Source organism: Pantoea sp. AN62 (assembly GCF_050432985.1).
Lineage (GTDB): Bacteria > Pseudomonadota > Gammaproteobacteria > Enterobacterales > Enterobacteriaceae > Pantoea > Pantoea brenneri.
Map to the genome: position 1 here is coordinate 230687 of NZ_JBNPYB010000004.1, position 51996 is coordinate 282682.

A 51996-nucleotide genomic window follows, 5' to 3' on the forward strand; every position below is an offset into this window, starting at 1 on the left:
GTGCTGGAACCGGCGCAGTACTATACCCGCCAGCATTTGAAGTTTCAGGCCGGCCATTATGATTACCATGAGCCGTTAAACCGGCTGGCGGATGTGTTGCCCGCCGAGAGTGAGGCGGTGCGTCAGCTGGAACATCAGGTTAGCGCGCTGATCGCCAATCGCACCGATCCAACGGCGGCAGCGGCGATTCAGCGTCAGCTCCAGCGCTGGCAGGCTAATACCGCCCAGGTGATGCCACTGCTTAATGCTAACTACCTGCTGAAGCCGCTGGCCCACAGTGCGCAACAGGTGGACGCGTTGAGTCGGATGGGGATTTCGCTGGTGAATGCCTGGGCCCGCAACCAGGCCTTTGGGGCCAGCGAAGTGGCACAGATGCACGCCACGCTGGACGCGGCGGCAGAGGTGCAGGATGAGACGGTGATTGCGCTGGTCAGGCCGCTGGAAACGCTGCTGCGCGCCTTTAAGTAGACGGGCGCGGCCTGAACCGGCCGCGACCCATTATGATGCCGGACCGCTGACCGAATGGCGGCGCACCAGCGTCGGGCTGAACATGTGGGTTACTTCCGGCAGTGGCTGGTCATTGGCCAGCGCCAGCGCCAGTTCGGCGGCCTGCTGCGCCATGGTGACGATGGGATAGCGCACGGTGGTAAGGCGCGGACGCACGTAGCGTGATACCAGCACATCGTCGAAACCGATCAGCGACATCTCCTCTGGCACGCGGACGCCATTATCGCTCAGCACCGCCAGCGCGCCGGCGGCCATTGAGTCGTTGTAGCAGGCGACCGCAGTGAAATTTTTACCGCGTCCCAGCAGTTCGGTCATCGCCGTTTCGCCGCCCACCTCATCCGGTTCACCCCAGGTCACCAGCCGATCGCTGCACGGCAGGCCGTGCTCTTTCAGCGCATCGTAGTAACCCTGCAGGCGATCTTCGGCATCGGAAATGGTGTGGGTCGAGCAGATAAAGGCGATATTCTGGTGACCCAGCTGGATCAGATGGCGGGTCGCCAGCCAGGCGCCGTAGCGATCGTCGAGCGCAATACAGCGCTTTTCGAAGCCTTTGATCAGCCGGTTAAGCAGCACCATACCTGGCACCTGTTTCATTAACAGTTCCAGTTCTGCATCCGGGATTTTCTTGGCGTGCACCACCAGCGCTGCGCAACGGTGGCGCATCAGTTGTTCAATCGCCTGCCGCTCTTTTTGCTCATTGTGGTAACCGTTACCAATCAGCAAAAAGTTGCCGGTTTTTCCTGCAACTTCATCGACCGCTTTGACCATCGCGCCAAAAAACGGGTCCGACACATCACCGACAATCAGCCCGAGGGTTTCGGTCGACTGCTGCGCCAGCGCGCGTGCATTGGCGTTTGGATGATACTGAAGTTGCTCCATTGCCTGGCCGACGGCCTGGCGCGAGCTGTCGCTGGCCTTGGGAGAATTATTGATTACACGGGAGACTGTGGCGACAGAAACGCCAGCCAGTCGGGCAACATCCTTTATGGTAGCCATGCGTTTACCTGCTTCCGGGGAAAACGTTTACACATCGCATCAGTGTTACGGAAAAGGGCCGCCACATCAAGCCAGCAGAATGCCAGCGTCGTCGCAAAAGAGGGCGAAATCGGGCCGTCCGGCACGCCTTCTGCTGAAGTGGCACGCCATGCTATGCTGATTATCCCCAAATCTCTGCCGTGAAAAACAACGATGAAAACCAAAGTGCCACACCTGGCGCACTGGGGCGCCTTCACCGCCGTCACTGAAAACGATCGCCTGATTGGCTGCGAGCCTTTTTTCGCCGATGCCGATCCGTCCCCGATGATCCACACCCTTCCTGAACTGGTCTACTCCGATAAGCGTATCCGCCAGCCGATGGTGCGTCGCTCGTGGCTGAAGTCACGTGAAAACAGCGATCGCACGCTGCGGGGCCGGGAAGATTTTGTGGCGGTCGACTGGGACACCGCGCTCGACCTGGTGGCGGATGAAAACCGCCGTATCCGCGAGCGCTACGGCGCATCGGGCATTTTCAATGGCTCATACGGCTGGTCATCAGCCGGACGGGTTAACCATGCCCGCACCCTGATCCGCCGCTTCTATTTTCAGGGCGGTGGCGGCGTCGACCAGCAGGGCAACTACAGCTGGGGCGCGGCACAATTTTTCCTGCCTTATGTCATTGGCACCTATATGCCGCTGACCGGTCGCGTTACTGACTGGCCGGAAGTGGTGGAACATGCAGAGATTTTTGTCGCCTTTGGCGGACTGGCGCTGAAGAACGCCCAGGTCGCGTCGGGCGGAGCCGGGCAGCACAGCCTGAAACCGGCGCTGCAGCAACTGGCGGCCAAAGGCACGCCGGTGATTAATATCAGCCCGATGCGCGATGACTGTCCGGCCTTCCTCAACGCCGAGTGGATCCCGATTCGCCCGAATACCGACGTGGCGCTGATGCTGGCGCTGGGTTAAGAGATTACCCAGCGCGGCGCGGTGGACGAGGCGTTTCTCGCCAGCCACTGCACCGGCTGGCCGCAACTGCGCGCCTACCTGCTGGGCGAAGCGGATGGCGTGGCGAAAACCGCCGGCTGGGCCAGCCGTATCACCGGCATCCCGGCCGATCGCATCGTGCAACTGGCGCAGCAGCTGATCGGTAAACGCAGCTTTGTCACCTGTTCCTATTCGGTTCAGCGCGCCCATCGCGGTGAGCAGCCGTACTGGATGATGATCGCCCTGTCATCGATGCTTGGTCAGCCAGGGCTGCCGGGCGCGGGCTTCTCCTTCGGTCACGGGTCGATGAACAGCGTCGGCAATCCGCGCCAGGACGGCCCGGCACCGATGATGAGTACCGGACCCAACCCGTCCGGCCTGTCGATTCCGGTGGCGCGTATCAGCGATATGCTGCTCAATCCCGGCCAGCCTTACACCTTCCAGGGCGAGACGCTGCACTATCCTGACATCCATATGGTGCACTGGGCGGGCGGGAATCCGTTCCATCACCATCAGCAGCTCAACCGGCTGGTGGCGGGCTGGCAGCGGCCTGACACCGTAGTGGTGCAGGACATTGTCTGGACCCCGGCGGCGCAGATGGCCGATATCGTGCTGCCCGCCACCACGACGCTGGAGCGCAACGACATTGGCGGATCGTCACGCGACCGCTTTGTGCTGGCGATGCATCAGGCGATCAAACCGCAACATCAGGCGCGCAACGATTTCGATATCTTTGCCGATCTGGCGGAGCGTCTTGGCTACCGCGACACCTTTACCGAAGGACGCAACGAGATGCAGTGGATTGCGCATCTCTATCAGCAGTGTGCCGTGGCGCACCAGCGCAAAGGCATCCGCTTCCCTGAGTTTGAGGCGTTCTGGCAGCGCGGCTTTGTTGAGATCCCCGAGGGCGGCAAACCTTACGTGTTTATGGATGCTTTCCGCGCCGATCCGCAGGCCAATCCGATCAACACCGCCAGCGGCAAAATCGAGCTGTTCAGCCAGACGATTGCCGACTACCAGCTTGACGATTTTGCCGGCCATCCGGAGTGGCGCGAGCCGCAGGAGTGGCTGGGTGCGCCGATCAGCCGCGACTATCCGCTGCATATGATCTCGATCCAGCCTGCTGACCGGCTGCACAGCCAGCTGGATGGCACCGGCACCGTACAAGGCAATAAAACCGCCGGTCACGAAACGCTGTATATGCATCCGCTGGATGCGGCGGCGCGTGGCATCGTGGACGGTGACGAAATCGAGGTGAGCAATGCGCGCGGCGTGATGCTGGCCGGCGTCCGGCTGACCGAAGGGCTGACCCAGGGCGTGGTGATTATCGCCACCGGTGCCTGGTTTGATCCCGGTTTCGGTCAGGCATGGCAGCCCTACGATCGCGCCGGTAATCCCAACGTCCTGACGCTCGATATCGGCACTTCGTCACTGACCCAGGGACCTAACGCCATGAGTTGTCTGGTAGAAATCAAAAAACATCCGGATTGCAAAATAGCGTAAGGATCTCATGGCTGGTTACACTTTGCCGGTAACTGTTGCGTTTGAGCGATGGCAGCCGAGCGAGCCCGCTTGCTACAGTCAGGGTCCCAGAGGTATTGATGGGTGAACATCAATAGATTTTCTTGATTACACCAACCTGCGCAGATGCGCAGGTTTTTTTTGCCCGGCATTTAGCGGCCGATAACGAACTGATACACAGTTTTCCTGTTAACCGGTCAGCGCTTTCTTTATAACTGCTCAATTAAGCCCTCTTTTATCTCTTTAGCGCAGCGGATTGCCATGCCCCGGATTAAAAAACTACTGGGAAAAGACCAGATTAAAGCCCCGTTTAACCCTTTTCGCTTCCGTCTTATCTGCCTTGGTGTGCTGGCCTGCATGGTGGTATTGCTGGCGCGCGTCGCGGACCTGCAATTTCTCAACCAGCCGATGCTGGAGCACGAAGCCGATCAGCGCTCGCTGCGCACCGTCACGCTGCCAACCAGCCGTGGCACATTGCTGGATCGCAACGGCGAAGCACTGGCGCTCAGCGTACCGTCACGCGACGTGATCGCCGATCCGTTACGTGTGCTGGAGAGCAACCCCGACTTCACCAGTGCTAAATGGGCCTATCTGGCTGCCGCCCTGAATACCCGGCCGGAGTTACTGGCGGCGCAGATCACCGCCAATCCAAAACGCCGCTTCCTCTATCTGGGGCGTAAAATCGAACTGGGTATCGCCAAAGATATTAAAGAGCTGAAGCTGAAAGGCATCAGTGAGGTCTACGACGACAGCCGTTTCTATCCGATGAGTGAAGCGTCTGCGCCGCTGATTGGCATCGTCGGTGCCGATAATGTCGGCCTGAACGGGCTGGAGAAGGGCTTTGACAAGGTGTTGCAGGGCGAGCCGGGTAAAGAGGTTTATCGCCAGGACGCTGCCGGCAATATCATCGCGATGATCAACTATCAGCCGCCGACGCAGCCGCCGACGGTGCAGCTCAGCATCGACAAATACGATCAATACACCCTGTACAGCAAACTGCGCGACGGCGTGCTGATCAACAAGGCGGACTCCGGTGCGGCGGTGCTGGTGAAAATCGACACCGGCGAGATTCTGGCGATGGCCTCCTATCCGTCGTTCAACCCCAATAACTACGATGGCGCCACGCCCGCCCAGATGCGAAACGCGGCGATTAACGACAGTTACGAACCCGGTTCGACGGTGAAGCCGCTGGTGGTGATGGAAGGGCTGGAGCGTCATCTGGTGCGGCCGGACTCGGTGATTGATACCACGCCGTACCGGGTCAACGGCCACCTGATCCGCGACGTTGGCCACTGGCCGCGCCTGACCATGACCGGCATCCTGCAGAAGTCGAGTGACATCGGCGTGTCGCACATTGCGCTGGCCATGCCGGCTGAAGCGCTGGTGAATACCTATCATGCGTTTGGCCTCGGTAAACCGACCGGCCTGGGCTTAACCGGCGAGAGCGTCGGTTACTTCCCGCTGCACCGCACCCGCTGGGCGGACATCGAACGGGCGACCTTCTCCTTTGGTTACGGCCTGCGCGTCACGCCGCTGCAGATTGCACGTGAATACGCCACCCTCGGCTCTTACGGCGTCTACCGTCCGCTGTCGATTACCCGGGTCACCCCGCCGGTGCTGGGCAAGCAGGTAGCGAATCCGGAAACGGTGAAAGAGGTGGTACACATGCTGGAGAGCGACGTGTTGCCGGGCGGGACCGGGGTGAAAGCTGCGGTGCCGGGCTATCGTCTGGCGACCAAAACCGGTACCGCTGAGAAGATGGGCAACAGCGGCAAATATGATGGCGGCTACGTCAACTATACCGCCGGTATCGCGCCTGCCAGTCATCCGGAAGTGGCGCTGGTGGTGATGATTAACCATCCGACCGCTGGCGATCACTTTGGTGGCTCGGTAGCGGCGCCGGTATTCGGCAACATCATGGGGCCGGTACTGAAGCACATGAACATCGCGCCGGATGCCATTTACAGCGCTACCGCAGCGAACAACTAAGATAAATCTTAGAAAAATCAGAGTGTAAGTGCGGCGAGGGAGATATTCACACCTCGTTGCATTTCCCCGAATTCGGTTGCGTTTTCCCTCTGTTGCTGCGGCACGAAACAGTGCGAGGATAGAGGTCCCAGAGGTATTGATGGGTGTGAAAACAACACCGCTTCGGCAGTGATTACCCTGTTATTGCACCAACCCACGCAGATGCGTGGGTTTTTTTTTGCCTGCGTCAGGCCGCGCGCGTCGTCCGTATTTTCCCGCCTGCGCGTGCCGTCAACATCATCATTGTTCTTAACGAAACCCTTACCTTTTGCCGATAGAAAGGCGCGTAACATTTCGCCGATAATGCCCGCCGTGAAGCCCCGGCTGGTGGTTTTCATGCTGGCGAATTCGCGGCAGCGCCATCAGCCACTGCAGGTGGCTCACTTCATATTCCGCACCCTCCGGGATGTTCTTTTTCTGTTTATCTGAAGAGTTCGATGATGACTCACCACTCACGCTCCGCGCGTTCCGGCTGGCTGAAATGGCTGCTTTTATTGATTGTGGCGGCGACCATCGCTGGCGTGGCCTGGCGTCTGTTGCCCCTCGGCAAAGCACCGGGCGGGGCGATGCCGCCTGGCGGACGCGGTGCGCCCGGCAGAATGGGCGGCGGCGCGACCCTGGTACACAGCGGCGTCGCGACCCTGGTACACAGCGGCGTCGCGACCCGTGCCGATGTGCCGGTCTGGCTGAATGCGCTCGGCACGGTGATCCCCAACGCCAGCGTGACGGTCACCAGCCGGGTCGATGGTCAGCTGCAACAGGTCTTCTTCACCGAAGGTCAGAAGGTCAGCGCTGGTCAGCTGCTGGCGCAGATCGATCCGCGCAGCTACCAGGCGACGCTGAATCAGTATCAGGGCGAACTTAATCAGAATCAGGCGCTGCTGAAAAGCGCCGAACTGACGCTGGCACGCTACCGCAAGCTGGCGGCGCAGGACTCGCTGTCGCGCCAGGATCTGGATAGCCAGATCGCCACGGTAGGGCAGTATCGCGGGGCAGTCGCCGCCGATCAGGCGCAGATCGCCAGCGCCAGACTGAGTATCGAATATGCCCGCATCACCGCGCCGATCGCTGGTCGGGTCGGACTGCGTCAGGTCGACCCGGGCAACATGGTACAGACCTCCAGCAGCACCGGCCTGGTAACCATCACCCAGATGCAGCCAGCGGCGGTCACCTTTAGCGTGCCGCAGAGCGAAATCCCGACGCTGGTGAGCGCCCTGCATCAGAGCCAGAGCCTGCCCGCTACGCTGTTTGACCAGGATAACCAGCATCTGCTCGCCAACGGCGAGGTGAAGTACATCAGTAACCAGATCGATACCGCCACCGGCACCGTAGAACTGAAAGCGCTGTTCGCCAACCAGGATGAGTCGCTGTTTGCCAACCAGTTCGTCAATCTGCGGCTGCAGACCCGGGTGCTGAAAGGCGTAACGGTGATCCCGGCTCAGGCATTGCAATTAAGCAGCGATGGCAGCTTTGTCTTCGTCATCAATCAGGACAACAGCGTCACGCGTAAAGCGGTCACCACCGGTCCGGCGGTTGACGACGATCATCAGGCGATCCTCAGCGGCGTTGCGCCGGGCGATCGGCTGGTCACCGAAGGAATCGATCGGCTGACTAACGGCAGCAAGGTTTCACTGGCGGATGAGACGCCTGCACCGGCAAGCGCTGAGGCCAAATGAATCCGTCACGGCTTTTTATACTGCGTCCGGTCGCCACCATCCTGCTGATGGTCGGCGTGCTGATTGCCGGCATTTTTGCCTATAAGTTTCTCTCCACCTCGGCGCTGCCGCAGGTCGACTATCCGACCATTCAGGTCACCACGCTCTATCCCGGTGCCAGTCCGGATGTGATGGCGTCGTCGGTGACCGCGCCGCTTGAGCGCCAGCTGGGCCAGATGGCCGGACTGAGTCAGATGACCTCCGCCAGCGCCAGCGGCTCGTCGGTGATTACGCTGAAATTCAGCCTCGACCTGTCACTGGATGTCGCCGAGCAGGAGGTGCAGGCTGCGATTAATGCCGCCGATAGCCTGCTGCCTGACGATCTGCCCAATCCGCCAACCTATAAAAAGGTTAACCCGGCGGACAGCGCGGTGATTACGCTGGCGGCCAGTTCCGACACGCTGCCGCTGACGCAGGTGCAGGATCTGGTAAATACCCGGGTGGCGCTCAAGCTGTCGCAGATTTCTGGCGTTGGGATGGTGACGCTGGCGGGCGGACAACAGCCGGCGATTCGGGTCCGGATCAACCCGAAAGCGCTCGCTGCCCACCATCTGACGCTGGAAGCGGTCAACACGCTGATTGGCAACAGCAACGTCAACGGCTCCAAAGGCGGCTTTGACGGCAAATATCACTCGGTAACCATTGATGCCAACGATCAGCTGCGCACCGCCGCTGAGTACGGCAACCTGATCCTCAGCTATGAGAATGGCGCGGCGCTGCGGCTGAAGGATATTGCCCTCATTGAGCAGGGGCCGGAGAACAGTTTTCAGTCGGCGTGGGCCAATAATCGGCCAGCGATTGTGATCAACGTGCAGCGTCAGCCCGGCGCGAACGTGATTCAGGTGGTGGACAACATCAAGGCGCAGCTGCCGGTGCTGCAGGCGGCGCTGCCGGATGGGGTGAAGATGACTATCCTGTCCGATCGTACCCAGACCATTCGCGCCTCGATCAGCGACGTGCAGTTTGAATTGATGCTGTCGATTGCGCTGGTGGTGATGGTGACGTTCCTGTTCCTGCGCAACGTGGCGGCGACGCTGATCCCCAGCGTGGCGGTGCCGCTGTCGCTGATTGGGACCTTCGGCGTGATGTATCTGGCGGGCTTCAGCCTCAACAATCTGTCGTTGATGGCGCTGACCATCGCCACCGGTTTTGTCATTGACGATGCGATTGTGGTGGTCGAGAACATCTCCCGGCGGCTGGAGCAGGGCGAATCCCCGCTGGAAGCGGCGCTGAAAGGATCACAGCAGATTGGTTTTACCATCATCTCGCTGACCTTTTCGCTGATTGCGGTGCTGATCCCGCTGCTGTTTATGGGTGACGTGGTCGGGCGGCTGTTCCGCGAGTTTGCCATCACCCTGGCAGTGGCGATTCTGGTGTCGATGGTGGTATCGCTGACCCTGACGCCGATGCTGTGTGCTTATCTTCTGCGCCACATTCCACCAGAGCGGCAGTCCACTTTTGCCCGCAAAGGCGGCGTGCTGTTTGATCGCCTGATTGGCGGCTATGACCGGCTGCTGACGGTGGTGCTGAACCACCAGAAACTGACGCTGCTGGTGGCGCTGGCGACGGTAGCCCTGACCGCACTGCTCTATCTGGTGGTGCCGAAGGGCTTCTTCCCGACTCAGGATACCGGTCTGATTCAGGGAGTGACCGTCGCGTCGCAGGATGTCTCTTTCAGCGCGATGGCCACCCGGCAGCAGGCGCTGTCGGCGCTGATCATGAAAAACCCGGCGGTGGAAAGCGTCTCTTCGATCATCGGCATTGATGGCACCAACAGCAGCCTTAACAGTGGCCGCCTGCAGATCAACCTCAAGCCGTTTGCCGCGCGTGACGTCAAGGCGGATGAGGTGATTAAACAACTGCAGCAGGCCACCGCCGGCGTGACCGGGATTCAGCTCTATCTGCAACCGGCGCAGGATCTGACGGTTAACGATCAGGTCTCACCGAGCCAGTATCAGTTCACACTTGACGACGCCGACAGCGAGAACCTGGTGAAATGGTCACCTGCGCTGGTGGCGGCCCTGCAGCAGCGGCCAGAGTTTAACGGTGTAGTGAGCAACCTGCAGGATCAGGGACGTGTCGCCTTTGTGGAGCTGAACCGCGACAAAGCGGCGCGCTACGGCATCACGGCGGCGGACGTGGACACTGCGCTTTACAACGCCTTCGGTCAGCGGCTGGTGTCGACCATCTTCACCCAGTCGAATCAATATCGGGTGGTGCTGGAAGTCGCGCCCGCCTGGCAGCAGGGTCCGGCATCGTTTGATGATATCTATCTGCAACCGTCCGACAGCACGGACAGTTCGGACAGTTCGGATAGTTCGGACAGCAGCACGACAACCTCCGGCAGCAGCACCGCTTCGACCACCAGCACCACGGCCAGCAGCGGGATGGTAAAACTGACCTCAATTGCCACGATTCACCAGCGAACCGGCGCGCTGATGCACATGCGGCTGAACCAGTTCCCGGCGGTGATGATCTCCTTCAACCTCAATCCCGGCTATTCGCTGGAGCAGGGGCAACAGGCGATCGCGGCAGTGCGGCAGCAGCTTGCGCTGCCGCAGAGCATTACGCTGCGCTATCAGGGCGAAACCTCGGCGTTCCAGAGTGCCACCAGCAACACGCTGTGGCTGATTCTGGCGGCGCTGATCACCATGTATGTGGTGCTCGGCATTCTGTATGAAAGCTTTATCCATCCGGTCACCATCCTCTCGACGCTGCCGTCGGCGGCGGTCGGGGCGCTGTTGACGCTGCTGCTGGCCGGCACCGAATTCAGCCTGATTGCGCTGATTGGCGTGATCCTGCTGATCGGCATCGTCAAAAAGAACGCGATTATGATGATCGACTTTGCGCTGGAGGCGGAACATCAGCAGCATCTCAGCCCTCGCGAGGCGATCCACCAGGCCTGCCTGCTGCGCTTCCGGCCGATTCTGATGACCACCATGGCGGCGCTGCTCGGCGCACTGCCGCTGATGCTGGCGTCCGGGTCTGGCGCAGAACTGCGTCAGCCGCTGGGGCTGGTGATTGTCGGCGGACTGATCGTCAGTCAGGTGCTGACGCTGTTCTCCACGCCGGTGATCTACCTGTGGTTTGATGCGCTGGCACAGCGCGGCAAGCGCTGGGTGAAACGTCGTCAGCAACCGGCGCGGAGCGGACAATGAATCTGACCCGGCTGTTTATCTTCCGCCCGGTGGCGACGCTGCTGCTGACGCTGGCGATTCTGCTGCTCGGCGTACTCGGCTATCGTCTGCTGCCGGTCGCGCCGCTGCCGCAGGTCGATTTCCCGACCATCATGGTCAGCGCCAGCCTGGCCGGTGCCAGTCCGGAAACCATGGCGGCGACCGTCGCCACGCCGCTGGAGCGTTCACTCGGACAGATTGCCGGTATCACCGAGATGACCTCCAGCAGCTCGCAGGGCTCCAGCAGCATCATTCTGCAGTTTGAACTGGATCGCGATATCAACGGCGCGGCGCGTGACGTGCAGGCGGCGATCAACGCGGCGCGCAGCCTGCTGCCGAGTGCGATGGCGTCATTGCCGACCTACCGCAAAGCCAATCCGTCCGATGCGCCGATTGTGATGCTGGCGCTGACCTCTGCCACCCGCACGCCCGGTGAACTCTACGATCTGGCCGAGAGCAAAATCGAACAGGCGATGGGCCAGGTTAACGGCGTGGGCGAAGTCTCGCTGATGGGCAGTGCCCTGCCGGCGGTGCGGATTGATCTGCAACCGCTGAAGCTGACCCACTATGGTATTTCGCTGGATACGGTGCGCAGCGCGGTGGCGAACAGCACCACCAATCTGCCCAAAGGCGTGCTGCAGGGCAGCGGGCAGTCATGGCTGGTCGACAGCAATGGTCAACTGGATAAGGCGGCCAGCTATCGCGATCTGATCGTCAGCTATCAGCAGGGCAAAGCGGTGCGGCTGCACGATGTCGCCACGGTTTACGACTCGGTGGAAGATCGCTATCAGGCCGGTTTTCTCAATGCCACGCCCTCGGTGATGATCGGCATCAAGCGTCAGGCAGGCGCCAACATGCTCGACACCATCGACGCCATAAAAGCGCAGTTGCCGCAGCTGGAAAAAGATCTGCCGGCGGATACGCAACTGCGCATCGTCGTCGACCGCTCGCCCGGCGTGCGCGCCTCGCTGTATGACACCGAAGAGACGCTGCTGATTGCGGTATTGCTGGTGATCGCGGTGGTGTTTGTTTTTCTGCGCAATCTGCAGGCGGTGATCATTCCGGCGCTGGCCTTGCCGGTATCGCTGATCGGCACCTGCGCGGTGATGTATCTGCTTGGCTACAGCCTCGATAACCTGTCGCTGATGGCGCTGATTATCGCCACCGGTTTCGTGGTTGACGATGCGATCGTGGTGCTGGAGAACATTACCCGCCACATTGAGCGCGGGTTGAGTCCGCTGCGGGCGGCGCTGCGCGGGGCGCAGGAGGTGAGTTTCACCGTACTGTCGATGACCATCTCACTGATCGCGGTGTTTATTCCGATCCTGCTGATGGGCAGCATCGTCGGACGACTGTTCCGCGAATTCGCCGTTACCCTCACCGTGTCGCTGCTGATCTCGCTATTTGTCTCACTCAGCCTGACCCCGATGCTCTGTGCCCGGCTGCTGAAGCCGAAACCGCCGCTCAGCCAGCGGCCGCACCCGCTCTACCAGGCGATTGAGAACCTGCTGAATCGCCTGCTGGCCGCCTACGCGCGCGGGCTGGCATGGGTGATGCGTCATCAGAAACTGACGCTGCTCAGCCTGCTGCTGACCGTGCTGCTCAACCTGTTTCTCTATTCGGTGGTACAGAAGGGCTTCTTTCCGAATCAGGATACCGGGCTGTTGATGGGCGCACTGCGCGCCGACCAGAACATCTCATTCCAGGCGATGAAGCCGAAGATGCAGATGTTCACCAAAATCATCGAGGCCGATCCGGCGGTAGAGAGCGTCATGTCGTCGATGGGCAGCGGGATGTTCGGCGCGCGCAACAGCGCCAACTTCTTTGTCCGGCTGAAAGATTTCGATCAGCGTGATGCCACCGCCACCGAAGTGGCGAACCGGCTGAGCCGTAAAACCAGCCAGCTGGCTGGCGCACAGATGTTCCTGATGGCGGCGCAGGACCTGCACATTGGCGGACGCAGCGCCAACGCCACTTATCAGTACAGCTTACAGGCTGACGATCTCGATCTGCTGCGCAGCTGGACGCCGAAAGTGCAGGCGGCGCTGGCGGCGATCCCCCAGCTCAACAGCGTTGATTCGGATTCGCAGACCGGCGGCCAGGAAGTGGAACTGACCATCGATCGTGATCGCGCCACCCGGCTTGGGGTCAACGTGCAGATGCTGGATACGCTGCTGAATAATGCCTTCAGCCAGCGGCAGATCGCCACGCTCTATCACACCCTGAATCAGTATCACGTGGTGATGTCGTTGCAGGATAGCGACACCGCCAATCCGGCGATGCTGCAACAGCTGTATGTGATTAACGACAGCGGCGATCGTATTCCGCTGTCGGCCTTTACCCGCTTCAGCGGCGGCAACGCCCCGCTGGCCGTGACGCATCAGGGCCAGTCCGCCACCAGCACCGTGGCTTTTAACCTCAATGATGGCGTCTCGCTCGAGCAGGCGCAGGGGTTGATCAAGCAGGCGATGGCGAAGCTGGGCCTGCCCGCCACCATCCAGGCCGGTTTTGCCGGGACGGCCGCCGCCTTTTCTCAGCTCACGGCCACCATGCCGTGGTTGATTCTGGCGGCGCTGGCGGCGGTCTATATCGTGCTCGGCGTGCTGTATGAGAGCTATATCCATCCGCTGACCATTCTGTCGACCCTGCCGTCAGCGGGCGTCGGCGCGCTGTTACTGCTGCTGCTGACTAACACCCAGCTGACGGTGATCGCGCTGATTGGCATCATTCTGCTGATCGGCATCGTCAAAAAGAACGCCATCATGATGATCGACTTCGCCATCAGCGCCGAAAGAGAGCAGGGCATGACGCCGCAGCAGGCGATTACCCAGGCCTGTCTGATGCGCTTCCGGCCGATCATGATGACCACGCTGGCGGCCTTTTTTGGTGCCTTACCGCTGGCACTTGGCAGCGGCGGCGATGCCGATCTGCGCAGTCCGCTCGGGATCGCCATCGCGGGTGGTCTGGCGCTCAGCCAGCTGCTGACGCTGTTCACCACCCCGGTTATTTATCTGTGGCTCGATCGTCTGAGCCGTGCCACTCAACGTCAATGGCGTCGTCTGCGCCATGCGGAATCCTGATTGATGAAACCCATTATCCCGCTTGTTCTGATGCTGCTGCTGAGCGGCTGTACTGTTGGTCCCGACTACCAGCGCCCCGCGATGGCGATACCGATTCACTATAAAGAGGCCAAAGGCTGGCAGCAGGCGACGCCGCGCGATCAGCAGGGCAAAGGCGAATGGTGGGCGGTTTATCACGACGCCACCCTGAGCGGCCTGCTTAGCCAGGTGAGTATCTCGAACCAGAACGTCGCCAATTATGCGGCGCAGTACCGTCAGGCGCAGGCGCTGGCGAGCGAGTCACGCGCCGCGCTGTTTCCGTCACTGGGTTATGACAGCAGCGTGACGCGCAGCGGCAGCCACGCCACCAGCAGCAGCGCCCGCACCACCAGCAGCAGCCATCAGGCCGAACTGAGTGCCAGCTGGGAGCTGGATCTGTGGGGCAAACTGCGTCGCACGCTGGAAGAGAATCGCGCCAGCGCGGCGGCCAGCGCGGCGGAACTGGCCAATATCACCCTTAGCGCCCAGTCTGAACTGGCGCAGGACTATTTCCAGCTGCGTTTTATCGACCAGAAAATTGCGCTCTATCAGCAGAGCGTGGCGGCCTACCAGCGCTACCTGAAGGTGATCACTAACCAGTATCAGGCTGGCACGGCGTCGCTCGCTACCCAGGCACAGGCGCAGATGCAGCTGGAGAGCGCCAGCGCCTCGGCGCAGGATTATCAGTGGCAGCGTGCCCAGATGGAACACGCCATCGCGCTGCTGGTGGGCAAAGCGCCGGCGGACTTCAGCCTGCCTGCCGCGCCGTTGCACGCCACGCTGCCCACGGTGCCGGCCGGGCTGCCGAGCCAGCTGTTGCAACGCCGTCCTGATATCGCCTATGCCGAACGTAACATGGCGGCCGCTAACGCCGCGGTTGGCGTGGCGGTGGCTGGTTACTATCCGGATCTCACCCTCAGCGCCAGCGGCGGCGTCAGTTCATCGGCGCTGCATTCGCTGTTCTCATTGCCCAACCGCGTCTGGTCGCTGGGGCCGGAGCTAAGCGGCACGCTGCTCGACTTTGGTGCCACCTCGGCGCAGGTTGATCAGGCACGTGCCAGCTGGGATGCCAGCGTCGCCAGCTATCGTCAGACGGTATTAGCAGCGTTACAGGAGGTGGAAGATCAGCTGGTGGAACTCAACACCCTGCAGGGCGAGATTGCGGCCCAGCAGCGCGCAGCCGTGGCGGCTCAGACATCAGCGCGGGTGACGCGCAATCAGTATGAGGCCGGGATGATCGACTATCTCGACGTGGCCACCACCGAAAACAGCAGCCTGACCGAGCAACAGAGTTTACTGACGCTGCAAAGCACCCAGTGGGTCAGCAGCGTGGCGCTGATTGCCGCGCTGGGCGGTGGCTGGCAGACACCCTGATCGCGGCGGATAATTCTGTTGTCGAACTGCGTCAAATCCTGCATCGTGAGGGGCTATTTTTCACGATGCTAAGGAGCAGGCATGGTATTCACATTATTGCGTCTGGTATTCCGCCTGTTATGGCGGGTCGAACTGCGCGGCGACGTTGCCGAACTGCATAAGCAGAAGGTATTGATCACGCCGAACCATATGTCGTTTCTCGACGGCATATTGCTGGCGTTATTTTTGCCGATTAAGCCGGTTTACGCGGTCTATTCAACCATCAGCGAAAGCTGGTTTATGCGGCTGGTTAAACCCTTTATCGACTATGTGCCGCTCGATCCCACTAAGCCGATGGCGCTGAAACAGCTGGTGCGGCTGATCGACAGCGGCCGCCCGGTGGTGATCTTCCCGGAAGGACGGATCACCGTGACCGGATCGCTGATGAAAATCTACAGCGGGGCCGGATTTGTCGCGGCGCGATCTGGCGCTAACGTGGTACCGATGCGGATTGAAGGGGCGGAGTTTACGCCGTTTGGCCGACTGGCGGGTGTATTTAAACGCCGCCTGTTTCCGCGCATCACCCTCAGCATTCTGCCGGCGACCCGTATCCCGATGCCGGAAGCGAAACGCGCCCGCGATCGGCGGATACTGGCGGGCGAACATCTGCATCATGTGATGATGGAAGCCCGCATGGCGGTACGCCCACGTGAAACTCTGTTTGAAGCCTTTCTCGCGGCCCGTTCACGCTACGGTGCCTTCAGGCGCTGCATCGAAGATGTCAATTTCAAGCCCGACAGCTATAACGGCTTGCTGAAGAAATCGCTCGGCGTCGGCCGTATTCTTGAACGCTACAGCCAGCCGCGCGAAGTGGTCGGGTTGCTGCTGCCAAACACCACCGTCACCGCGGCGGCGATTTTCGGTGCCTCGCTGCGTGGCCGGGTACCGGCGATGCTCAACTACACCGCGGGCGTCAACGGCATGCGGGCTGCCCTGACTGCGGCGCAGATTAAAACCGTCTTCACCTCGCGTCAGTTCCTCGACAAAGGTAATTTGTGGCATCTGCCGCAGGGACTCGACGAGGTGCAGTGGATCTATCTGGAAGATCTGAAAGATACGGTGACGCTACAGGACAAACTGTGGATTGTCGGCCATCTGCTGATGCCTCATCGCGCTCAGCTGCCCCAGCAGCCGGAAGACGCGGCGATGGTGCTGTTCACCTCTGGCTCAGAAGGCAACCCTAAAGGGGTGGTGCTTTCGCATAAAAGCCTGCTGGCGAACGTCGAACAGATTCGCACCGTGGCCGACTTTACCCCGCGTGACCGCTTTATGTCGGCGCTGCCGCTGTTCCACGCCTTTGGCCTGACCGTCGGCCTGTTTACGCCGCTGATGACCGGCGCGCAGGTGTTTCTCTATCCCAGCCCGCTGCACTACCGCATCGTACCGGAGCTGGTCTATGACCGAAACTGCACCGTACTGTTTGGTACTTCGACCTTCCTTGGCAACTATGCCCGCTTTGCTGCCCCTTACGACTTTGCCCGCCTGCGCTATGTGGTGGCCGGAGCCGAGAAGCTGCAGGAAAACACCCGCCAGCTCTACATGGAAAAATATGGCATTCGCATCCTCGAAGGCTATGGGGTAACCGAATGTGCGCCAGTGGTGGCGATTAACGTGCCGATGGCGGCGAAAGCGCACACCGTGGGACGCATTCTGCCGGGGATGGATTCGCGACTGATGTCGGTGCCGGGCATTGAGCAGGGCGGACGGCTGCAGCTGCGCGGCCCGAACGTAATGAAAGGCTATCTGCGGGTTGAAAATCCCGGCGTACTGGAAGTGCCGGTCGCCGACGATGGTGAAGGCAATCAGGAAGCGGGCTGGTATGACACCGGCGATATCGTCAGCTTTGATGAGGCGGGCTTCTGTCAGATTCAGGGACGCGCCAAACGCTTCGCCAAGATCGCTGGCGAGATGGTGTCGCTGGAGATCGTCGAGCAGATCGCCCTGAAAGCGTCGCCGGACAAACAACATGCCGCCTCGCTGCGGCCGGATGGTCAGCGTGGCGAGGCGCTGGTGCTGTTTACCACCGACAGCGAACTGGCGCGTGATGGCCTGCAAAAAGCCGCCCGTGAGCTGGGTGCGCCGGAGCTGGCATTGCCGCGTGATATCCGGGTGATGAAGCAGTTGCCACAGCTCGGCAGCGGCAAACCGGATTACGTGACGCTGAAAAAACTGGCTGAAGAGGAGCAGGCATGAACATCGAACGGGATGCGCCGCTGATGTCGCGCGGCATGATCGCGGTGATCGTGGCCCAGTTCTTTTCGGCATTCGGCGATAACGCGCTGCTGTTTGCCACGCTGGCGGTGCTGAAAAGCCAGTACTATCCCGACTGGAGCCAGCCGGTGTTGCAGATGCTGTTTGTCGCGACCTACATTCTGCTGGCCCCGTTTGTCGGGCAGATGGCCGACAGCATGGCGAAAGGGCGGGTGATGATGATCGCCAACAGCCTGAAACTGCTGGGCGCGCTGGCGATCTGCTTCGGCTTCAACCCGTTCCTTGGCTATACCCTGGTAGGAGTCGGCGCTGCGGCCTACTCACCGGCGAAATATGGCATCCTCGGTGAAATCACCCACGGCGGAAAGCTGGTGAAAGCCAACGGGCTGATGGAAGGTTCAACCATCGCCGCCATTCTGCTTGGCTCGGTGGCGGGCGGTATGCTGGCTGACTGGCACCTGCTGGCCGCGCTGGGACTCTGCGCCGTCACCTACGGCATCGCGGTGGTGGCCAATCTGTTTATCCCGAAACTGCAGGCGGCGCGTCCGGGGCAAAGCTGGCAGATCGCCGCCATGCTGCGCAGCTTTTTCCGTGCGGCAGCGGTGCTATGGCGTGACGCCGAAACGCGCTTTTCACTGCTCGGCACCAGCCTGTTCTGGGGCGCGGGCGTCACGCTGCGTTTCCTGTTGGTGCTGTGGGTGCCGGTGGCGCTGGGCATCAATGACAACACCACGCCGACCACCCTGAATGCGATGGTGGCGATCGGTATCGTGCTGGGTGCGGCCGCGGCCGCAAAACTGGTGACGCTGGAGACGGTGCGCCGCTGTATGCCTGCCGGGGTGCTGATTGGCGTCATGGTAGTGGTCTTCTCGCTGCAGCATACCCTGCTGAATGCCTATCTGCTGCTGATGGTGATTGGCGCGCTGGGGGGCTTCTTTGTGGTGCCGCTGAATGCGCTATTGCAGGCACGCGGTAAAGAGAGCGTCGGCTCGGGAAATGCGATTGCGGTGCAGAATCTCGGGGAGAACAGCGCGATGCTGCTGATGCTGGGGCTCTATACGCTGGCGATTAAAGCCGGTGCGCCGGCGGTGGCGACCGGTATCGGTTTTGGCGTGCTGTTCGCGCTGGCCATCGCGCTGTTGTGGCTATGGCGACCGGCTAAGCGCTAATCCGCTGGCCGCCTCCTGCCGTCGCAGGCAGAGAGGCGGCTACGCCGCCGTTGTCAGTTAGCGACGAACGGCAATGGCCTCAATTTCAATCTTCACATCTTTTGGCAGACGCGCTACTTCGACACAGGACCGGGCCGGGAACGCCGCCTGATGCTCGGTGAAGAACGCTTCATAGGCCGCATTCACCGTAGCGAAATCATTCAGATCCTTGACGAAAACCGTGGTTTTCACGATATCTCCGACCTGCAGGCCAGCCGCTTCAACAATCGCTTTTACGTTATCCAGTGACTGACGCGCCTGGGCGGTCACATCATCGGCCACCAGGCCAGTGGCGGGATCGACCGGAATCTGGCCGGAGGTGATGATCATGCTGCCGAGATCGACACCCTGAACATAAGGGCCGATAGCGGCAGGGGCTTTTTCGGTACTGATTTCACGAGACATTATTGCTCCTTGAATAAGACAGTAGGGCGGTGAGCCCGCCGGTGCTGACCATTATAGGGTTGGCCGGAACGATTACCAGTGACCCAGCACCACATGGCGCGCGAACTCTTTTTCACAATATTTGCACTTCAGGTGGACATCATCGGCGCGCTGCTTGACCGCAAAACTGGAGAAGACCGGCTCGCTGCGGCTGATGCAGTTGCTGTTCGGGCAGGTCAGCACCCGCTCAACGTGCTCCGGCAGCGTCGGGGCGATCTTCGCCACCACTTCATAATCGTCGATGCGGTTGACCGTGGCATGCGGTGCATAGACCGCCAGCTGATTGACCTGATCGTCGGTCAGAAAGGTGTTTTCAATTTTGATCAGATCCTTACGCCCCATCTCACCTGACGGCAGATTCAGGCCAATGGTGATGCGCTGATCGGTTTCGGTCAGACGGAACAGGGAGAGCAGCTTAAAGCCGACCTGCGCCGGGATATGGTCGATGACCGTGCCGCGCTTGATCGCTTCGACCTGCAATTTGTTGTCATGTGTCATCTGAGGATCTCCTTACAGGGCGAGTTCGCTGTTTAATACTAACGCCAGCAGAGCCTGGCGGGCGTAGATGCCGTTCCCGGCCTGCTGGAAGTACCAGGCGTAAGGGGTTTTATCGACATCGGTAGTGATTTCGTCGATGCGCGGCAGCGGATGAAGCACTTTCATGTTGTCGCGTGCCGTCGCCAGGTCGGACGCACGCAGAATAAACTGCGCTTTGACGTTGGCATATTCCGACGGGTCGAGACGCTCTTTCTGTACCCGCGTCATGTAGAGAATGTCGAGCTGCGGCATCACCTCTTCAAAGCTGTCGTGCCGTGACCAGACAATGTTTTTCTCATCCAGCATATCGGTGATGTAAGCCGGCATCGCCAGCGCATCAGGGGCGATAAAGAAGAAGCGGTTGCCGTCAAACTTCGCCAGCGCCTGGGTCAGGGAATGGACGGTGCGGCCATATTTCAGGTCGCCGACCATCGCCACATTCAGCTGGTTCAGGCGACTCTGGGTCTCCTGAATGGTGAAGAGATCGAGCAGCGTCTGGGTCGGATGCTGGTTGGCACCGTCACCGGCGTTGAGAACCGGCACGCCGCCGGAGAACTCGGTCGCCAGCCGCGCCGCACCCTCCTGCGGATGACGCATCACAATCGCATCGACATAGGTGCTGATCACCGAAATGGTGTCGGCCAGAGTTTCGCCCTTTTTCCCCAGCGAGGTGTTGCTGCCGTCGGCAAAACCTACCGCCGATGCGCCGAGCCGATGAATCGCCGTTTCAAACGACAAGCGGGTGCGGGTCGAGGCTTCAAAGAAGCAGCTGGCGATCACGTTGTGCTTCAGCAGTTCCGGCTGCGGATGCGCTTTGAGCTGTGCAGCGGTATGCAGCACCAGTTCCAGCTCGTCACGGCTGAGGTCGTTGATCGAAATAATGTGCTTGCGATATAACGGGTTAGCCATAGCTTTCTCCTCTGCGCGGCCGGATTGCGGACAAAAAAAAGCCCCTGCTTAAGGGGCTTTTTTATGATCGGGTCGATGACCGAAAGAAACAGCGGCGCCGCCTGCGGTCAGGCGTGATTGAGCGTCAAATTGTCCGCTGCGCTGTAGCATATTTCCTCCGGCAAATTGTGGCGCATTATACCCATTCGCGGCCGGGCAGCAAGGAAAAATCGTGCCCGAGGAAATCGTTTGCGCCCGCTCCGGCACGGCCTGACTGGCACGCAGACAGACCGGCAATCTGACGCAGCGGGTCAGCGCTGACCGAGCGTCGCCACCATCACCGCTTTGATGGTGTGCATGCGGTTTTCCGCCTGATCAAACACGATGCTGTGCGGCGACTCAAACACCTCGTTGCTCACTTCCATGCCATTATGCAGATCGTACTGTTCCGCCATCTGCCGGCCCAGCGTGGTCTGATCGTCATGGAAAGCGGGCAGACAGTGCAGGAACTTCACCTCAGGATTGTGGGTCAGATCGAGCATCGCCTGGTTGACCTGATAATTTCGCAGCAGGGCGATGCGCTCTTCCCACACTGCTTTGGCTTCGCCCATCGATACCCAGACGTCGGTGTAGATGAAGTCAGCGCCGTTGACGCCGTCGGCAATATTATCGGTGAGGGTAATTTTACCGCCGGTCTGCTGCGCGACTTTGCGACACTGTTCTACCAGCGCGGCCTCTGGCCAGCAGCTTTGCGGTGCCACCAGCCGCAGATCCAGCCCGACCAGCGCCGCCGCTTCCAGCATGGTGTTGCCCATGTTGTTACGCGCATCGCCGACGTAGACCAGCGTCATCTGGCTGAGCTTTTTACCCGGCAGGTGCTCCTGCATTGTCAGCAGATCGGCCAGTAACTGGGTCGGATGAAACTCCGTGGTCAGGCCGTTCCACACCGGCACGCCAGCATGCTCAGCCAGGGTTTCCACCAGCGCCTGGCCGTAACCGCGATACTGAATGCCATCGTACATCCGGCCCAGCACCCGCGCGGTATCGCGCATCGACTCTTTATGGCCAATCTGGCTGCCGCTTGGGCCGAGATAAGTAACGTTAGCGCCCTGATCGTAAGCGGCAACTTCGAAAGAGCATCGGGTACGGGTCGAGTCTTTTTCGAAGATGAGCGCGATGTTTTTGCCTTTCAGGGAGGGGACTTCACTGCCACTTTTTTTAGCGTGTTTTAATTCAGCCGCAAGGCTAAGCAGGTAATCAATTTCGGCCGGGGTAAAATCCAGTAGCCTGAGGAAATGGCGCTGATACAGCTGACTCATACAACACTCCGGTAACCATATAAAGTGAATTAAAATTCAATCTAACCGGATGAATATGCATTTTCAAGCCCGATGAGAATAAACTTTTCGTTTTGTGTAGTGGCGCGACAGGCAGTGTGGGAAAATAATTGTTTATTGCCGAACTCAGAGAGGACATCGTCATGGCATATGAAGCATTATTGGAAGAGCAGCGTGAAGAGACGCGCCTGATCATTGAAGAGCTGCTGGAGGATGGCAGCGATCCCGATGCGCTTTATACCATCGAGCACCATCTCTCGTGCAACAACTTCGATTCACTGGAAAAGGCCGCGGTTGACGCCTTTAAGCTGGGTTATGAAGTGACCGAGCCGGAAGAGCTGGAACTGGAAGATGGTACCACCGTGATGTGCGTTGACATCATCAGCGAATCGGCGCTCAAGCCAGAGCTGATTGATGTGCAGGTTGAGCAACTGGTGAACCTGATCGGTAAATACAATGTCGACTACGACGGCTGGGGCACCTACTTCGAAGACCCGGACGCCGAAGATGAAGATGACGAAGACGCCATCGACGATGAAGATGATAACGGCATTCGCCACTAAGTCGCGCAGGGCGGGGAATTCTCCGCCTCTCTTCTTTTCCAGCCTCGTTTTAACACCATGAACTACGCACCGTTACTTGAACCGATTTATCAGTTTCTGCACTGCCGTACGCCCCAGGCCTGGATTGATGAGGCGCGTAAACCGGAAAATCTGACCCTGTTATTAACCGATCACCTGGTGTGCGAGCTGAAAGCCGCGCAGACCGCGGTGTGGTTGATCCGCAAATATGTGGCCGACAAACCCAGCGGTGAGGCGATTCTCAGCTGGCTGAAACCGTACGAAGATTTTATCTTCCGCGAAGATGGCGACAGAGACTTTATCAATGCGCATAAAAATCTCACCAAACGCATCATCGTCCGTAATGAACTGCCGTGGGCGGATGATCTGGTGGAAAAGATGGTGCTGCTGATTAAAGAAGAGCTGCATCACTTTTATCAGGTATGGGAAATTATGCAGTCGCGCGGGCTGGTCTATCAGAAGATCACGTCCAGCCGCTACGCGAAATCGCTGCTGCGTGAGGTCACCACCCATGAGCCAGAGACGCTGGTGGATAAGCTGATTTGCGGTGCCTATATTGAAGCGCGATCCTGTGAGCGGTTTGCCAGTCTGGCGCCGTGGCTGGATGCGGATCTGGAGAGCTTTTATATCTCACTGCTGCGATCGGAAGCGCGTCACTATCAGGACTATTTAACCCTGGCGGCCCGAATATCCGCGAAGGATATCGCGCCCAGGGTACAGGCGATCGGGGCAACCGAAGCGCGCTTAATCAGCGAACCGGACAGCGAACTACGTTTTCACAGCGGGTTACCGGCATTCTGATAAAAGTAAACGGCGCTGTTACGGCGGCCGTTTATTTTTTTAAATTGAACCGGTTTGATTTAGTTAATAATAATCATGTAAACGTTAATTATTAAGTTAATGCGGCTTAGTAACTTTCGATAAATATTATTTGCGTCATCCCTCACAGAATGTTTTTTCTCTGCTGTTTTTTCTCTGCGGAATAAGTATATTGCCCTTGCCGAATTAGGGTTGTTATTATTTTAAGCAAAACCTGATTTACACTTTCTCTTTGCCAGAGAGGGAGTGTGAATCAGGTTTTTTTTTGCGCCTGGTACAGACGGAAAACAGGTCAGACACCTTATTCCGGACTGCCAATTTTGCTAACACGCATTTAATGGAAGGAGTCTTAAAATGAGGGGAAGGACCTGTATTCTGTTATTTATTCCACTGTTTTTTCCGCCGTCTGTGGCGTGGGCCGATTATTCCGATGCGCCTGCGCTCTCTGACAATGCTTTCCTGCACGATTCGCAGCTCGATCTCAGGCTGCGCAATTACTGGAAATATCTCAAGGAAAACGCAACACACCCTACCACCGTTCATAACGCCTGGGGGCAGGCGGCAAGTCTGGATTATCGTTCCGGCTATCTGTGGGACTGGCTGGGTTTCGATGCAACCTATACCCGCGTGATCAGGCTGGGGGCCAGCGACAACTTTGCCTCGCGCGGTCTGCTTTACGACAGCGGCGGTAATCAGCAAAAAGCGGACGCACACGGCTTTAGCAAGTTTGGCCAGCGCTATCTGAAAGTGAAACTGGGCGACAGGCAGGCGGGATTCGAAGGGAAAGCGGGCTGGCAGGAGTTAAAAAACATTGGCGTGCTGACCAACACTAACCGCCTGTCGCGTAACAGTTACTCAGGCTATAGCGGCGCGCTGAACCTGCAGAATGTGCGGCTGGATTTGGCTTATGTGACCAAAACGATACGCCACGATTCGCCGGACAGCATTGCCCTGCAAACCCAGGATAAACGAACCATTGCGGCGATCTATACTGGCGCACTGAGCTATACCGGTGACCGTGGACGGCTTGCCTACGCATTTGGCGAAGCGCAGGATTACCAGCGGCGTCATGTTATCGAAGCGAGTTACTCGCTCTCGCCGCACTGGCGTCTCTCCTCGCAAATTTATGGCAGTCAGGGGCTGGAAAATTATAAAAATATGGCGGCCAGCAAAAGATCGTTCGACGATCGTGCCTGGCACTATGTCGGCGAAGCTGACTGGATTAACGATGGATGGACACAAAAACTGGCTGCCGCCTGGACCTCGGCGCCCAAACATAATGCGGTGGGATATTATGCGCGGCCGCTGACAAAAAATACCCGCGGGCGTTTTACCTCACTCACCTCTGCCGGGAAAGATTATACCCGTGATAAAGAACTGGCCCTGGTGGCGCAGACGGAGTTTGAAATTTCAAAAGGCATTTTTAGTGGGTTTCAGATTAACTATGGGCAGTTTAAATACCGTAATGCGCATATACGTTCGGGAGAAATTGCGCTGATTAATCGCTTTATCGAACCTCATCCAGCCCTGAAAAATCTCTCCATCTCTACGCTGTTCGGTTATGGCTGGTCATATAAGAATAATAAAGAAACGCCGCTATTTAATGCGCAAGGAAACGCTATGCGTTCTCCCTGTCTTTCGGCCGAAATCGCGATTGAGTATAAATTAAACCTGTTCAAATAAGGAAAATAGCATGAAGAAAATAGTTAAAGCGTTGCTGATTTTTGTGGCAATTGGGGCCGGTGCAGGCGAAGCCTTCGCTGCCGATGTGACAATCTTTGTTACGCGGCATGGCAAAACGATGTTTAACACGGTTCAGCGCGTGCAGGGATGGGCAGATACGCCGCTAACGCCAGCGGGCGTGGAGGTAGCGGAAAAGCTGGGACGTGGCCTGCAGACGGTGCCGTTTATCGCCGTCTGGTCCAGCGATGCAGGCAGGGCGAGACAAACCGCGCAGCTTGTGATGCACGGATGGAAAGCGCCGCTGCCGTTAAACGAGCTGAAAGGGTTGCGGGAAGTGGGCTTTGGACTGTATGAGGGCGATCTGGATAAGAACATGTGGGATGCCGTCGCCCGTCAGGCTGGTTATGCTTCTGAAGCGGCAATAATGAAGGCGTTTGCCGCAGGCAAGGTTCATATCGACCAGATGATCGACACGATCCGGCAGGTGGAAGCAGCCGGCACGTCGTCACTGGCAGGCATTAAATCAGCAGGGATGGCCGAAAGCTATCAGCAGGTGGCGAAGCGTATGGTGGATAGCCTGACCCGGATAGCGCAGCAGGCACAACAGCAGGGCGGCGGTAACGTTCTGGTGGTGACGCACGGCATGGCGATTGCGACGCTGCTGATGGCGCTGGGTGATACCACGTTAAACCAGCCGCTGCAAAATGCGAGCGTGACCCGGCTGCGCTATACCGACAGCGGGGAGTTCGTGATTGAATCCATCAACGACATGAGTTACGTCGGGCGCGGCTCATAACGTTCGCAACATGCGCACTTCACAGTCTGTATGGCCTGTGCAGCCTAATGCGCTGTCGATCAGCTCAAAGCCCAGCGACTCATAGAGCCTGATAGCGCGCGTCAGGCTACTGGTGGTTTCCAGATAGCAGCGGCGGAAGCCGCGCTGGCGCGCATGTTCCATCGCTCTTAGCGCCAGTTCGCGCGCCACGCCGAAGCCGCGCACTTCTGGCAGGAAATACATCTTCTGCAGCTCGCAGATATCGGGCGCGCTGCAGGCGAGCGGGGCGACGCCGCCGCCACCGACCACTTTACCCTGATGCTCCACAATCCAGTAGGCGCTGTGCTCGGCGCTGTACAACTCGAACAGGTGGTCGAGCTGCGGGTCGGATACGGTGTATCCCTTATCAGCCGTCAGGCCAAACTCCGCTGAAACGTCGCGGATGACCTGGGCGATATGCGGATTGTCGGCGGCAGTAATCGGCCGCACCTGCAGATCAAGGCGCGTGGTGGTGGGTGTCGTCATCATCTCTTCCGGATTTGTACGAGGTCAATAAAAAAGCCGGGCGAGCCCGGCTTTATGAATAAGCTGTCAGCTACGACGCTTACAATGCCGCAATCACTGCCTGCTGTTCAATCAGTTTTGCTTTTGATTGTTGCAGTTCGGCGACGCGTTCACGCTCTTTCACCACCACCGCTTCCGGCGCGCGGGAAACAAAGCCTTCGTTGGCCAGCTTGACCTGAATCTTGTCGATTTCGACCTCCAGTTTAACCAGCTCTTTCGCCAGTCGCTCCAGTTCGGCAGTTTTATCCACCAGGTCAGCCATCGGGATCAGTAGCTCAGCGCCTTCAACGATTTTGGTCACCGAGACCGGGCCTTTCTCGCCAGCCGGCAGAATGGTCAGGCTTTCCAGACGCGCCAGGCGCGACAGGAAGTTACGGTTTGCTTCTACCCGACGCAGTGCCGCTGGTGAGCAGTCACGCAGCAACACATCCAGCGGTTTGCTCAGCGCGATGTTCATTTCGGCACGAATATTACGCACCGCCACGATCGCCTGTTTCATCCACTCAATATCCGCTTTCGCTTCGGCATCCTCTTTCGCCGCATCAAACTGCGGGAAAGGTTGCAGCATGATGGTGTCGTCGCTGATGTTTTTCAGTCCCTTCACGCGCTGCCAGATGGTTTCAGTGATAAACGGAATAATCGGGTGCGCCAGACGCAGCAAGCCTTCCAGCACGTTTACCAGCGTATGGCGGGTGCCACGCAGTTCCGCTTCGTTACCGCTGTTCATCACCGGCTTGGTCAGCTCCAGGTACCAGTCACAGAACTGGTTCCAGGTGAAGTCATACAGCAGGTTAGCAGCGATATCGAAACGGTAGCTGTCGAGCGCGTCACGGTAGGCTTTCACCGTGCTGTTGAACTCGGTCAGGATCCAGCGATCTGCCAGCGACAGCGTCATTTCGCCACCGTTCTGGCCGCAATCCTGATCTTCGGTGTTCATCAGCACAAAGCGGCTGGCGTTCCACAGCTTGTTACAGAAGTTGCGATAACCTTCCAGGCGCTTCATGTCCCAGTTGATGTCGCGACCGGTTGAGGCGAGGGCGGCGAGGGTGAAACGCAGCGCATCGGTGCCTGACGGCTCAATGCCGTTCGGGAACTGCTTCTCGGTGCGTTTGCGGATCTTCTCGGCCAGCTGCGGCTGCATCATATTGCCGGTGCGTTTTTCCAGTAGCGCTTCCAGCGAAATGCCGTCAACCATATCCAGCGGGTCAATCACGTTGCCCTTGGATTTTGACATCTTCTGGCCTTCTTCATCACGAATCAGACCGGTCATGTAGACGGTTTTAAACGGCACCTGCGGTTTGCCATCTTCATCTTTGATGAAGTGCATGGTCAGCATGATCATGCGGGCAATCCAGAAGAAGATGATGTCGAAGCCGCTCACCAGCACGCTGGTCGGGTGGAAGGTGCGCAGTGCTTCGGTATTTTCCGGCCAGCCAAGAGTGGAGAACGTCCACAGGCCAGAGGAGAACCAGGTATCCAGCACGTCGTCATCCTGACGCAGCGCCACATCGGCGGCCAGGTTGTTTTCAGCGCGGACTTCATCTTCGGTGCGGCCAACATAGACGTGACCGTCGTTGTCGTACCAGGCCGGGATGCGGTGACCCCACCACAGCTGACGAGAGATACACCAGTCCTGAATATCACGCATCCAGGAGAAGTACATGTTTTCGTACTGCTTCGGCACAAACTGAATGTCACCGTTTTCAACCGCTTCGACCGCCACTTTCGCCAGCGGGGCGGTGCGCACGTACCACTGGTCAGTCAGCATCGGTTCAATCACCACGCCACCCCGATCGCCATAAGGTACGGTCAGGTCGTGCGGTTTGATCTCTTCGAGCAGGCCAAGCTGATCGACGGCAGCGACGATCGCTTTACGTGCCGCAAAACGTTCCATCTTCTGGAACGCGGCCGGGATCTCATCTGAGCAGGCATCGCTGACTTCGCCGTTGGTGTCATACACCTGGGCGCGCTCGCGGATATCGCCGTCAAAGGTCAGGATGTTGATCATCGGCAGCTTGTGACGACGACCGACTTCGTAGTCGTTAAAGTCATGTGCCGGGGTGATCTTGACGCAGCCGGTGCCTTTTTCCATGTCAGCATGTTCATCGCCAACAATCGGGATCAGACGGCCAACCAGCGGCAGCATGACAAATTTGCCAATCAGATCTTTGTAGCGCGGATCTTCCGGATTGACCGCCACGCCGGTATCGCCCAGCAGGGTTTCCGGACGAGTGGTGGCGACCACCAGATAATCTTTACCGTCAGCCGTTTTGGCACCGTCGGCCAGCGGATAGCGGATGTGCCACATAGAGCCTTTGCTCTCGCGGTTTTCCACTTCCAGGTCAGAGATGGCAGTGCGCAGCTTCGGATCCCAGTTCACCAGGCGTTTGCCACGGTAAATCAGGTTTTCTTTGTACAGGCGGACGAACACCTCTTTCACCGCGTTGGACAGACCTTCGTCCATGGTGAAACGCTCGCGCTCCCAGTCTACAGAGTTGCCGAGACGGCGCATCTGACGGGTGATGGTGCCGCCGGATTCCGCTTTCCACTGCCAGATTTTGTCAATGAACGCATCACGGCCATAATCCTGGCGCGTTTTGCCCTCTTCAGCCGCAATCTTGCGCTCAACCACCATCTGCGTGGCGATGCCCGCGTGGTCGGTACCGGCCTGCCACAGGGTATTTTTCCCCTGCATGCGCTGGTAGCGAATCATGGTATCCATGATGGTTTGCTGGAAGGCGTGACCCATGTGCAAGCTACCGGTGACGTTCGGCGGCGGGATCATGATGCAAAAGCTTTCCTGGCTGGTATCGCCATTCGGTTTGAAGTAGCCCTGCTTTTCCCAATGCTCGTAAAGCGGCTGCTCGATATCTTGCGGGTTATATGTCTTTTCCATTTCTGCTATGTCGTTTGCGGCTGTGGCGGCGTTGCCGTATTCAATTGGAAACCAACGCTGCGGTACGCTTTATAGCGGTCGCGCGCCAGCTGTTTGAGAGATTCTTCGTAAGGAACGAAGTCTATCACTTCATGGAAAGCAGTAGCAAAATCTGCGAACTGTGGCAGCAGGCTAATTAACAGGTCGCGGGGCGAACTGCCGCGACGCTGCGGCCAGGCCAGTTCAACCGGCGCGCCGTAGCGCGGGCCTTCACCGGCGAGGTTATGCGGCACGAAGGCATTCGCCGGACGTTGCCACAGCGCTTCGTCGAGACGAATCGCCTGCTGCTCATCTTCACAGGCGATCAACACCCGCTTTCCGGCCCGCCAGCGTGTTTCCGCCAGATTGCACACCAGCGCTTCGATGGCGCTCAGGCCGTCGCTCGGTGCATCGGTTTCCAGCACGTAGAAGGTTGCGTTTTTCATCAGCTTGCTCGTCAGAAGATCAAGGGCGGAATCTCATCCGCCCTTGTAGTCAGCATTGCGGCGATCAGTCGTCGCCGTTCAATCCTGCCCGATTCAACAGAAACTGCGACAGCATCGGCACCGGACGGCCGGTGGCGCCTTTGGCTTTGCCTGAACGCCAGGCCGTGCCCGCGATGTCGAGGTGCGCCCAGTTATATTTGCGGGCAAAGCGCGCCAGGAAGCAGGCGGCGGTAATCGCTCCGCCAGGCCGGCCGCCAATGTTAGCCATGTCGGCAAAGTTGGACTCCAGCTGCTCCTGATACTCGTCCGCCATCGGCAGACGCCAGGCGCGGTCGCCCGATTGCTCAGAGGCGCTGATCAGCTCATGCGCCAGCGGATTGTGGTTCGACAGCAGACCGCTGACGTGGTGACCCAGCGCAATCACGCAGGCACCGGTCAGGGTCGCGACGTCAATCACCACTTCCGGATCGAAACGTTCAACGTAGGTCAGCGCATCGCACAGCACCAGACGGCCTTCGGCATCGGTATTCAGCACTTCCACCGTCTGGCCAGACATGGTGGTCAGCACGTCGCCCGGACGCATCGCCCGACCATCCGGCATGTTTTCACAGCCGGCCAGCACGCCGACCACGTTGAGCGGCAGGTTAAGCTCGGCGACCATACGCATCACGCCATACACCGAGGCCGCGCCGCACATATCATATTTCATTTCGTCCATGCTGTCGGACGGCTTAATCGAGATGCCGCCGGAGTCGAAGGTCAGGCCTTTACCGACCAGCACAATCGGCCGCGCGTCGGCATCCGGGTTGCCTTTGTACTCAATCACCGACATCAGCGATTCGTTTTGCGAACCGGCACCTACCGCCAGATAGGCATTCATGCCCAGCTCTTTCATCTGCTGTTCGCCGATGACGCGGGTCGTGACATTTTTGCTGAAGGCATCCGCCAGCTGACGCGCCTGCGAGGCAAGATAGGCGGCGTTACAGATGTTTGGCGGCATATTGCCGAGATCTTTCGCCGCTTTCATGCCAGCAGCAACCGCCAGGCCATGCTGAATGGCACGCTCGCCGCTGGTCAGTTCACGGCGGGTCGGCACGTTAAACACCAGCTTACGCAGCGGACGGCGCGGCTCGGCCTTGTTGCTCTTCAGCTGATCGAAGTTATACAGCGCCTCTTTTGAGGTTTCGACCGCCTGACGCACTTTCCAGTAGGTGTTACGGCCTTTGACGTGCAGTTCAGTCAGGAAGCAGACCGCTTCCATTGAGCCGGTATCGTTCAGCGTATTGATGGTTTTCTGAATCACCTGCTTGTACTGACGCTCGTCCAGCTCGCGCTCTTTGCCGCAGCCAATCAGCAGAATACGCTCAGACAGGATGTTTGGCACATGATGCAGCAGCAGTGTCTGGCCCACTTTTCCTTCCAGCTCGCCACGGCGCAGCAGGGCGCTGATATAGCCGTCGCTGATTTTATCCAGCTGTTCGGCAATCGGTGACAGACGACGCGGTTCGAAAACGCCAACGACAATGCAGGCACTGCGCTGTTTTTCCGGGCTTCCGCTTTTTACACTGAACTCCATGCACTCTCCTGAATCTTAAAGACAACGGCCGCTGCTGCCGCTAGAATGTAGCGCGCTCATGACCCATTTATTCATCACGGCAGCATGACATTCTGCCGCTGGAGGTCATAATGAATCAGGGTGACAAGATGTTGTTTTTCCACCACCCAAGCGCGTTTGTCATACAATTTTAGCTACGATGACGGCCATTGATGAAGAAAAATGGCAAATAAGCGTTGAAACTAGCGATTTTCCTGCAAAAAGACAAGTTTTCACAGGCGTACTAAGCGTGATCATCATTAGATATCTGGTTCGGGAAACGCTCAAAAGCCAGCTGGCTATCCTCTTCATCCTGCTATTGATCTTCTTTTGCCAGAAGTTAGTCAGGATTTTAGGAGCCGCGGTGGATGGCGAAGTGCCGACAAACCTCGTTCTGACACTGTTAGGACTCGGCGTGCCTGAAATGGCACAACTTATACTGCCCTTAAGTCTGTTTCTGGCGATCCTGATGACGCTGGGACGACTCTATACGGAAAGTGAAATTACCGTCATGCACGCCTGCGGCCTGAGTAAAGCGGTGCTGGTCAAGGCGGCGATGGTCCTGATGCTGTTTACGTCGCTGGTGGCGGCGGTGAACGTCATCTGGCTCGGTCCCTGGTCATCCCGTTATCAGGATGAAGTGACCCAGAACGCCAAAGCCAACCCTGGCACGGCGGCGCTGGCGGCCGGGCAGTTCCAGACCTCCAGCGATGGCAGCGCCGTGCTGTTCATTGAGGATGTCAAAGGCAACCAGTTCGGCAACGTGTTCCTGGCGCAGTTACGGCCAAAAGGCAACGCGCGGCCTTCGGTGGTGCTGGCTGACAGCGGTCATATGGAACAGCATAAAGACGGTTCGCAGGTGGTGACGCTGGATAAAGGTACCCGCTTTGAGGGCACCGCGCTGCTGCGCGACTTCCGCATCACTGACTTCACCAATTATCAGGCGCTGGTGGGCTACAAAGAGGCCACGCTGGACCCTAACGATGCGGAACAGTCGAGCTTTACCGGCCTGTTCGGCAACGACTCGCCGACTTTCCGCGCCGAGCTGCACTGGCGTATGACGCTGGTGTTTTCGGTGCTGGTGATGGCGCTGATGGTGGTGCCGCTCAGCGTGGTCAATCCACGTCAGGGCCGGGTGTTGTCGATGCTGCCCGCGATGCTGCTCTATCTGATCTTCTTCCTGCTGCAAAGCTCGCTGAAGTCGAGCGGGGCGAAAGGGCGGCTCGATCCGGCGGTCTGGATGTGGGTAGTGAATATCGGCTATCTGCTGCTGGCGGTGCTGCTTAACCTGTGGGATACGGTGCCGATGCGTCGGGTCCGTGCCCGCTTCATACGCGGAGGATCGGTCTGATGTTTCGCGTACTTGACCGCTATATCGGCAAAACCATCTTCAATACCATCATGCTGACGCTGTTCATGCTGGTGTCGCTCTCCGGCATCATCAAGTTCGTCGATCAGCTGCGTAAAACCGGTCAGGGCAGCTACAGCGCGCTCTCGGCCGGTTATTACACCCTGCTCAGCGTGCCGAAAGATATTGAGATTTTCTTCCCGATGGCGGCGCTGCTGGGCGCACTGCTGGGGCTGGGGACGCTGGCACAGCGCAGTGAGCTGGTGGTGATGCAGGCCGCCGGTTTCACCCGCATGCAGGTGGCGTTGTCGGTGATGAAAACCGCGATTCCGCTGGTGCTGCTGACCATGGCGATTGGCGAATTTGTTGCGCCATCGGGCGAGCAGTTGGCGCGTAACTATCGGGCGCAGCAGTTGTATGGCGGGGCGCTGGTGTCGACGCAAAACGGCCTGTGGGCGAAAGATGGCAACAACTTCATCTACATTGAGCGCATCAAAGGCGACAATGAGATTGATGGCGTCAGCATCTACAGCTTTAACGATCAGCGTCGGCTGCAGAGCGTGCGCTATGCCGCGACCGCGACCTGGGATGCGGCGAAAAAGCACTGGGCGCTGTCACAGGTGGATGAGTCGAACCTGACCGATCCGAAGCAAATCACCGGTTCGCAGAGCCTGGGCGGCGAGTGGAAAACCAACCTGACGCCGGACAAGCTGGGCGTGGTGGCGCTCGACCCGGATGCGCTTTCGATTCGCGGCTTGTATAACTACAGCAAGTATCTGAAGCAGAGCGGCCAGGAGTCCGGGCGTTATCTGCTGAATATGTGGAGCAAAATCTTCCAGCCGCTGTCGGTGGCGGTGATGATGCTGATGGCGCTGTCGTTTATCTTTGGTCCGCTGCGCAGTGTGTCGATGGGCGTGCGGGTGGTAACCGGCATCAGCTTTGGCTTTCTGTTCTATGTGCTCGACCAGATCTTTGGCCCGCTGAGCCTGGTTTACGGTCTGCCGCCGATCATGGGGGCAATTCTGCCGAGCTTCGCCTTCTTCGCCATCAGCTTGTTTATGCTGATCAAGCGGCGCTAAGCGAGCACCGCAACTGAAAAAGGCCGCGTTTGCGGCCTTTTTTGTTTTTTAAGCTGCAGACGAATGCTGCCATCGCTTTAGATTCAGCGGTCTGGCAGTAGTGGTTTCAGCGGCTGTGATTGCCTGTACGCTACGGCGCTGATCTGTTTAACCTGCAGGCTCAGGCTCAGGGAACATACGCCTTTCGCAAAGACACAAAAACACCATCCGTGGCGGGCTCAGCGCAGGCCATCCGTGGCCCGCGATGCTTTGTTGCAGGCGAATGCTGCCATCGCTTTAGGTTTGTCAGCGGTCTGGATGTTACGGTTTCAGCGGCTGTGATTGCCTGTACGCTACGGCGCTGATCTGTTTTACCTGCAGGCTCAGGCTCAGGCTCAGGGAACATACGCCTTTCGCAAAGACACAAAAACGCCATCCGTGGCGGGCTCAGCGCAGGCCATCCGTGGCCCGCGATGCTTTGCTGCAGGCGAATGCTGCCATCGCTTTAGGTTTGTCAGCGGTCTGGCAGTAGCAGCGACTTTATGCCGCGCTGACCGTCTGTTCAGGGCTTATGGCCGGGGAGTTTCTTTCAGTGTCGTGATGAGTTGCTCTCTGTTGAGTGCGACACAGTAGGCGGGGGTGGCACGCTCGAAACGCCAGCCTTCCGCTAAGGCTCCTGCATCCACCGCATCAAATCCAAAGGCTTCATACAGCGCCATGGCGATGGCTTTGCCTTCGCGGTCATCGCCTGCCAGCGGTATCGCCCGACGATGAGCATCGCCTGCGGGCACGCCCTGGGTTTCAAGATCGGTCATACGGATGGCATTGAAGGCCTTGGTGATCCGGCTGTTGGGTAACAGGCGAGCCAGCCGCTCGCTGCTGCTGATGCGGCCAGTGAGCAGTTCTTCAATTTCGCCATCGCGTTCGGGATAGTAATTGACCGCATCCAGCACGGTTTTACCCTGCAGTTCCGCTGCCGGAAGCTGCTCAAGCGCGGTGAGCGGCACGGCAATCACCACCACCTGGCCAAAGCGGGCAGCCTCGGCGGCGGTGCCGGTTTCGCAGCCAATCATCGGTTTCAGACTGAACAGCGTACGGGGATCGCGGGAATTGCTCAGCATCACCTGATGTCCCGCCTGAATCGCCAGTTTCGCTATCGCCCGGCCAACAAAGCCTGCGCCAATAATGCCTATTTTCATGGGGTGTTCCTCAATGTTGATCACACCTTGACCTTAATTAAAAACAATGGGTGAATAAATCGACAAACAGACGCAATATAAACAACCAACAGGAGGGAATCATGGATCGGCTTACCAGCATGAACGTGTTTGTCAAAGTCGCCGAGTCAGGCTCCTTCGCCGCCGCGGCCGGACAGTTGCAACTCTCACCGCAGATGGTGGCAAAGCACATCGCCACGCTTGAAAAGCATCTCGGCACGCTGCTGCTGCATCGCACCACCCGGCGACAAAGCCTGACGGATGTAGGGCGCAACTATTACGAACGCTGCAAAATTGTGGTGGCGGAAGCGCAGGAAGCCGATGCGATTGCGCTGGATATGCAGCGCCGACCGTCCGGGACGCTGAAGGTCAGCGCGCCGGTCACCTTTGGTTCTTTTAACCTCGCTCCGTTTGTCACCCGCTACCTGGGCCAGTTTCCCGAGATGGAAGTCGATCTTGAATTAAGCGATCGGCTGGTTGATCCGTTTGAAGAGGGCTATGAGGTGGTGATCCGGATTGGGGAATTAGCCGACAGTTCAATCATCGCCCATCCGTTGCAGCCTTATCAGCTGATTGCCTGCGCATCGCCGGCCTATCTGGCGCGGCACGGGGTGCCCGCCACACCGGCTGAACTGGTGAAACATGCCTGTCTGGTGTATGGCATCTGGTCGCCGTCGAAACCCTGCCGCTGGGTGTTTACCCGGGCGGGTAAAACCGAAGAGGTGCATCCGCAGGGACGTATGCGATCGAATGACTGGAAAGCGCTGCTGCATGCGGCGCTGGAAGGCTATGGCATTACTCTCGGGCCAGCCACCATTCTGGCTGAGGAGATCAGGCTGGGGCGGCTGGTGCAGGTGCTGCCCGATTATGCCGGGCCAGCGCGACCGATGAATCTGCTGATCCCGGCTGGCCGTCGGCAGACGGTGAAAATCCGCAGCTTTGTGAACGCCATCCTCGCTGAGTTTGGCCGCTACCCGCCGACGGCCGGCTCGCCCGGTGACTTAGCGCGACAGCAGCGGAATCAGCTGCGGCAGCTGTGACAGCAGATAGAGAATCAGACCAATGGTGCCGCCAACCAGCGTGCCGTTGATGCGAATAAACTGCAGGTCTTTACCGATATTCAATTCGATCTGCTGCGACATATCGCGTGCATCCCAGCTCTTCACGGTATCGCTGATATGGCGCGTCAGGAAGCCAGCAAATTCCGGTGCCACGCTGCGCGCTGCCTGTTCGAGGTGCTGATTCATTGAGTCGCGCAGCGCCGGATCGGCGGCCAGGGTTTCGCCCAGCCACAGCGCCGCACCGCGCACTTTCTCCTGCACCCGCGAATCGTCGCTGCTGAGGTCGGCTTTCAGCCAGTTACGCATATCGTTCCACAGCTCGCCGATGTAGCGATTGAGCGTGGCATCCTCTTTCAGCCAGCTCTTGATCACCTCGGCGCGCTCCGCCATCTCCGGGTCGGTTTGCAGTTTGACGATCAGCCGATCCACCGCCCGGTTAAAGCCGAGACGCAGCTCGTGGCCCTGATCCAGCGCCACATCATCCAGCAGCGAATCGACCGCGTTCGCCACCAGTTCAGCACTGTGCTCGCCCAGCCACTCGGTCGGCAGCATTTTGGCTTTGATCGGATGTTCACGCTTCAGCCAGCGCACCAGTTGCTGCGCAATGAACTCGCGGGTTGAGGGCTTATGCAGCAGCGCCAGCAACTGTTCGATCGCCGCGTCCAGCAGCGCCTGATGCCGATTGTTTTTGGTCAGGCTCTCCAGGATCAGCGCGCTGGTCTGCGTCAGATCGACCTTATCGATGGCGCGATGCACTGCGCGGCGCATGAAGTTCTGAATACGCGTGTCATCGGTCAGATCGAGGAAGCCGCGCATCACCTGCAGCAGATGTCGGCCGATTCGGTCAGCATTGCCGGGCGCATTCAGCCATTGCGCCAGCAGGTGCGACGGATCGTGACGGCGTATCAGGCTGAGCAGCGAATCGGTATCGAGAAACTTCTCCTGCACGAAGCGGCCGAGATTCTCACCGATACGGTCTTTGTTACGCGGGATAATCGCGGTATGACGCGAGATAAAGGGCACCGGCACCCGGCGAAACAGCGCCACTACCGCGAACCAGTCAGCCAGCGCACCGACCATTGCCGCTTCCGCTATCGCTTTCACGCCGCTGACCCAAAAGCCGGGCGGCAGAAACAGGGTGATGATGAAGGTCGCGGCAGCCAGTAACAGCAGCAGCAGCGCCAGACGTTTAGTCCGTTTCAGTTCGTGTTGTTTATCCATATCCTGATCTTAGCAGAGAGCGTTATCAGCGGCGACGGCCACCCAGCAGGCTGCCGAGCACGCCGCGGATGATCTGTTGAGTAATCTGTCGGGTCGCGCTTTTCGCCATGGTCTGCACCACGCCATCGTGCTTGCCGCCGCGTGGTCCGGTGCGGCCAAACAGAATCTCTTTCAGCCCACCGAGAATTCCCTCGTCGACCGCCACGCTGTTGCCTTTGGCAGGCGGCGCGTTGCTCTGTTCGCTGCTGGCCTGAAAGCCCTGTTGCAGCCGTTCAAACGCCGATTCACGATCGACGCTGCTGTCATATTTGCCGTACAGCGGTGAGTGGTTAATCAGGCCGTTGCGTTCATCTGCGGTCACCGGTCCCATGCGCGAGCCAGGCGCAATCACCATCGCCCGCTCTACCACGGACGGGCTGCCTTTGGCATCGAGAAAGGAGATCAGCGCTTCGCCAGTGCCCAGCGCCTGAATCGCTTCCACGCTGCTGAACGCCGGATTGGCGCGCAGGGTGTCGGCCGCCGTTTTGACCGCTTTCTGATCTTTCGGCGTGAAGGCGCGCAGGGCGTGCTGCACCCGGTTACCGAGCTGTCCCAGCACCCGATCCGGAATATCCGCCGGGTTCTGGGTGACAAACCAGACGCCAACGCCTTTGGAGCGAATCAGCCGCATCACCTGTTCAATTTTTTCCAGCAGCACCGGCGGCGCGTCGTTAAACAGCAGATGTGCCTCATCGAAGAAAAACACCAGCTTCGGCTGATCGAGATCACCGGCTTCCGGCAGATGTTCATACAGCTCAGACAGCAGCCACAGCAGGCTGGTGGCGTAGAGCTTCGGCATCTGGTAGAGCTTCTCCGCCGAAAGAATATTGATGAAGCCTTTACCCTGTTCGTCGACCCGCATCCAGTCGGCGATATCCAGCATCGGTTCACCGAAGAAGTGCTCCGCGCCCTGTTGCTCCAGCGCCAGCAGTCCGCGCTGAATCGCCCCAACCGAGGCGCTGTTAATGTTGCCGTATTGGGTCTGGAAGCTTTTGGCGTTATCACCGATGTACTGCGTCATGGCGCGCAGATCTTTGAAATCCAGCAGCAGTAAGCCCTGATCGTCGGCGATGCGGAAAATGATCTGCAGCACGCCGCTCTGCACTTCATTAAGGTTCAGCAGGCGCGCCAGCAGCAGCGGGCCGAGATCGGAGATGGTCGCCCGCACCGGGTGGCCTTTTTCACCGAAGATATCCCACAGCATCACCGGATTGGCCTGCGGCTGCCAGTCGGTAACGCCAATTTTCGCCAGCCGCTGCTGCAACTTTTCGCCCGACTCGCCTGCCATCGCGACGCCGGTCAAATCGCCTTTCACATCGGCCATAAATACCGGCACGCCAATCGACGAGAACGATTCTGCCAGCTTTTGCAGGGTGACGGTTTTACCGGTACCGGTCGCGCCGGTAATCAGACCGTGGCGATTGGCCATTTGCGGTAACAGATCGAGCTGAACGTCGGGCGTCCGGGCAATCAACAGGGGCGAAGTCATGATTTTCCACTCTCAGGCAACGGGTTATGCCTGAAGAATAGCAAGCGGGGCGGGGGAAAGCGGAGAAGATTTCACCGAAAAGCAGCCCGTTGCTCCGCAGAGCAACGGAGCCGGTTACTTCTGCACTTCTTCGAAATTGAGCAGGCTGACACCGATGCCCTGCTGCACGTTGCGGATGTTGCTGCGCACCGCCACCTGAGTGGCGCCCTGCAACATCACCACAAACGGCGACTGCTGCTGCAGCTGGGTTTGCAACTGTTGGTAGCGGCTGCGGCGTTTGACCGCATCGCTCTCACCGGCTGCCGCGCGGGTGGCCGCGCTCAGTTCAGGAATGGTCCAGCCGACGCGCCACGCCAGCGTTTTGCCGCCGCCCGGCACGTTATAGGCAAAGGTGCTGGCGTTGGTATTAGGATCGACGTAGTCCGCGCCCCAGTAAGAGAAGATCGCCTGGAAGTCACGGCTGCGCATTTTGCTCCACAGCTCCGATTCCGCCACCGGCTGGATATCCAGATTCACCTCCGCCTTCGCGAAGCTGGCCTGCAACGCCTGCGCCACGTCGATATACGGCGGTTGATTGACCACCGTCAGGGCAATGTGGGTGCCAGGCTTGATGCCGGCCTGTTGCAGAATCGACCGGGCTTTGTTCAGATCGTAATGGAACGGCGTGCGGGTAATCGCGCCATCAAAGCCCTCCGGCAGGAAGCTCTGATGAATGCGGTATTGCCCCTTTAACAGCTGATTCGCCAGACTGTCATAATCGACCAGCCAGCGTGCTGCCTGCCATAACGCCGGATTGGCCAGCGCCGGTTGCTGTGGGCTTTGGGTATTAAAGCCGAGGTAGTAAATCAGGCTGGAGGGGAAGGCATCGACCCGGACATCCTTCACGCCTTTTACGGCAGCGATCTGATCCGGCCCGAGCTGGTAGGCGACATCCACATCCCCCTGCTGGATCAGCAGGCGGCGGGTTCCCGATTCGGCGACGCCTTTCAGCAGCACCCGCTTCAGATGCGGCTGTTGCGTACTGTACTGATTGGCTTCCAGCACCAGCGCCTGCAGCGGCACAAACTGTTTGATGGCATAGGCGGCACTGCCGGCGGAATGCGTTTTCAGCCAGCCATTGCCGTAGTCGTTGTTGGCGGCATGCTGTTGCGCCAGTTTGCTGTCGACCAGCGACGCCACCGGCGCGGTGAGCAGCCGCAGCGCCAGATCGCTGCCGATTTGTGCCGGCCAGCGCAGCTCAAGCTGGTGGTCGTTAATCACCGTAAACTGCTGGTCGATATTGTCCGGCGTCCAGCCAAACTCGCCCAGAATAAACGAGGGCGCTTTATTCAGCTTCACCGCGCGGGTTAACGAAAACACCACATCCTGGGCGGTCAGCGGATTGCCGCTGGCGAAATGGGCTTGCGGATTGAGATCGAATACCAGGCTATGCGGGGTATTGCCCGGCTGCCAGCGACTGGCCGCCAGCGGAGATAACTGCTGCGGATCCTGATGATTCGGTTCCAGCAGTGTTTGATAAATGTTACGCAGGCTGCTGGTGCTGATGGTTTCAAAACTTTCGGCCGGGTCAAAGCTGATAATGCCATCGAGCGGCACCGCAATCACCAGCGTATCGGCGGGCGTGGCGGCGTGCACCGGGTGAACCAGCGCCACTGCGGTCAGCAGTGACAGGAGCGTTTTGCGCATAAAAGGATATCCTGAGTCGTTGATTCACCTACTCTATCTGGCGCGGTAAAAACTCAAAATGCCGGTTTGTTCTGAGCTTTGCACAATTATTGCCACGCCAGCTCGGGCATATGTCCAAATAACGATAATGACCCGCCGTGATTATTCTGGCGTAATTTTGTCCATTATTTAAATCATCCGGCTTACGCGCTGCCGATCACAATTTGCGCATGCGCTGATTGTCTGGCAATGAAAGTAAATATAATGTTGCCAATGAGAATAATTCTCTTGTATGGAAGTATGATATTTTTTTATCGGTTATTTGGCGTGATGATGACCAGCCGAAAATAATAGCCGGTCGTTGCGCGGTAAAAACCCGCGATTACCCGACGATTGTGTGGTTTTAGTATAAATTTCCTCGATCTAAAACTTTTACCTGTCTGTAACCTCAACGCAACACCATGATAAATTTTCACTAAAACACATCTTAAATTCAATTTTTACATTCAGACACATTTATATCCCTAAGATTGCCAGGTTATTAACCGATATGTTCCGTTATTCACATAAAAATTATTATACCCACCTCGTAGGTTCTGCAGGCGTCTGTGCTGTGCGCGTTAATTCTCTGAAGTGACTGGTGACCTGCCAGCCGCTCGCGCTGCCAGCCTTTCTGTTGCATAGCGTATCAGTCGGGTATTTAGCAGATGAGAGTCGTGCGGATATGCTGTTACAAAAACCCACCACCAGGCGTAAATTTTTGCTGGGCTCATTACTGGCGCTGCCATTAAGTGAGCTGGTCTTTAAAGGTATTACTGCTGCGCAGGCCGCAGAGATGGCCGCCCCGGAATTAGCTGACTATAAACCGATCTTTTTCTCTGCCGATGAATGGCAGTTCATCCTCGCAGCCACCGATCGTTTGATTCCGGCGGGCGGCAAAGGTAAAGCGCCAGGCGCGCTGGAAACCAACGTGCCGATCTTTATCGATCAGCAGCTGCACAGCGAAGAGTTTGGCAGCGAAATCTACCTGCAGGGCCCGTTCAACACCCAGGCGCCCGCCACCATGGGCTATCAGATCCCGTTCCGTCCGCAACAGATGTATCAGACCAGTATCCGGCTGATTAATCAGTGGTCGCAGAGCACTCACCAGAAAGCGTTCCATGCGCTGACGCTGGAAGAGAAAGATGCGGTGCTGACTCAGGTAAATAAAAACGGCATCGACTTTGCGGCACTGGGCGAACCCAACCTGAAGGCGTCTCAGTTCTTCAGCCAGCTGCTTTCCGATACCAAGCACGGCTACCTCGCGGACCCGATGTACGGCGGCAATAAAGGCATGAAAGCCTGGATCGCCATCGGCTTCCCGGGCGCGCGTGCCAGCTTCACCGAATGGGTGAAACAGCACAACGTTCCGTATCCGCTGGGTCCGGTCAGTGTTAAAGGCGAGCGCGCGTAAGACGCATTCCGAATCAGGGTTTTGAAACAGGATTATCATGGCACAGGTTACTAAAAAAGAAGTCGACGTCGTCGTCTGCGGCCTCGGCTGGGCCGGCTCGCTGATGAGCATCGAACTGGCACTGGCAGGACTTGAAGTGCGCGCACTGGAGCGCGGCGGCGATCGTGATTACGACGAGTTCGCCTATCCAAAACCGGCGGATGAATACGCCTATGCGGTGCGCAACAAAGTGTTCGCCACCCCGGCAGAAGTGGCGGTTACCGTCCGCTACAACAGCAGCCAGACGGCGCTGCCAACCCGTAAATGGGGCGCGTTTGCACCCGGCACCGGCGTTGGCGGTTCCGGCCTGCACTGGACGGCAGTGCTGATCCGTCCGACACCGACCGATATCAAACTGAAGACCTATGTCGATGAGGCTTACAAGCCGGGCATTCTGCAGGATGATATGCGGGTGATGGACTTCCCGTTCAGCTGGGAAGAGATCGAGCCTTACTACTACAAATTCGAACTGATTTGCGGCCAGTCGGGCAACACCGGCAACCTGCGCGGCCAGATCCTCGAAGGCGGCGATCCGTTTGAAGGTCCGCGTTCGGAGCCTTATCCGCTGCCGGCGCTGGATGACACGCTGAACAACGTGATGTTTAAAGAAGCGGCGAAAAAGCTCGGTTACCATCCGTTCCCGAACCCGTCAGCCTGCGTGTCACGCGCGTGGAAAAACCCGTACGGCAACCAGATCGCGCCGTGCAACTACTGCGGCTACTGCAGTAAATATCCGTGCCTCAACTACTCCAAAGCCTCGCCACAAACCGCGGTAATGGATTCGCTGAAGCGTATGCCGAACTTCTCTTACGAAGTGAACGCGGAAGTGATCAAGGTAGTGCTGAACGATGATAAGAAAACCGCCAAAGGGGTGATCTACATCGATGCACAGGGCAACGAGTGCTTCCAGCCAGCCAAAATTGTGGTGCTGAGCAGCTTCCAGCTCTACAACGTGCGCCTGATGCTGCTGTCCGGCATTGGCAAACCGTACAACCCGATCACCGAAGAAGGTGTGGTAGGGCGTAACTACGCCTTCCTGTCGAACGGCGGCGCGACCCTGTTCTTCAAGGATAAAAACTTCAACCCGTACGCCACCGCTGGCGCGACCGGCCAGATGTTTAACGATATCTCGCCAGGCAACTTTGATGGTCCCTCGCTCGGCTTCCTCGGCGGCGCGAAGATCCACAGCTCACAGGCGACCGGTACGCCGATCAGCACCGCGCTGCCAAAAGGCACGCCAACCTGGGGCCTGGGTTACAAAGAGGGGCTGGAAGAGTGGTACGGTCATTCGATGAAGATCAGCATCACCACCACCTGTCAGTCTTACCGCGATATCTATCTGGATCTCGATCCGAACTACAACGATCACCGTGGCCTGCCGCTGCTGCGTATGACCTTCAACTGGAAAGAGAATGAGTTGAAGCTGCAGCAGCACCTGAAAGGCATTGTCGGCAACATCGCCAAAGAGCTGAACCCGGACAGCATGAGCATGAGCTTCCTGCCGATGGGCGCGGATTTCGACCTGACCAAATATGTCTCTACCCACAACGTGGGCGGCGCGGTGATGGGCGATAACCCGAAAACCTCGGCGCTGAACAAGTACCTGCAGAGCTGGGACGTGCATAACGTGTTTGTGCCGGGCGGCAACGCCTTCCCGCAGAACTTCCAGGCGAACCCGACCGATACCATCGGCGCCATTACGCTGATGGCGGCACAGGCGATCAAAGATCAGTATCTGAAAAATCCCGGCCCACTGGTACAGGCATAAGCGCATGAATAAGCTGAAACTGACATCCTTTTTATTCGCCAACGCAGTGCTGTTGGCCAGCGGTTTTGTCCTGCCAGCGCACGCTGAAGATGAGGCGCAACTGATCAAGCAGGGTGAATATCTCTCCCGGCTGGGCGATTGCATGGCGTGCCACTCGTTACCTGGCAAACCGGACTATTCGGGCGGGCTGGCGATCGAGTCGAATCTTGGCACCATCTTCTCCACCAACATCACGCCGGATAAAACCCACGGCATCGGCAACTACAGCGAACAGCAGTTCTCTGATGCGGTGCGTAAAGGGGTATTACCGGACGGATCGCGGCTCTATCCGGCAATGCCATACCCGGATTTCGCCAAAATCAGCGATGCCGATATGCACGCGCTGTATATCTACTTTATGAAAGGCGTCCAGCCGAGCGCGGAACAGCCGCCGGAAACCAAACTGAGCTTCCCGTTCAGCCAGCGCTGGGGCATGCGCTTCTGGAACTGGGCGTTCACCTCGGACAAACCGTTCCAGCCGATTGGCGGTGCCTCTGCCGAGATCAATCGTGGTGCTTACATCGTCGAAAGTCTGGGCCACTGCGGCAGCTGCCATACGCCGCGCGGTCTGGGCATGAACGAGAAAGCGCTGGATAGCGGTGACGATAAATTCCTGGCGGGCGGTAGCCTGAATAACTGGGATGTGCCGTCACTGCGCGGTCTGCCGCGCTGGAGCGAGCAGGAAGTGGTGGATTACCTGCAGACCGGCCGCAACGATAAAGCTGCGGTCGGCGGTGAGATGACTTCGGTGATTGAGCACAGCAGTTCGCACATGACCGACGCCGATCTGAAAGCGATTGCCGCCTACCTGAAATTCCTCGGCGGTAACCCGCCGTTGCAGGCCTACGACGTTAAGGCCCAGCAGGCAACAGAAGCGAAGCTGACCGCGGCGAAGAACCTGAGCGAAGGCGAGCGTCTCTATCTGGATAACTGTGGCGCCTGTCACTTTGTTACCGGCAAGGGCGCAGCAGGGATCTTCCCGGAGCTGGATCAGGCGACGATTGTGAATGCCAAAGATCCAACCGGATTGATCCACACCATCCTGGCCGGCGCGCAGCAGCCTTCGACCGCGAAAGCGCCGTCGAAACTGGCGATGCCAGGCTTTGGTCAGCGTCTGAGTGACGAAGAGGTGGCGCAGCTGGCAACCTTTATCCGTCAGGGCTGGAGCAACAATGCGCCAGCAGTGAGCAAAGATCAGGTCGCTGAAGTACGGAAAACGCTGAAGTAAAAATGAAAAGGGTGCCCCGCAACGGGCACCCTTTATGGCTTCTCAATGGAAAGTGCGTACCACTTCCAGCACGCCATTAATCACGAACTGCACGCCCATGCAGACCAGCAAAAATCCCATCAAACGCGAAATCGCCTCAATGCCGCTTTTGCCGACGATTTTCATGATCGCCCCGGAACTGCGCAGCGAAACCCATAAAATCAGGCTCACCAGCAGAAAGGTCAGCACCGGCGCGGTATTCACCACCCAGACCGGAAAATCGATGCCGCTTCTCACCGTCGAGGCGGAAGAGATGATCATCGCGATGGTGCCCGGTCCGGCGGTGCTCGGCATTGCCAGCGGCACAAAAGCGATATTGACCGGCTCTTTGGCGTGATCCAGCTCATCCTGCTTTTGCTTTGCTTCCACCGACTGACCGGCCGGCTTCACCGGGAACAGCATCCGAAAACCAATAAACGCCACGATTAACCCGCCGGCAATCCGCAGGCCCGGGATCGAGATGCCAAAGGTATCCAGCACCGCGTTGCCGGCATACCACGCCACCATCATTATGACGAAGACGTAGATTGAGGCTTGTCTGGACTGGCGGTTGCGCTCCTCAAAGTTCATGTCACCCGCGAGGCCGAGAAACAGCGCCACGGTGGTGAGCGGATTGGCGAGCGGCAACAGCACCACCAGCCCCAGACTGACCGCTTTGATTAACTCCAGCATGTTAAATCATCCGTGAGTGATTAGTGTTTCGGGCGCTCCAGCGCTTCGATTAATTCCGGGAAGAAATCCTGCAAGATTTCCGGCGTCATCAGTTCCGGGTACTGCATCAGATGTTCGCGGATACGTTCGTTGATGTCCGGCAGCAGACGCTGAGCTGCGGCGCTGGCGGTGATTTTGTGTTTCTTCATCGCGCGCAGCAGATCAGCCGGCAGCGAATCTTCATCATCCGCATCGTCGATCATCTCCAGCGCATCCAGCTCGTCAAACATCTCCATCAGCGCTTCGGTTTGCGGCGTGCGTGACTCATATTCACGGGGATGTTCCTCTTCGAGGAAGCGCAGCATGGCGCGCATCGGCGTGCCGTCTGGCGTGGACGGTGGCTCGGCCGCAAACCAGCTCAGCAGCTGGTGCATGGTGATCTGGTGGACGCGGAAGCCGCTGTCGACCAGCTCATCGGCCAGCAGCTCGGCGGTTTCATTTTCAATCAGACAGATATGAGTGCGGTTTGGCTCGTACTGATCCAGCCACTGGTAGATCTCCTCAATCACGCCATCGTCATACTCGAATTTTTTGGTGAAATAGCTGTCGTCCTGGTCGTGAACGCAGGCTTGAATCCGATCGGGGTCGAAGTAAAGTGCGATGTTGATGCCTTTCATGCGTGCTGTCCTGTAGAAATCAAAACAACACTATAGCGCTCAACGTGCGGATAAGGGAGTGTCGGGGTTCACAGCGTGAAGTGCAGAGAGGACTGGACCGGCCAATGCTCCCCACTTTGTCGATTCAAGCGGGGAGACAGCGGCGCTACGGCTTTATCAGGAGATAAAGTTTTTGCCCTGTTTTAATACCACGTCACAGGCTTTGGTTTTCAGCTTCTCGCCCATCGGCGAGCTGCTCAGGCTCTGCAGGTTGAGCTGCTGGCCGTTGCCGGTATTCAGCAGACCCGCCACACCCTGGGTGTAGTCAGTCTTCTGTTCCTGCGCGGTGGTGGTGTTCAGACCGAGTTTGCTCAGCACCTGATCTTTAACCGACTGCACATTGTTTTTCACCACGTTGTGCTCGACGCAATACTGCATCACGCCCGCCGCGTTGGTCATGCTGTTAGCGCTGACCGCTTTGTCGCCACCGTTCAGCAACCCGGTCAGGGAAGAGAGTGACAGACCGCCATTCTGCTGGGTGGTCCCGGTGGTGGTGCCGGAGGTGTTACCGTTGTTCTGCTGGCTGAGCTGCGATGCTGCACTGCTCAGTTGATCCTGCCAGCTGGCGGCTGATGCACTGCCCGCCACCAGAAGTGCCGCTAATCCCCATCCCCACGCACTGCGTTGTGCTAGTTTCATCTCAACCTCTGTCTGTAATTGTATGGCTTATTCAGCCTTGCTAAGAGCAGCTGACGAGGAGAAAGTTCCTGAATTTATCCATTGATAAGACCTTTGAGAATATTCTGTAATTGCTGGCTAAATAGAATTCTCAAACAGGAATGGATTATTTGTCTGCCAGTCTGGCTGGTTCAGATAATATCATTTCATTCTCTGTAATATTCTTTAATATTTATTTATATCGTTGTTATTTTTCGCCGGATTATTCCTGGTTAACGTAAATTTTACCGCTGGGCTTAAATTTTTATTTTTACGCTGAATGCTTTTGTGAGGCTATTATTTTTGGTGAAGGTTGCATGCAGGCAACATGCTGTTTTTATGGTTATTTTCATTTTTTATCTGATGTCAGAGACTGGCAGAGAATGCGGTTAAATAACCCGATCGGCACGCCCTTATCATCACTTTTACTGCAATCAATGTTTTATTCCGCCTTGCGAAATCCGTGAGAGTGTTCATGCTTAATCACTGTGTCAGGCAGTTGTGGCGATTATTTAAAAGTCTTGAGTTAACGGGAGTGAATATATGGCGGGGCAGCCAGAACACAATAATGATGCTGAGGTAACGCTGAAGCTCGCTGAAGAGCAGATAGCGCTGACAAAGCAAACCGTTGTCGATGGACATGTCCGCGTAACCCGTTCCACAACCGAGCATGACGAGGTGATCAGTACACTGCTTAACCGGGAGAAGGTTGAGGTTGAGCATGTAGCGAAAGCACAACGCGTCGAGACGATGCCCGAAATCAGGGAAGAGAACGGTGTACTGATTATCCCGGTAGTAGAAGAAGAGATTGAAGTAGTCAGAAGACTGGTGCTTAAAGAGGAGATTCACATCCGAAAAGTGCAGGACAGCGTTCCTTTTCAGGATGTGGTTACCCGACGTGAGCAGCAGGTGAAAATAGAGAGAGACGACGATCGGTAATAAACAGCTAACAAGAGAGGAATCTATCATGGCACAAGAAAAAATCGTAACACTGTTCGATTCTGCGATTCAGGCAGAGGCCGCGAAAAGAAATCTCGTGAAAGCAGGCTTTTCTGATCGGGACATCAGTCTTATCAGTGGAGAACGTTTGCAGCAGGAAGGCCAGTCGATTAAGCACCCGAGCATCTGGCAGCGCCTGTTTGGCCACACCGTCGATAAAGAGCAGGCGGATGTCTACACCAGAGCGATGGATAAAGGCGGCGTGGTACTGACGCTGCGTACTGAAGAAGAGAAGCTGGCGCGCGCCATGACTATTCTGCACTCGCATGACTCGGTGGATGTGCCATCGCGGATGCAAAGCACCGTTGAGAACGGCGCACCTGCAGCAGGTATTAATCCGACTGCCGGTAAGCAGTTTGCCGGAGAGACCAACGATCATTTGGTTAGCGAGCGACAGGTTGAGCCACGACGCACCTCACTGACCGGTGATGAGAGCGAAGAAGATATTCTGCGTCTGGCGGAAGAACAGATTGAAGTCGGTAAGCGTCTGGTGAGTGAAGGCTCAACCCGGGTGCGCCGCTACACCGTGACGGATCAGGTCTCTGAAGATATCTCGCTGCACGAGCAGCACGCTGACATCTTCCGTCGTTCAGTGAATGAACCGGCGCTGGCAGGTGAAGTGGACTGGTCCGAGAAAACCGTCGAAGTGGCTGAAACCCACGAGCAGCCGGTGATCAACAAAACGACCCACGTGAAAGAAGAAGTGGTGGTGCGTACTGACGGCAGTGAACGTACCGAGACCATTAATGACACGGTGCGTCGTCAGGAAGTGGACATCGACCATGCGCGGGCTGGACTGGATAACGAACTATCACCAACCGGTGCAGCAGGGGTTAAACCCGCTACCGCAGCAGGTGTGGGCACGCAGTCGCCAGGCGTAGCCACCGAGCGCGACCACAAAGCCGGCCTGACTGAGAAAGTGAGTGAGAAAGCCAGCGAAGCGAAAGACAAGGTTGAGAACAAGCTGAAACAGCGTGATTACGACCATTCGCATTGAGGTGCTCATCCTGTCAACAATGAGTGCTAACGGGCATCGCTGATGCCCAATGCTGAGTATGCAAAAGGGGTCAACCGTGAGGTTGGCTCTTTTGCGTTTGTGTGTTGATCAGGGATTGAGAACGGGGTTCGGGAGCAGGACGCGCGGGAAGCGGGGGTGTTGTGAGTTTTTCGTATGGAGAATGTCGGAGAAGGATTACACAGGTGTGTGAGCAAGAGGAATGTGACGGGAGCGGTTTCAGCATGATTCATCGTTGCAGCAACGGGGCAGTAGTGTTCAGCGAGTAGCCAGCGAGCAGACCATCTAGCCGGCCGACGCTGACCGCGCGGCCCATGTCACGCTACGCTGTTTTTTTCGCCGCTTAATGCACATCCTGGATGAATAGTGTTGCGCATGGTGGCCGTAACGGTATAATCCCCAACGTTTTCCGCATCCTCTTCAGTGCCGAAGTGGCGAAATCGGTAGACGCAGTTGATTCAAAATCAACCATCGAAAGATGTGCCGGTTCGAGTCCGGCCTTCGGCACCAAGTATGTAAATGGACCTCAACTGAGGTCTTTTTTATGTCTAAAATCCAGCAGTTACCTACTTTTTTCGCTATATTAACTCTCTCAAGGTCAACCGACATCAACGTACATCTACCAACACTTGTTGGTATAGATGATGGTATTTCCGGTTCGATAATGCTTATACCAACAGAGAGGGGATAAGCATGGCGTTAACAGATATCAAGGTCAGAACAGCCAAGCCAACGGATAAGCAATACAAGCTGACCGATGGCAGCGGTATGCACCTGCTTGTTCATCCTAATGGTTCTAAATACTGGCGTTTGCAGTACCGCTTTGGCGGAAAGCAAAAGATGCTGGCTTTAGGGGTTTACCCTGACGTATCTCTTGCAGATGCCAGAGCACGCCGTGATGAAGCTCGTAAGCTTTTGGCAAACAGCATCGATCCGGGAGATAAAAAGAAAAATGATAAGGTTGAGCAGGAAGAAGCACGTACTTTCGAACAACTTGCTATTAAGTGGCATGCCACAAATAAAAAGTGGTCAGAAGAGCATAGCAGGCGGGTGCTGAAAAGCTTGGAAGACAATCTCTTTCCCGCATTGGTAAGCGGAATATTCCTGATCTCAAAACTCGAGACCTGCTGGCCCCAATCAAAGCGGTAGAGTTGTCGGGGCGACTTGAGGTGGCTTCCCGTCTACAGCAGCGTACCACTGCAATTATGCGCTATGCGGTACAGAGTGGTTTGCTTGATTATAATCCGGCACAGGAGATGGCCGGTGCCGTTGCTTCAGGTAACCGGCAGCATCGACCAGCATTGGAGTTGAAGCGTACTCCTGAACTCCTTCAGCGCATTGACAGTTATACCGGTAGACCCTTGATTCGTCTTGCTGTTGAGCTAACCCTCCTTGTCTTCATTCGTTCCAGTGAATTACGTTTTGCTCGTTGGTCTGAGATCGATTTTGAAACCTCTATGTGGATGATACCCGCAGAACGAGAGGCTATTGAAGGGATAAAGCACTCCCAGCGTGGCTCAAAAATTCGTACACCTCATTTGGTGCCGTTATCTCGTCAGGCGTTAGCAATCCTAAACAGGTACACGAACTTAGTGGCGATCGCGATTTTGTTTTCATTGGCGATCACGACCATCGTAAACCGATGAGTGAAAATACGGTGAACAAGGCGCTGCGCGTTATGGGTTATGACACTAAGGTAGAGGTTTGTGGGCATGGTTTCAGGACAATGGCATGTAGTTCATTGATAGAATCGGGATTGTGGTCGAGGGATGCGGTTGAACGGCAGATGAGCCATATGGAGCGTAACTCGGTGCGGGCGGCGTATATCCATAAAGCGGAACATCTGGATGAGCGCAAGCTGATGTTGCAGTGGTGGGCCGATTTTTTGGATGCAAATCGGGATAAAGGGATTACGCCGTTTGACTATGCGAAGATTAATCGGGGTAATGGAGATTGAGTTGTTTGAAAGTGGACATTCGAGCCTAAATTAAAAGTTGCTGACTTATCAAATGAGGAGTTGGTCGGTAGGGTCAAATAGCCGAATTTTCACTGAGGCAACACTTTCCATTGAGCCTAAGCGGCAGGAATGCGCCATGTATGCCTAAATCTAAAGTCACGATTACTGAGAAAACGGGAATGGGCTCTTAATTGGGCCTATATCGTAATGAAAGTACAACAATTCGGCTACCATCAGGAGTGAAATGCTGTTCCTCAAGTTTTAACCTGATAACTACTTGAATATAAATGATTAGATTTCTTGCGTAAAATTGATAAATGTACTGGTGATGAAAGAAGCAATACCTTAATGTTATCGGTATAAAGGGGTTTGATTTCTTGTAAAGAGAGTATCAGTATGAATTTTAAGAAGAAACTTGAAGAGCATTTTAAGCAGTTCGAAGCATCCCCAGTGTTATTTGTTGGCTCCGGAGTGTCTCGTCGTTACCTTGGTGTGCCATGTTGGCAAGACCTTTTGAAGCATTTTGCTGAGGCTATTGGGGAAAATCATATAAAATTAAAAACAAAATCTAATGGTGATTTACCCGAATATGCACAATTATTGGTGTCGGCATACGCTGAGAAATGGTGGGATACTGAAGAAGGACAGTTAGCATTAAGTGAAAAAGAACAGGAGAAAATTTTCATTAACGAACAGTCTCCTTTGAAATTGTCAATATCTAAATATATTGAGAATGCACATAAAAATATTATAGATAATGATGAGTTAAAACACGAAATTTCTCTTTTTGCGAAAGCAAATATTGATGGGGTTATTACCACAAACGGCTTTGTTGAATAAATCGAACTTTTGCTGAGTTGAAGGATCAGATCACGTATCTTCCCGACAACGCAGACCGTTCCGTGGCAAAGCAAAAGTT

General features: G+C 57.3%; 38 protein-coding genes, 1 tRNA gene and 3 pseudogenes (1 of these 42 running past the window's edge). 25 read left to right on the forward strand and 17 right to left on the reverse strand.

Going from position 1 to position 51996, the window contains the following annotated elements; genetic code table 11:
* Positions 1–468: pseudogene (locus tag FHW04_RS06935) on the forward strand (beta-N-acetylhexosaminidase) (it extends 1921 nt beyond the left edge of the window).
* Positions 469–498: 30 nt separating this feature from the next.
* On the opposite strand, the gene galR reads toward FHW04_RS06935, so the two are convergent.
* Positions 499–1503 (reverse strand): HTH-type transcriptional regulator GalR, encoded by a 1005-nt coding sequence (gene galR, locus FHW04_RS06940; RefSeq protein ID WP_069728801.1) that lies wholly within the window; start codon positions 1501–1503, stop codon positions 499–501.
* A gap of 192 nt (positions 1504–1695) precedes the next feature.
* Between galR and FHW04_RS06945 the strand changes: the two are divergent.
* Both FHW04_RS06945 and FHW04_RS06950 read left to right on the forward strand, forming a co-directional pair.
* Positions 1696–3969: pseudogene (locus FHW04_RS06945) on the forward strand (molybdopterin guanine dinucleotide-containing S/N-oxide reductase).
* 279 nt (positions 3970–4248) lie between these two features.
* Positions 4249–5976, forward strand: coding sequence for a penicillin-binding transpeptidase domain-containing protein (locus FHW04_RS06950; protein WP_031375393.1), 1728 nt, complete (start codon positions 4249–4251; stop codon positions 5974–5976).
* Between the two features lie 17 nt (positions 5977–5993).
* Here the strand turns inward: FHW04_RS06950 and FHW04_RS06955 are convergent, their stop codons facing one another.
* On the reverse strand, positions 5994–6353 hold the full coding sequence (locus tag FHW04_RS06955; protein WP_069728803.1) for a hypothetical protein: 360 nt from the start codon (positions 6351–6353) through the stop codon (positions 5994–5996).
* Between the two features lie 99 nt (positions 6354–6452).
* Here FHW04_RS06955 and FHW04_RS06960 point away from each other — a divergent pair, with 99 nt between their 5' ends.
* The 6 genes from FHW04_RS06960 to lplT all read left to right on the forward strand — a co-directional run bounded on the left by FHW04_RS06960 (position 6453) and on the right by lplT (position 18797).
* Positions 6453–7691, forward strand: a complete 1239-nt coding sequence (locus FHW04_RS06960) for an MdtA/MuxA family multidrug efflux RND transporter periplasmic adaptor subunit (RefSeq protein ID WP_089561313.1) — start codon at positions 6453–6455, stop codon at positions 7689–7691.
* The gene (locus FHW04_RS06965; protein WP_069728805.1) at positions 7688–10888 is read left to right on the forward strand and encodes an efflux RND transporter permease subunit; all 3201 of its coding nucleotides are present in this window, start codon (positions 7688–7690) and stop codon (positions 10886–10888) included. The genes FHW04_RS06960 and FHW04_RS06965 overlap by 4 nt, the downstream gene beginning before the upstream one ends.
* A complete protein-coding gene (locus FHW04_RS06970; RefSeq protein WP_031375831.1) occupies positions 10885–13986 on the forward strand; it encodes a multidrug efflux RND transporter permease subunit in 3102 nt (1033 codons plus the stop codon). Before FHW04_RS06965 ends, FHW04_RS06970 begins: the two co-directional genes overlap by 4 nt.
* Before the next feature lie 3 nt (positions 13987–13989).
* Positions 13990–15378, forward strand: a complete 1389-nt coding sequence (locus tag FHW04_RS06975) for an efflux transporter outer membrane subunit (protein ID WP_046289166.1) — start codon at positions 13990–13992, stop codon at positions 15376–15378.
* 81 nt (positions 15379–15459) lie between these two features.
* Positions 15460–17610 (forward strand): bifunctional acyl-ACP--phospholipid O-acyltransferase/long-chain-fatty-acid--ACP ligase, encoded by a 2151-nt coding sequence (gene aas / locus FHW04_RS06980; RefSeq protein ID WP_089561314.1) that lies wholly within the window; start codon positions 15460–15462, stop codon positions 17608–17610.
* Complete coding sequence (gene lplT / locus FHW04_RS06985; RefSeq protein WP_031375829.1) at positions 17607–18797, forward strand: lysophospholipid transporter LplT; 1191 nt, start codon at positions 17607–17609, stop codon at positions 18795–18797. The genes aas and lplT overlap by 4 nt, the downstream gene beginning before the upstream one ends.
* 57 nt (positions 18798–18854) lie before the next feature.
* Here lplT and ridA read toward each other — a convergent pair whose 3' ends face one another.
* The 4 genes from ridA to argF form a co-directional block, all read right to left on the reverse strand.
* Entirely contained in the window at positions 18855–19241 is a 387-nt protein-coding gene (gene ridA / locus FHW04_RS06990) for a 2-iminobutanoate/2-iminopropanoate deaminase (RefSeq protein ID WP_031375828.1), read from the reverse strand.
* 72 nt (positions 19242–19313) lie between these two features.
* Positions 19314–19778 (reverse strand): aspartate carbamoyltransferase regulatory subunit, encoded by a 465-nt coding sequence (pyrI, locus tag FHW04_RS06995; protein WP_031375827.1) that lies wholly within the window; start codon positions 19776–19778, stop codon positions 19314–19316.
* A gap of 12 nt (positions 19779–19790) precedes the next feature.
* Positions 19791–20726: an aspartate carbamoyltransferase gene (pyrB, locus tag FHW04_RS07000; protein ID WP_031375826.1), complete on the reverse strand. Its 936-nt coding sequence runs from the start codon at positions 20724–20726 to the stop codon at positions 19791–19793.
* Positions 20727–21016: 290 nt separating this feature from the next.
* A complete protein-coding gene (gene argF / locus FHW04_RS07005; protein ID WP_031375825.1) occupies positions 21017–22024 on the reverse strand; it encodes an ornithine carbamoyltransferase in 1008 nt (335 codons plus the stop codon).
* Positions 22025–22185: 161 nt separating this feature from the next.
* On the opposite strand from argF, the gene rraB reads away from it, so the two are divergent.
* The 4 genes from rraB to FHW04_RS07025 all read left to right on the forward strand — a co-directional run bounded on the left by rraB (position 22186) and on the right by FHW04_RS07025 (position 25921).
* Positions 22186–22605: a ribonuclease E inhibitor RraB gene (gene rraB, locus FHW04_RS07010; RefSeq protein ID WP_069728807.1), complete on the forward strand. Its 420-nt coding sequence runs from the start codon at positions 22186–22188 to the stop codon at positions 22603–22605.
* A 57-nt stretch (positions 22606–22662) separates the two neighbouring features.
* Positions 22663–23424, forward strand: a complete 762-nt coding sequence (miaE, locus tag FHW04_RS07015; protein WP_089561315.1) for a tRNA isopentenyl-2-thiomethyl-A-37 hydroxylase MiaE — start codon at positions 22663–22665, stop codon at positions 23422–23424.
* Positions 23425–23796: 372 nt separating this feature from the next.
* Positions 23797–25125, forward strand: coding sequence for an OprD family outer membrane porin (locus FHW04_RS07020; protein WP_031375822.1), 1329 nt, complete (start codon positions 23797–23799; stop codon positions 25123–25125).
* A gap of 10 nt (positions 25126–25135) precedes the next feature.
* The gene (locus FHW04_RS07025; protein ID WP_031375821.1) at positions 25136–25921 is read left to right on the forward strand and encodes a histidine phosphatase family protein; all 786 of its coding nucleotides are present in this window, start codon (positions 25136–25138) and stop codon (positions 25919–25921) included.
* Here FHW04_RS07025 and FHW04_RS07030 read toward each other — a convergent pair.
* From FHW04_RS07030 to pepA, 4 genes are all read right to left on the reverse strand, one after another.
* Positions 25916–26428, reverse strand: coding sequence for a GNAT family N-acetyltransferase (locus tag FHW04_RS07030; RefSeq protein ID WP_371316231.1), 513 nt, complete (start codon positions 26426–26428; stop codon positions 25916–25918). The two genes, FHW04_RS07025 and FHW04_RS07030, sit on opposite strands and share 6 nt — an antisense overlap.
* A gap of 76 nt (positions 26429–26504) precedes the next feature.
* The gene (locus FHW04_RS07035; RefSeq protein ID WP_031375819.1) at positions 26505–29360 is read right to left on the reverse strand and encodes a valine--tRNA ligase; all 2856 of its coding nucleotides are present in this window, start codon (positions 29358–29360) and stop codon (positions 26505–26507) included.
* 5 nt (positions 29361–29365) lie between these two features.
* Complete coding sequence (locus tag FHW04_RS07040) at positions 29366–29824, reverse strand: DNA polymerase III subunit chi (RefSeq protein WP_031375818.1); 459 nt, start codon at positions 29822–29824, stop codon at positions 29366–29368.
* A gap of 64 nt (positions 29825–29888) precedes the next feature.
* Entirely contained in the window at positions 29889–31400 is a 1512-nt protein-coding gene (gene pepA, locus FHW04_RS07045; RefSeq protein WP_031375817.1) for a leucyl aminopeptidase, read from the reverse strand.
* Between the two features lie 268 nt (positions 31401–31668).
* Here pepA and lptF point away from each other — a divergent pair, with 268 nt between their 5' ends.
* The gene (lptF, locus tag FHW04_RS07050; protein ID WP_089561316.1) at positions 31669–32769 is read left to right on the forward strand and encodes an LPS export ABC transporter permease LptF; all 1101 of its coding nucleotides are present in this window, start codon (positions 31669–31671) and stop codon (positions 32767–32769) included.
* On the forward strand, positions 32769–33845 hold the full coding sequence (lptG, locus tag FHW04_RS07055; RefSeq protein ID WP_046289167.1) for an LPS export ABC transporter permease LptG: 1077 nt from the start codon (positions 32769–32771) through the stop codon (positions 33843–33845). The genes lptF and lptG overlap by 1 nt, the downstream gene beginning before the upstream one ends.
* Positions 33846–34393: 548 nt before the next feature.
* Here the strand turns inward: lptG and FHW04_RS07060 are convergent.
* Positions 34394–35023: an NADPH-dependent F420 reductase gene (locus FHW04_RS07060; RefSeq protein WP_089561317.1), complete on the reverse strand. Its 630-nt coding sequence runs from the start codon at positions 35021–35023 to the stop codon at positions 34394–34396.
* 101 nt (positions 35024–35124) lie between these two features.
* Here FHW04_RS07060 and FHW04_RS07065 point away from each other — a divergent pair, with 101 nt between their 5' ends.
* A complete protein-coding gene (locus FHW04_RS07065) occupies positions 35125–36081 on the forward strand; it encodes a LysR family transcriptional regulator (RefSeq protein WP_046289168.1) in 957 nt (318 codons plus the stop codon).
* On the opposite strand, the gene FHW04_RS07070 is transcribed toward FHW04_RS07065, so the two are convergent.
* The 3 genes from FHW04_RS07070 to FHW04_RS07080 all read right to left on the reverse strand — a co-directional run bounded on the left by FHW04_RS07070 (position 36043) and on the right by FHW04_RS07080 (position 40537).
* On the reverse strand, positions 36043–37323 hold the full coding sequence (locus tag FHW04_RS07070; protein WP_069728811.1) for a DUF445 domain-containing protein: 1281 nt from the start codon (positions 37321–37323) through the stop codon (positions 36043–36045). The two genes, FHW04_RS07065 and FHW04_RS07070, sit on opposite strands and share 39 nt — an antisense overlap.
* A gap of 25 nt (positions 37324–37348) precedes the next feature.
* A complete protein-coding gene (locus FHW04_RS07075; RefSeq protein WP_089561318.1) occupies positions 37349–38851 on the reverse strand; it encodes a helicase HerA-like C-terminal domain-containing protein in 1503 nt (500 codons plus the stop codon).
* 114 nt (positions 38852–38965) lie between these two features.
* On the reverse strand, positions 38966–40537 hold the full coding sequence (locus FHW04_RS07080; protein WP_089561319.1) for an ABC transporter substrate-binding protein: 1572 nt from the start codon (positions 40535–40537) through the stop codon (positions 38966–38968).
* 703 nt (positions 40538–41240) lie between these two features.
* Between FHW04_RS07080 and FHW04_RS07085 the strand changes: the two genes are divergently transcribed.
* Genes FHW04_RS07085 through FHW04_RS07095 form a run of 3 tightly spaced genes read left to right on the forward strand, consistent with a single transcriptional unit; the run spans position 41241 to position 45043 of the window.
* Positions 41241–41969, forward strand: a complete 729-nt coding sequence (locus FHW04_RS07085; protein WP_031375812.1) for a gluconate 2-dehydrogenase subunit 3 family protein — start codon at positions 41241–41243, stop codon at positions 41967–41969.
* 37 nt (positions 41970–42006) lie between these two features.
* Complete coding sequence (locus tag FHW04_RS07090; protein WP_031375811.1) at positions 42007–43776, forward strand: GMC family oxidoreductase; 1770 nt, start codon at positions 42007–42009, stop codon at positions 43774–43776.
* Between the two features lie 4 nt (positions 43777–43780).
* Positions 43781–45043: a c-type cytochrome gene (locus FHW04_RS07095; RefSeq protein ID WP_089561320.1), complete on the forward strand. Its 1263-nt coding sequence runs from the start codon at positions 43781–43783 to the stop codon at positions 45041–45043.
* A gap of 42 nt (positions 45044–45085) precedes the next feature.
* Here FHW04_RS07095 and FHW04_RS07100 read toward each other — a convergent pair whose 3' ends face one another.
* From FHW04_RS07100 to FHW04_RS07110, 3 genes are all read right to left on the reverse strand, one after another.
* Entirely contained in the window at positions 45086–45754 is a 669-nt protein-coding gene (locus tag FHW04_RS07100; RefSeq protein ID WP_089561321.1) for a MarC family NAAT transporter, read from the reverse strand.
* A 20-nt stretch (positions 45755–45774) separates the two neighbouring features.
* A complete protein-coding gene (locus FHW04_RS07105; RefSeq protein ID WP_089561322.1) occupies positions 45775–46410 on the reverse strand; it encodes a hypothetical protein in 636 nt (211 codons plus the stop codon).
* Positions 46411–46566: 156 nt separating this feature from the next.
* Complete coding sequence (locus tag FHW04_RS07110; RefSeq protein WP_031375807.1) at positions 46567–47088, reverse strand: DUF2501 domain-containing protein; 522 nt, start codon at positions 47086–47088, stop codon at positions 46567–46569.
* Between the two features lie 561 nt (positions 47089–47649).
* On the opposite strand from FHW04_RS07110, the gene FHW04_RS07115 reads away from it, so the two are divergent.
* From FHW04_RS07115 to FHW04_RS07140, 6 genes and pseudogenes are all read left to right on the forward strand, one after another.
* Entirely contained in the window at positions 47650–48045 is a 396-nt protein-coding gene (locus FHW04_RS07115) for a DUF2382 domain-containing protein (protein ID WP_089561323.1), read from the forward strand.
* 28 nt (positions 48046–48073) lie between these two features.
* Positions 48074–49102, forward strand: coding sequence for a YsnF/AvaK domain-containing protein (locus FHW04_RS07120; protein ID WP_089561324.1), 1029 nt, complete (start codon positions 48074–48076; stop codon positions 49100–49102).
* Positions 49103–49545: 443 nt separating this feature from the next.
* Positions 49546–49630: transfer RNA gene (locus FHW04_RS07125), tRNA-Leu, on the forward strand.
* Between the two features lie 183 nt (positions 49631–49813).
* A pseudogene (locus FHW04_RS07130) lies at positions 49814–51077 on the forward strand (tyrosine-type recombinase/integrase).
* Positions 51078–51473: 396 nt separating this feature from the next.
* Complete coding sequence (locus FHW04_RS07135; protein ID WP_089561325.1) at positions 51474–51917, forward strand: hypothetical protein; 444 nt, start codon at positions 51474–51476, stop codon at positions 51915–51917.
* A gap of 17 nt (positions 51918–51934) precedes the next feature.
* A partial coding sequence (locus tag FHW04_RS07140; protein ID WP_225385476.1) for a hypothetical protein occupies positions 51935–51996 on the forward strand: 62 nt, incomplete at its 3' end.

Coding starts and splice junctions, on each gene's coding strand:
- galR (WP_069728801.1), bottom strand. CDS start 1,503: ATGGCTACCATAAAGGATGTTGCCCGACTGGCTGGCGTTTCTGTCGCC.
- FHW04_RS06950 (WP_031375393.1), top strand. CDS start 4,249: ATGCCCCGGATTAAAAAACTACTGGGAAAAGACCAGATTAAAGCCCCG.
- FHW04_RS06955 (WP_069728803.1), bottom strand. CDS start 6,353: ATGAAAACCACCAGCCGGGGCTTCACGGCGGGCATTATCGGCGAAATG.
- FHW04_RS06960 (WP_089561313.1), top strand. CDS start 6,453: ATGATGACTCACCACTCACGCTCCGCGCGTTCCGGCTGGCTGAAATGG.
- FHW04_RS06965 (WP_069728805.1), top strand. CDS start 7,688: ATGAATCCGTCACGGCTTTTTATACTGCGTCCGGTCGCCACCATCCTG.
- FHW04_RS06970 (WP_031375831.1), top strand. CDS start 10,885: ATGAATCTGACCCGGCTGTTTATCTTCCGCCCGGTGGCGACGCTGCTG.
- FHW04_RS06975 (WP_046289166.1), top strand. CDS start 13,990: ATGAAACCCATTATCCCGCTTGTTCTGATGCTGCTGCTGAGCGGCTGT.
- aas (WP_089561314.1), top strand. CDS start 15,460: ATGGTATTCACATTATTGCGTCTGGTATTCCGCCTGTTATGGCGGGTC.
- lplT (WP_031375829.1), top strand. CDS start 17,607: ATGAACATCGAACGGGATGCGCCGCTGATGTCGCGCGGCATGATCGCG.
- ridA (WP_031375828.1), bottom strand. CDS start 19,241: ATGTCTCGTGAAATCAGTACCGAAAAAGCCCCTGCCGCTATCGGCCCT.
- pyrI (WP_031375827.1), bottom strand. CDS start 19,778: ATGACACATGACAACAAATTGCAGGTCGAAGCGATCAAGCGCGGCACG.
- pyrB (WP_031375826.1), bottom strand. CDS start 20,726: ATGGCTAACCCGTTATATCGCAAGCACATTATTTCGATCAACGACCTC.
- argF (WP_031375825.1), bottom strand. CDS start 22,024: ATGAGTCAGCTGTATCAGCGCCATTTCCTCAGGCTACTGGATTTTACC.
- rraB (WP_069728807.1), top strand. CDS start 22,186: ATGGCATATGAAGCATTATTGGAAGAGCAGCGTGAAGAGACGCGCCTG.
- miaE (WP_089561315.1), top strand. CDS start 22,663: ATGAACTACGCACCGTTACTTGAACCGATTTATCAGTTTCTGCACTGC.
- FHW04_RS07020 (WP_031375822.1), top strand. CDS start 23,797: ATGAGGGGAAGGACCTGTATTCTGTTATTTATTCCACTGTTTTTTCCG.
- FHW04_RS07025 (WP_031375821.1), top strand. CDS start 25,136: ATGAAGAAAATAGTTAAAGCGTTGCTGATTTTTGTGGCAATTGGGGCC.
- FHW04_RS07030 (WP_371316231.1), bottom strand. CDS start 26,428: ATGATGACGACACCCACCACCACGCGCCTTGATCTGCAGGTGCGGCCG.
- FHW04_RS07035 (WP_031375819.1), bottom strand. CDS start 29,360: ATGGAAAAGACATATAACCCGCAAGATATCGAGCAGCCGCTTTACGAG.
- FHW04_RS07040 (WP_031375818.1), bottom strand. CDS start 29,824: ATGAAAAACGCAACCTTCTACGTGCTGGAAACCGATGCACCGAGCGAC.
- pepA (WP_031375817.1), bottom strand. CDS start 31,400: ATGGAGTTCAGTGTAAAAAGCGGAAGCCCGGAAAAACAGCGCAGTGCC.
- lptG (WP_046289167.1), top strand. CDS start 32,769: ATGTTTCGCGTACTTGACCGCTATATCGGCAAAACCATCTTCAATACC.
- FHW04_RS07060 (WP_089561317.1), bottom strand. CDS start 35,023: ATGAAAATAGGCATTATTGGCGCAGGCTTTGTTGGCCGGGCGATAGCG.
- FHW04_RS07065 (WP_046289168.1), top strand. CDS start 35,125: ATGGATCGGCTTACCAGCATGAACGTGTTTGTCAAAGTCGCCGAGTCA.
- FHW04_RS07070 (WP_069728811.1), bottom strand. CDS start 37,323: ATGGATAAACAACACGAACTGAAACGGACTAAACGTCTGGCGCTGCTG.
- FHW04_RS07075 (WP_089561318.1), bottom strand. CDS start 38,851: ATGACTTCGCCCCTGTTGATTGCCCGGACGCCCGACGTTCAGCTCGAT.
- FHW04_RS07080 (WP_089561319.1), bottom strand. CDS start 40,537: ATGCGCAAAACGCTCCTGTCACTGCTGACCGCAGTGGCGCTGGTTCAC.
- FHW04_RS07085 (WP_031375812.1), top strand. CDS start 41,241: ATGCTGTTACAAAAACCCACCACCAGGCGTAAATTTTTGCTGGGCTCA.
- FHW04_RS07090 (WP_031375811.1), top strand. CDS start 42,007: ATGGCACAGGTTACTAAAAAAGAAGTCGACGTCGTCGTCTGCGGCCTC.
- FHW04_RS07095 (WP_089561320.1), top strand. CDS start 43,781: ATGAATAAGCTGAAACTGACATCCTTTTTATTCGCCAACGCAGTGCTG.
- FHW04_RS07100 (WP_089561321.1), bottom strand. CDS start 45,754: ATGCTGGAGTTAATCAAAGCGGTCAGTCTGGGGCTGGTGGTGCTGTTG.
- FHW04_RS07105 (WP_089561322.1), bottom strand. CDS start 46,410: ATGAAAGGCATCAACATCGCACTTTACTTCGACCCCGATCGGATTCAA.
- FHW04_RS07110 (WP_031375807.1), bottom strand. CDS start 47,088: ATGAAACTAGCACAACGCAGTGCGTGGGGATGGGGATTAGCGGCACTT.
- FHW04_RS07115 (WP_089561323.1), top strand. CDS start 47,650: ATGGCGGGGCAGCCAGAACACAATAATGATGCTGAGGTAACGCTGAAG.
- FHW04_RS07120 (WP_089561324.1), top strand. CDS start 48,074: ATGGCACAAGAAAAAATCGTAACACTGTTCGATTCTGCGATTCAGGCA.
- FHW04_RS07135 (WP_089561325.1), top strand. CDS start 51,474: ATGAATTTTAAGAAGAAACTTGAAGAGCATTTTAAGCAGTTCGAAGCA.